Origin of the sequence: Sporosarcina quadrami (assembly GCF_014836615.1) — a bacterium.
In the GTDB taxonomy this organism is placed as follows: Bacteria; Bacillota; Bacilli; order Bacillales_A; family Planococcaceae; genus Sporosarcina; species Sporosarcina quadrami.
The window spans coordinates 115,344-173,014 of record NZ_JACSQN010000008.1; the positions used below are offsets into that span (position 1 = coordinate 115,344).

A 57,671-nucleotide genomic window follows, 5' to 3' on the forward strand; every position below is an offset into this window, starting at 1 on the left:
TAACTTCAAGCAGTTCATCAGGAGCCGTTTCTGCAATTTTACTAAGTAGACCATGTGTCTGTGTGAGTTTCTCCTTTAGTTCATGCAATGTCACGAAATCATTAGCAGGACGGGCAAAATCGGGTGCTTCCACTTTAACGGAGCGATCGACCGTACGTTCAATAGGCTTGTCTGGTGCTTTATGTGCTTCACCTTTGGCTAACTGGTGTTGAATCGTTTTGGCGATGCCGCCTTCCATAAGGTAAAGATGTTCAAGAATCTGTCGGATAGACCATCTATCGCCAGAAGGTTTGCGGTTCAATTCTTCATCAGTCAGTCCTTCCACTGCATTCAATAATTTTTCGCGAGCTTCATCATTGATTTTCATTGGCTCACTCCTCCGAGTTTGATACTTCATTATGCCATTTAAATCCATCAAACAGTTACTTCACTCCAACAACCCTGCTTCCTCTAAAAACTGACGAGCGACATCTTCAGCCTTCTCTCCTTCCGCATTTACTTTGAAGTTCATATCCCGCATTTCGTCATCTGTCACTAGACCTGCAAGTTTGTTGAGAATTTCCTTTAGTTCAGGATGCTTCTCTAGGGTGTCTTTTCGCAATAGAGGAGCACCTTGATAGGGTGGGAATAGCTCTTTATCATCTTCCAGCACTCTCATTTCATATTCCTGCAATTCGCTGTCTGTAGAATAGGCATCCATCAGATTAATATCTCCAGTTTTAATGGCCTGATAGCGCAGCTTCGGTTCCATTGTCTGGACAGAAGGAAAGTCGATTCCGTACAAATCCTTAATGCCTCGATAACCGTCTTCACGGTCATTGAATTCGAGTGTGAAACCTGCTTTGACGGCATTCTCTACAGATAGGAGATCAGAAATGGTTACCACACCAAATTGTTCCCCGAATGCTTTTGAAACAGCGAGTGTGAAGGTGTTATTGAAGTCCATCGGTTCCAACAATAAAAGATCGAATTGGTCATCGAGCCCGGCGCGTGCCTGCTCATAAACTTCTTCTCGATCATTGCTGACGGCTTCCTCTTTCAGAAACTCCGACAATGCGGTACCTGTAAATTCTGGATATAAGTCTATGCTTTTAGACTGCAATGCATTAAAGACGAATGATGTCTTACCAAGTCCAGGTTTTAATTCGACAGTGAGATCTGTTTCCTCTTCAATGAGAAGTTTGTACATATTAATAAGAATTTCAGGTTCTGCTCCTAACTTCGCACCGATAACGAGATGCTTGTTAGAATTACCAGATAGAAACGGTAAAACGATGACAAGCAAAGCGGCGATGAAAAATACAATAAGTGCAATAGCCGCGCGCTTGAAGGACAGCCCTTCGAACTTTTTCAATAAGAAGTCAAAGGCGAGTGCAAGCAGTGCTGCTGGAATTGCTCCAAGTATGATTAATGAAGTATTATTACGATCGATTCCAAGCAATATGAGATCACCGAGTCCACCTGCTCCAATCAATGCGGCAAGAGTCGTCGTGCCTACGATGAGCACCATGGAAGTCCTAATACCCGCCATGATGACAGGCATAGCAAGTGGCAGCTCAACTTTTGTGAGCCGTTTTCGGTTGTTCATGCCCATTGCGGTCGCTGCTTCCTTTAATGAAGGATCGACTTCTTTGATGCCTGTGTATGTGTTGCGCAAAATAGGCAATAACGCATACGCTACAAGAGCAATGATGGCAGGGACTTTGCCTATACCGAACAATGGGATTAGCAACCCGAGCAACGCAAGTGACGGGATTGTCTGCAATACGGCACTAGCACCAATGACCGGTTCCGCGATCCGTTGTTTATTTGTCAAATAAATCCCGATAGGAATGGATATGAGAACAGCGAAAAAGAGGGCGATTAACGAGATTTGGATATGCTCAAGCAAAGCGCTTGCCAATTCACCTTTGCGGTCTTGGAAAACGGAAAGGAATTCACGCATCACTGTCCCACCCTCTCTTTGGCATCTACTGCAAGAAAGCTAAGAATGTCTTTGCGTGACAAGGTTCCGATGATCTGATTCTCTTGTTGGACAGCGACACGTTCCGAAGTTACCATCGCATCAAGAATTTCAATCCAATCAGCATCGACGGACAAAATCTGTAATTCCGATATGTCAGAAACGACAGGTGTTAGGTGTTCAGACATTGTAAAGGGTTTAGTTCCGGCACTTTCAATGAATTCTCGGACAAATGGTGTAGCAGGTGCAGCAATAATCTCTTCAGGCGTACCGAGTTGCTCAATCTTACCATCTTTTAAAATGCAAATACGGTCTCCCAATTTCATCGCTTCCTGGATATCGTGTGTAACAAAGACGATGGTTTTCTTTATCGTCTTTTGAAGATGCAATAAATCTTCCTGAAGCTTCGACCTGCTTATCGGATCAAGTGCGCTGAATGGTTCATCCATCAGAATGATATCTGGATCAGCGGCAAGTGCCCGGATTACACCGATTCGCTGTTGTTGCCCACCTGACAACTCACTAGGCTTTCGTCGGCGATATGTATCTGGGTCTAGACCTACCATTTCCATCAACTCCATTACACGCTTTCGAATACGAGATTTTTTCCATTGCTTCAATTCAGGTACTATCGCGATATTCTCCTCGATTGTCATATGAGGAAACAAGGCGATTTGCTGGAGTACATATCCGATGCGCCAACGTAATTCATGGATGGGATACTCGCTAATTTTCTTTCCATCAATCCTGATATAGCCTTCTGATAATGATATTAGGCGGTTGATCATCTTCAGTGTCGTTGTTTTCCCGCAACCGCTCGGTCCAATCAAAACAAAAAACTCCCCACGTGAAATCTCCAAATCTAATGAGTCTACTACACGCATATTGCCGTCATAGGATTTGGAGACGTTTTCAAAACGAATCATTCCCTTTGCCCCTTTCGAAACTTCCACATTTACAGAAAAAAATAAAGAATGGTAATGTATACTAGTATTTATCTTTATCCATACCTGGCAAATAGAAAACATTTTTAGTGATAATACTATTAATGTAGATGAATTCCAATTAACAAAAGAGACTGTAGGCAAATTTAGATTCGCCTACAGTCCAAGAAATTTCTACTTATTCAGGAATGGTCTCATATGCCAACTTCATAATAATATCTTCATGTTGAGGATACTTCTCCAACAACTCGGCTTGGGTGAACAGTTCGAAATCCTGGAACTCAAAGCCTGGAGAAACCATGCAACCGACGAGGGAGCAATTATTATCACCTTTAACAGAAGAACCAAAAATTGAGTTTTTAGGGACAAGTGCTTGTGGCACCTCGCCCTTCTCCAAATCCATGCCGAGCTGGATTTCCCGGTACGTCCCATCTTCCTCGATCACGTGGACAGTAAGTGAACTGCCTGCATGATAATACCATACCTCATCCGATTTCAACCTGTGGAAATGGGAGATATTATCGGATGTCAGTAGAAAATAAATACTCGTATACAGCTTGCGCGTCCCTTCAAAATCTACACTCAGCTGTTCATCTGTCGTGCGTTCTTCAGAAGAAAATGTCGCTTTGTAGTAACCACCTTCCGGATGCGGAAGTAGTCCGAGTTTTGATACCCAGTAAGCTGCAATGTCATTGTTCATAAATAAAATCCTTTCCAAATTCCTTATTTGATTTTGAATTAATGACAGTATAGCACTTTTTGTAACGAAGAAAGTCCTTTGATTCTCATAAAATAAAGGTATTTGAGCATCGAACAACGAACTTAATAATAACAGAGTCATACCTACATTTATCTAGATCTGTAAAGGGGATGTTGAACATGAAACTAGCCGAAGCATTAATCGCACGTGCGGATTATCAAAAAAGAATTCAACAATTAAAAAGACGAATAAGCGTCAACGTTAAAACGCAAGAGGGAGAACAACCTGCAGAAGACCCGAATGCAATGTTGTCGGAGCTTGATGAAATCATGAAAGAATTGACGTATCTGATTAAGCGTATCAACAAATCTAACTGTACAATTCAATATGATGAAAATCGCACACTAGCAGATGCATTAACCGAACGCGATCAAATGTGGGACAAGCGTCTACTGTTAGCAAAAGTGGCAGAAGAAGCCTCCGTTCGAAACGATCGATACAGCCGGACAGAAATCAAAGTCGTCAGCACAGTCGATGTCGCTTCCATCCAGAAACAAGTCGACCAACTATCAAAAGAGTTCCGTGAAATGGATACAAAAATCCAAGGACTGAACTGGACGACAGACTTACTGTAAGAAACGATCTTCAATATGCTAGTCGGTAACTGTTATCCGCAAAGGTGAGTACAAACCCGCCAACAGGGCAAGTTGGACTAATGATGGTATTGGGGCAATGCCAATTATGCACAACTGACGCCCAGTACTGTGACAATTGTACAAATAGATTGTAATTGTAACTACCGTGTACTAATTTGCGGAAACAGTGAGGGTGGGTTCGGGGACAAATAGCATATGTAAGAAAAACAGGAACGCGTGCAAGTATGCATGCGTTCCTGTTTTCAATTGAAAGTGATAATCACACAAACGTCACGATTTTATCCAGTGGTAAACGAGTGGAACCGTAAGCAGGGGCTGCCGCTTTACCTAATCCAATTAACACAAGTGGTACATAGCGCTCTTCCAAGTTGAATTCTTTCGCAAATTGTTGCTTATCGAATCCGCCCATCGGTACAGTGTCATAACCTTTTGCCTTGGCAATCAACATCAATTGCATAGAAATGAGACCTGAGTCAAAAGCGGCGATGTTCAATCTTGCTTCAAAAGGCGCCTTCGGATAAAGCGCTTTGGCATTACTAATTTGGTTTTCCATGTTAGCTTTGTCCATATTTCCAGCTTCAAAATTCGATTCATAGATTTCATCGATATTGTGGTACATTTCAGTATCAGCAATTACAGCGATAATGGCAGATGCCGTTTCTAGTTGCTGTTGATTGAATGAAAACTCTTTCAGACGTTTTCTCGTTTCATTATCTTGAATGACCATAAAACGCCATGGTTGTAAATTACTCGAAGATGGAGCTTCGGTCGCTTCTAACAGCATTTCTTCTATTTCATCCTTAGGTATTTTATGTGTAGGATCAAACTTCCTCACTGACTTTCTTTCGTGAATAATTTCAGATAACGTTGTATATTTTTCGGACATAATTGCACTCTCCCAATAAAATGATTTACCTTACTAATAGTAAGTTATTTTAAGGTTACTATTAGTAAGTTTGTTTGTCAACTTTAGATATGTTACAGTGAGTTTATTAAGTGAATGGGGTGTTGTTCATGAGGATAAATGATGAGTTGAATCATACAAACAACCAAAGCAATTGTGATAGCTTTCATGAAATGATTGAGTTCATCGGGAAGAGATGGACGGGAGTCATTGTTTATCGACTATTGGACGGACCGAAGCGGTATCATGAATTAGTCGCTGAAATCGAAGGGATATCTGATCGCTTGTTAATAGAGAGATTACGTGAGCTTGAGATACATGGGATAGTTTCGAAAAATGTGCCAGACGTTCCATCAAGAAAAGTGGAATACGAATTGACGAAAGTTGGTAAAGAACTTGAAGCTGTTATTGTTTCTGTTTTGAAATGGGTACAAGCGAATGGTTGCCTTGAAATCGTCAAAAATAAGAACAGTGATACATTGTAATTCCCATGTACTGATTTGCGGAACCAGTGAGGGTGGGTTCAGAGACAAATAGCATAATGTAAAGCATCTATACCTTAATTGGCGTAGGTGCTTTTTAAATTAGCTTATAATCCCATACATTCTTGTCAAAGCTGAGCTATATAAAAACGTTAGAGGGTTTTTGAGTGAATAAAATTGGATCTATCAGCGTTCTACATGTTATTTTCCTGTCCATGACAGTAATCGGCTTGAAAAATCACGTAACCATACTTCCACCGCTTTTACAAGGGGCTGGAAGAGATAGTTGGATGTCTGTGATTGGAGCTAGTGTTCTAATATTTCCATGGATTTTTCTTCTCATGTACATTCACAAAAAGACGAATCAAGAACGACTCGGAGATTGGCTATACAACAAAGTCGGAAAAGTTGCATCAACCGTTATCCGATATGTGGTGGCGATCTTTTTGCTAATAATTGCTGCATTTACATTGGCAGAGACGTTGCAATGGATAATGGGCACTTTTTTGCCGAAAACACCAATGCTTTTATTATTGATTGTGTACACTACGCTTTGTATCCTCATTGCTTCGACGAATTTACAGACAATTGTCATAGTGAATGCACTCGTTCTATTCTTTGTAGTTGTTCTGGGCTTTTTTGTAGCAATCACAAATATTCAAGTGAAAGATTACGAATTACTTTTACCTATGTTGGAGCACGGTATGAAACCGGTATTTAAATCGATTGTATATCCGGCGTCGGGATTTGTTGAACTACTTTTGTTACTTTTTATACAGCACAAAGTTAAAAGCCGATTCCGTTGGTACCATTTTGCTATTATCCTTTTCATACTAATGGGATTAACATTAGGTCCAATTACTGGAGCAATTACTGAATTCGGTCCTGATGAAGCTGCCAAACAGCGGTACCCTGCTTATGAAGAGTGGGGACTTGTGTCAATTGGACGTTTTATCGAACATATTGATTTCTTGTCAATTTATCAGTGGCTTACAGGAGCTTTTGTTAGAGTAGGGCTTATTTTATATATCGCGGCGGATTTGCTGAAGATGACAGGAGATAAACAGCGTATTTGGAAAGTGATCGCGCCGGCCTTTTTCTTCATATGTGCTTCTTTGTTTCTAATGAATGATCATGTATTTATTAGAATAAAAGGAGAATTTCTGCTCTTGAGCACGTTTCTGTTCATGTTCTTGCTATCACTTTTGTTAGCAATTATTGTGGCCATCTCAAGTAAATCATCGAAGAAGCGTCTAACAAAATAACCAATAGAGAAAATGGTGAGTAATAATGCAGTCGGGTGAAAAGATTGCTGATCTTAATACATTAAAGCAACTGTTTGAAAAATCCGCAGACGTCCTGTTTCAAACGTATACTTTTGGAAAACAAGATGTTGTATTCATTACGTGTGAGGCAATGATTGACCAACAGCTTTTAAACGAGGTCGTCGTCCCACGTGTACAGCATGTAGTAGAACTTCGTAATGATGAGTCTGAGTCATTAGAAAAAATGATTGTAAGTCAATTACATGTTCCCAGTTTAACGAAAGTGAATGAGAAAGAAGAGATTATTACACTTATCTATACAGGGAATGTACTTCTTTATTTTGATAGTAACTGCCTTTTTGCGAGTAATATTTCTAAGAAGCCGAATCGGAATCCCGAAGAGACGAAATTGGAGGTTCCTGTTAAAGGGCCAAGAGATAACTTCATTGAAGATATTGCTGTTAATATCGCATTAGTTCGTAAACGCTTGCCAACCAATTCATTATGTGTGGAAAAGTTCGAATTGGGGAGAAGATCAAAAACGGCTGTAGCATTATTATATTTCGATGATATTGCCAGTAAAGAAACTCTCTATAGTATAAAAAAACAATTAAAAAAAGTTGATACGGATATTGTGTTTAGTGGTGATTTATTAATGGAACAGGTAAATAAAAGCTCCAAATTATTCCCGAAAACCGATTATACAGGAAGGGCGGATAAAGCGATACAAGCACTTGTCAGAGGACGTTTTCTGATTTTTGTTGATGGGGTTGCATATGGGGTTATAACTCCAGTGAATTTATTTTTACTTGTAAAAACTGGTGAAGATAATGAATACCCAAGCGTATTTAGTTCGATGACGAGGTTATTGCGTATTTTTGGAATGACGATAGGTATTATACTCCCAGCATTTTGGCTTGCTTTAACAACTTTCCACCAGGATCAATTGCCACTTCAATTATTAGCTACAGTTGTCCAGTCAAATACTGGCCTGCCGTTTCCATCTTTCCTTGAAATGCTACTTATGCTCTTGATGTTCGAGTTATTTCGGGAAGCAGGATTACGGCTACCATCTGCGCTTGGCGGCACAATTGGTGTTGTAGGTGGTTTAATTATTGGAGATGCAGCTATTCGAGCGGGAGTAACGAGTCCAGCTATGATTGTCATTATTGCAACGTCCACCATTGCGACGTTTACACTGGTCAATCAAGCACTCACTTCTACGGTTAGTATTTTACGGTTGTGTTTCATACTTTTAACAGCGTTTTTAGGATTGTTTGGATTTTTTATGTCTGTTTTTTTTACAATCCTATTCTTAGCAGGCATACGGATATTTGGTGTTCCTTATTTGAACATCTCAGCTGATTTAAATTGGATGACGATTAAAAGAACGTTTTTCCGTCTACCGCCTGATCAATACAAAACACGTCCTGAAATGTTAAATCCCATTGATAAAACGAGGGCCAAATCGAATGAAAATAACAATGAAAAATAAACCACTTCTCATATTATTGCTACTGGCTTTGTCCATGCTCTCTGGGTGCTGGGATGATAATCAACCCGAACGGATGCTATATATTAACGGAATTGCCGTGGATTATAAAGACGGGCAGTTCGAAGTTTACGCGCAAATTATCAATTTTGCCAATATCGCAAAGTCAGATCAACCTCCGGGTGACCAACCGCAAGCGGAAGTTGGATTTGCAAAAGGTGCAACAATGGATGAAGCATTTTTCGAATTATATCATTCTGTTGACCAGAAGATTTTTTGGGGCCATTTTTCATATTTGGTCGTATCAGAAGAGGTTATGAATAATGTGAAATTAAGTCCAATTATAGATAGCTTTATCCGTTACCGTGAAACAAGATATCATATTTGGGTATATACGACAAAAGATCCTGTCCAAGAGTTGCTATTAGTAAGACCAGTACTTAACAAAGCTATTACATTGTCGAAACTCGGTGACCCTGAGAACTCCTTTAAGCAAGAATCTTTTATAGAACCAGTTAATATTCGTAAGTTAATCATCAACATGAATGAGCCAAGTCACGAAGCTTTCATTCCATTAATTAGGGTTGAAGAAAATTGGAAATCAATCAAGGAGTCAATTAAGGCACCAATCATATCAGGTGTAGGTGTAGTTACGCCAGATGGCTTCAAAGGTTTCATTGAGGAGGATGAAGTTCGAGGTATGCAATGGATGTCCAATGAGGTGGAAAGGGGAGAAGTTACTTTTCAAACAGAGGATGGGAATGATATAACGATGAATATTTCTAATTTGAAAGCGAAAGTGGATCCTATCGTTGAGACTGGAATAGTCAGGTTTGATATCGAAGTGAAATTGGATGCAACAATCAGCCTGATTGAAGGAGATGTATCAGTTGAAGAGATTGAGCAGGGGACGGAAAAAGAAATTGAAAAACAAATTAAAGACACCTATGAAGCCGCATTGAAAAAAGATATTGATATCTATCGTTTATCGGAGCAATTGTATCGGAAAAATTTGAAAGCGTGGAAGCAATATCAAAAGAAAGGCAAAGTGGATTTGGACGAGGACTCAATTCGCAAACTGTCAATTACAATTGTCAAGCTTAAATCGGAGAGGAAATCTATTAGGGAAACGATCGAGCAATAAATTGGGGGAGATAGCTTGTTGTTGAAGCTACACGCTAAGTCTGATTTGCAACTGACAACACAGGACAGAGAGGGTAAAATGAAAAAAAGACTTTTAGTGATACTTTTAATGATTATGGTATTCCTCTCTGGTTGTTGGGATACAAAAGAACCCGAAAGAATGCTATATATCAATGGAATTGGTGTTGATTACAAAGATGGAAAATACGAAGTGCATGCGCAAATTATAAATTTTGCAAACGTCGCAAAATCAGAGCTGCCCCCATCCAACCAACCTCAAGCGGAAGTAGGCTTTGCTACAGGAAAAACAGTAGATGAAGCAGTATTTAAGTTGTATCATTCAATCGATCAAACGGTTTATTGGGGACATTTCAGTTACTTGGTCGTGTCAGAAGAAGTTCTGAAAAATGTCGAGTTAAGCCCGATTATTGATTTGTTCATACGTTATAGGGAAACGCGTTATCAAATTTGGGTGTATACAACTACAGACCCGGTTCAAGAAGTTCTTTTAGTAAGACCGGTTATTAACAAAGCGATAACACTTTCAAAACTTGGAGATCCAGAAAACTCCTTTAAACAAGAATCATTTATTAATCCGATAGATATGCGGAAGTTAATCATTGATATGAATGAGCCGAGTCATGAGGCGATGATTCCGTTAATTAAAATCATGGAGAACTGGAAGTCGATAGATGAGTCCATTAAAGCCCCCGTTCTATCGGGCGTGGGAGTAGCCACTCCAAATGGATTTAAAGGTTTCATTGAGGGAGACGATGTTCGTGGCATGCAGTGGATGTCCAACGAAACTAAAAGAGGACAGGTCACATTCAAATCGGACGGTGATGAATTTATAACGGTCAACGTTGAAAAGGTGAAAGTAAAAGTACATCCTGTCGTCCAAGCGGGAGAAGTAGTGTTTGACGTTAATGTTGAGTTGGAAGGAATAGTCAGTGTCATACAAGGGGAAGTATCGATGGATGAGCTTAAAAAAGGGATCATGAAAGAAGTTGAAAAGGAGATCAAGACGACGTATGAAGCCGCATTAAAAAAAGACATCGATATTTATCGTTTATCAGAGGACTTATACCGTAAAAATGTAAAAGCATGGAAGCAATATCACAAAGACGGTAAAGTTGAGCTTAATGAGGACTCCATACGCAACTTGAAAGTGAAAGTGGTCAAACTGGAATCACTAAGAAAATCCATTCAAGAAACGATTGAATAAGTTTGGTAAATGATCAATGGATATAAAAACAAGACTATTCAGAAGCAGCTTTCGCTGACTTGCTGGATAGTCTCTGTCATTTCATTAGACTTTAAACTCGTGAATCATCTCTTGCAAATGGATGGCCTTCTTGTTAAGGTCAACTGCTACGGCGTTAATTTCTTCAATTGTCGCCATTTGTTCTTCCATAGACGCTGAGGTTTGCTCAGTGGCTGAAGATGCGTCTTTTGCGAGTATAGCTATATTCGAGACCGAGGCTGAAACTTCTTCTGCGCTTGCTGAGATTTCTTCAGTCGCTGCAGAAATTTCCCCGATTTGGTCGTTCATAATTTGAACTGCATCGACAATTGTTAAGAAAGATTGACCCGCTTCATCCATTACATCCACCCCTTGGGCGGCATACGTTAAGCTTTCTTGAACAGCAGCTTCTACGCTTTTTGTATCTCGCTGAATAGCTGATGTCAATTCAACTATTTGACTAGCTGATGCTTTCGATTGTTCTGCAAGTTTCCGTACTTCATCCGCAACTACGGCAAATCCTTTGCCATGTTCCCCAGCTCGTGCGGCTTCGATGGCGGCGTTGAGTGCAAGAAGATTCGTTTGTTCAGTTATATCTGTGATGACTTTTGTAATATTTTCAATTTCGGAAGATTGCTGACTAAGACGTTTAATCATTTCATTTGTTTGAGATGAAGATGCATGTATCAATGACATTTGCTTTTTCGCTGTTTGCATAGTTTTTCCACTTTCGTTGCCGATTCTCATCGTATCTTCTGCACTCGCATGAAGCGTTACGGTCGATTCTGCAATTCGTTGAACACCTGAAGCCGTCTCTTCCATAGCAAGTGAACTTTCACTTGCTGATGAAGCAGAAGTTTGCGCACCTAGCGAAATGTTTTCAATCGCTTTTGAAATTTCTTCAGATGAATTGGAAACTTCATTTGTACTTGCAGATAGTTCTTCAGCAGAAGCCGTCAAATGAAGAGCGTTATCACTAACATTACCAATCAAGTTACGTAGGTTATGTTTCATTTCATTGAACGAAATGGCCAATGCTCTAAGTTCATCTTGGGACTTCACTATAACATCTTGACCTGTAAGATCCCCTGAGGCAATCACTGATGCCTCAGCTGCAAGACGACGCAATGGACCTGATATTAATCGAGTCATGTAGAAAGCAGTGAAACCACCGATAAGTAATGCCAAGGTGCCGGCAATGATTATGGCTAACTTCGCTTGGCTAGCGGTCTTTTCAGCATTGTGCATTGCAATATCAAGATGCTTATATTGGTATTCGATGACCTCATCCATCGTTTGTCTGATTTCGACATTTAAGGGGAGCATCTCTATCTCCATCATTTGTACTGCTTGCTCCGTGTCACCTGCTTGCTTCAACCCAATGACATGATCAGATGCTTTTCTAAAATCTACAGTCTTGGTCACGACTGTTTCCAAGTACCCTTTCATTTCATCTGAATGTACCATTTGTTTTAGTGAGTCAATCGTTGTTTGCATCGTTACAAACTGTTGCTCAAATGAGTCTAAATCAGCTTGATGACCTTGTAATAAATAAGAGCGGATGTAAACGCCTTGTAATGCGATATCCTTTTGAATGACTTGCGCTTGCATTGCTTGTGCAACACGGTCTTGGATCATCTCTTTGTAATCCGCTTCGGTTTTAGTAAGTTCATAGTGGCTCCACACAGATGACACAAGAATGATCGCCAAGAGGACCCCGAATGCCGTGTATAACTTTTTTCCAATCGTCATAACTATCCTCCAATAACATTTATTTTTAAGCGAAATCTTGAAATACTAACAGATATAGCTGTTACTAATCAAAAAACCACATGCTATTATATCGGTGGGGATTGCTGAATTATTATATTCAAAGAAAAAATAATCAACAGACAGATGATTCTCCTTTGATGAGAAAAACCGCCCGAATGGACATCTATCATCCAGTGGGCGGTTCTGTGAAGAGAAATTATTTCAAGTATTAACGGGTATGCACTTTTTCCCCTTGCACCCATACTTCGCGGATATTTTCCGGACGAGCCAGATAGATGATTTTTTCAAAGATATCAATTTCTTTTTTATCCACTTCGTAAATTGGCAGACGTGCATTTGCAGTTCGAGTGTCGATCATTTGCGCGTCCCATGCAAACCCTACTTCCAGACGTCCGATTGGAAGGCTTAGACTCTCACCGCCACCCGCTGTGACAAGATAGAATGCTTCGTTAAGTGTGATGCGTGAATTTGGAACGCCTCGTGTAGTTGCTGGAAGACTTGAATCCACTCCATCTTCCAACATACGGGAAGAAATGACCGCTTGTCTCGTATTGTCATACAAACTCGGTGAAAAACCTCCTGATATATCTGACCCAAGGCCAATCTCTACGCCCATCGCCATGAAACGCGCAATCGGGATGACGCTGTTTGCAAAATACGCATTGGAAACTGGGCAATGCGCAATCGCGCTTCCAGTGTCAGCAAATAGTTGAGCATCCTCATCTGTGAGGAAATTCGAGTGCGCCATGACGGATTTATCCTGCAACAAGCCGAAGTCATTCAACGCTTGGGCATCGTTTTTACCAAACCGCTCCTGTACATATCCATGCGCCCAGTCACTTTCACTGCAATGCGATTGAATATGCGTATCATATTTCTTGGCCAACTCCCCTAGACCTCGCAGCGCTTCATCCGTACAACTAGGAATGAACCTAGGGGTGACGACTGGATAGACACCTTGTTTCGTGCTTTTACCTAATTCTTTTACAGCTACTATGAATTCTTCCGTATCAGCAAGTGCGGTTTTCGTATCCGCATCCTTATAAAAGGAAGGGGTCTGTTCTGGGTCATCCATAACGACTTTGCCGACTAGTCCACGTTGTCCTTTTTCTGCGCATGTTTTTGCTAAAACGATACTTGCTTCCTTGTGAATCGTTGCAAAATACAATGCCGTCGTTGTTCCGTTAGCTAGCAGCGTATCCACGACATCGGCATACACCTTTGTGGCGAAATCAACATCTGCAAATTTTGCTTCGGTCGGGAATGTATATGTGTTAAGCCAATCATTTAAAGGAATGTCGAGTGCTGTGCCAGCTTGAATCCATTGGGGAGCATGGACATGCAAATCAATGAAACCTGGAAGGATGTAAGTTCCTTCGTTAATACGATGGAATGCATCTGTGTTTTCGTACTCCTTCAAGACATCGTTGTATGCTATATCAATGGGAGCTAAAATTTTTGCAATCACTCCGTTTTCATCAATGCAGAAAAGATGGTCTTTTAAGACCTTAATTTCTTTTGGTGATTGGCTTGTAAAAGCAGTGCCTTGGAATACTTGTGCATATGTGTTCATTTGAATGATCTCCTTTTTGTGCTGTATGCTGTCAGGTAAATGAAAAACAGTTTCTTAAAGTATGTACTTTTTCTTCATCAGTTACAATAAATAATAAAAGGTGGTTAGCAAATTGAAAGAACAATGGAATCATAAGGGGGTTGTTAAGCGGTTTGGAGAAAATCGGAATAGGGAACTTGCAGGTCCCATGGAAGCATATATGAAAAATCACTTTCCTTTTTTAGGCATAAAGAGTCCATTGCGGAAAGAGTTATTGCGTGAGCAGTTTCGTGAATACGCGCTACCTGAACCAAGCGAGCTCTTTGTGGAAGCAAAGAAATTATACGAATTACCGGAGCGTGAATACCAGTATGCAGCAATCGCATTGATCGACAAGATGAAGAAAGAATTGACTACTGATGATTTCCCAATGCTTCTTCATTTCATCGAGTCAAAATCTTGGTGGGATAGCGTCGATTCGATCGCACCTCATTTTGTTGGACATATTGTCAAACTAGATAGAGAGTACGGGGAGAACGTAATGCTTGAGTGGTCCCTTTCAGAAAATATGTGGACGAACCGTTCCGCTATTTTACATCAGTTAAAATTTAAAGAGCAGACAGACGAGGAATTGTTATTTAAAGTTATTTTACAACACTCGGATTCAGGAGAGTTCTTCATTCAAAAAGCGATTGGTTGGGCTCTTAGGGAATATGCCAAGACCAATCCGATTGTTGTAAAACGTTTTGTGGAAGGGAATACGTTAAAACCGTTAAGTCGCCGCGAAGCATTGAAGCATATAGGGAAGTTATAAAGTCACTTCACCTCGCCCACTAAAATATTCACGAGTGCAGAAGGTGAAACCCGTAAGATGGCGAATAAAACTATATAGCCCAAATTAGATAGGCTATACATACGTATCTAGCATTCAACTAGCAAAGGGGTCGTTGACATGAAAGAGACACTCGCAAAACAACTGTTCGAAAAGCATGCAAAAGCGTTCATGGAGAAAGAATTGATTCCTGGGGCGATGTTAACGATTGCTGAAAATGGGAAGACAATCGTTGGAAAAGATTTTGGTTTCCGGAATGTGAAAGAACAGCTTCCTGTCACGGGGGATACGGTATTCGGTATCGCTTCGATGACAAAATCGTTTACATGTGTAGGAATTATGAAACTGCAGGAAGAAGGGAAGCTATCTGTCCACGACTCGATTGTCACTTATTTACCGGAGTTGAAGACGAAAGCACAGGCAGAGAAGATTACGATTCATCATTTAATGACACATACATCAGGCTATCCGCCACTTGCGACGCATGTATACGCACGTAAAAATAGCATTGAACAAGATCCATCTTCAAAAGACTATGGACTTGATCTACTCAACAATCCCGGTCCTCACATCGAGACGTATGATGAAATGCTCGCATTCATGGCGAACGATGAATTCGAGTGGCTCGGGGAACCCGGTGAGTATTATAGTTATTCGAACGATTCTTATGGATTGCTCGGCATCATTATTACGCGTGTGAGCGGCCAATCGTATGAATCTTTCATCGAAGAGAATGTACTGCAACCTGCCGGCATGACAAGAAGCTTTTTTGATATGGATTTGATAAAGACGTTAGACAACGTGACGACACTCTATATGAAAACGAAAGACGGATCGGATGTCTATGAAGCACCAATTTGGTGGGATGCTCCGTCGATGCGTGCAGTCGGATATTTGAAATCGACAGCCAATGATATCGTCCGTTATTTGGAGTTGTTCTGGAATGAAGGTGTTGTCAATGGAACGAGGATTTTATCTAAAGAAAGTGTCGAGCAGATGATGACGCCACATATTGAATATGAACCGGGTAAATGCTACGGTTATGGACTACGTATTATTCCGGACTACTTTGGTTCGAAATTGATTAGCCACGGTGGAGGATTGAAAGGCGTATCTTCCTTTATGTGTGCGATTCCTGATAAGAAACTCGCGGGTGTCATTTTGACAAATGTAGCGGATGTCTCTGCAGGTGATGTGCTTATGGGGGCATTGAACATCGTTGAAGGCAGGGAATATGAGACATCTTCATTCACAGTGGAAACGGTTGAAATAGAGGACAGTGAACTGGCGAAATATGAAGGGGTGTATATTTCTGGGGAAGGGATGAATGTTACTGCTGAAATACGGAATGGTGTCTTCGGTATTGAATCCAACGCATCATACAAACCGCTTCGTTATGCAGGTGAAAACGTTTTTGTCGCGGAAGATGATTATACTGACATCCTTCAGTTTATTGAAGATAGCAATGGGGACATTGAACGGATTGTCTATGGTGGAAGGCATATCATAAAAAAGACTAACTGAACTACTATAAGAAAAAACGTCACTTGCAAATTTGGCAAGTGACGTTTTTTCGGATGTCCTCATTACACAAGTACAATTCCTTCAGCGACTAATAGGTCTTTCAACTCGTTGACTTTGTTCCGGCTAAGGGGAACAAGCGTCCCGTTGGTGAGTTCAAGTGTATAGGTTCTTGAAATGGAATCAGAATTGATGGATCTTATATTGTGCATGGGCACGATAAACGACTGGTGAGGACGATAGAAACCGTATGTTTCAAACATATCTTCAATGGCAGATATCGTATCACTCGATTCGAAGGAACCGAATTTCGTCACAATCGAAACTTTGCGGCCAATCTTTTCAATGTAGATGATATCTTCCACGTTGAAAATCTTTATGCCGCCAGCTACACGCATGCCGATTTTTTTATTTTGATTATCCGCTTTCGGAGCACCTTGGAACCGTTCTTGAACGATCGCCATCGTTTTCTCAAGCCGGAAGAAATCGATCGGTTTCAATAAGAAGTCGATTGGATGGAAATCATAACCTTCCAGCGCAAATCCTGCATGCCCCGTTACAAAGATGATTTCGATGTTTTTCTGAAGCGCCTGAATATGTTTCGCAAGCTCAAGTCCCGTAATATCGTTCATTTCTATATCAAGGAACATCAGATCGACTTTTTCATTGCGAATGAACTCCATCGCTTCCTTACCGCTATGGACTTCACCTTTTAAAGTGACGAAGGAGTATGCAGATAAATGTGATTTGAGCAGGTTGATGGCGTTTTTGTCATCATCTACTAATAATACGTTAATGTCCAATATCCCCAACTCCTCTTTCAGATGCAAGCAATTGCTAATAATACTTCTATAAGCGTCGTCGTTTAACGTCGTCTCCTCGACGAAAGGGGCAATCGGACATGTATGACGAAAAAGTCTCCGGTCATTTCAGGAAAGATGACTCCTTCATAACCGCCGACGAGTCGCTCCAAAACAGCGAGTCCGATTCCTTCATGCCCTTCTTTAGTTGTATAACCCGTCTCAAATATCTTTGCCATCCGCTCTTCATCCATCATAGATGAGTTCCCTACACGGAAAACGAGCTGCCTCTTCTCCCGTTCAATATCAACAGTGATCAAGCGTTTTTCTTCTGGCAACTGTTCGACTTCTTCCATTGCATTTTGAATGAGATTTCCTAAGATTTTGTTCACATCGTAAATCGATGCCGGCATATCTCTCAAGTCATCCAAAATAGTATAACGGATTCGAATATTTTGTTTTTTTGCCTTATCACTTTGCGTGTTCAAAAGCGCACTTATGGCCGGGTGTGCTACGGGCAATAATTCGTTAACTTCTTGAACTTGCTCGACCACTTCATCGATATAGTCGGAAGCCTCATCGTAACGCCCGGATTTTATCAAACCGAAAACGGAAGTGAGGTGAAGACTGAAATCATGTCGCTGAGATCGAATATAGTTAAAGAACTCATGCATATCAGTTTGGTATTGCTTATCCATGAAGATTTGCTCTTGCTCGATTTTATGAAACAGAGACGAACGGAGAAAGAGCAAAATAACGATGAGTATGAAGACCGACCAACCTGTCGTAAACAACCGATAAGAAATCGGAAAATCGTTTCGCACAAAGTATGTAAAAACTAAAAATACATCCACAGTCAAAAGTAATAAGATGCTTATGAGTAGGTGTCTCCAATATGGCTGACGTTGCCAATAGGACCGGCGTTCCCAGTCAAGTGGTTTCTCAATAAAGATCGAATTCGGAATAAGAGTTGGCTTAACTGTAAGAATTATATAGGTGATCAATACATTTGTAACAATAATAAACACTTCATTCATTATTAATACGAATGAATCCATATCCAAATCATTGGAATAAAGAGCCAAGCCGAACAAATTACGTTCAACTAATTGGATGATAGCCAAATCGAAAGTCCATCCAAGAAGGACAGCAATAACCGATTGAAGAAATGGAATCTTCATGTAGAGTACAAGGTAAATAAGTAGCAAAACGAACGCTGCTCCTGATAATTGATGAACAGGAAAGTAAAACCCGAGTCCACTAATAGCAACAAAGGCTATACCCGTACCAATAGCCATTTTCCGTATAGTATCTTGAATTTGGATACCGACAAGGGACAAGCCAAACGATAAGCCGGTAAAGATTGTAATGAACAATGAGATATATGCGATTACCAGTTCCATTTCATCACCCGATGTCTTGTCTATTCATGTAATTATAGCATATCTAAACATGTAAATAATCTAATCACACTTTTTATGCTGTCAATATTTCTGTTCTTTTGACTGTAAGTTGACCCGAAATCTGACTATTTGAATGGGTAAACAAAGCGGTTGCTGAATGGAATGCGCTTTGCTACACTTCCACAATGGGCAAGTTAATGTACAAAATGAGTACGAAAAGTAACAGGTTTGCAGAACGTGTTGTTTCATTAAAATAGAGAGGTTACACTATAAGGTAGTATTCTGAAAGTTTAAACATGAATTTCAGAGGAATTAATGCAGTTATGGATTCAAAAGGAGGAATGCCAAGTGAACGTTAACACGAAGCAAGGTACATTAATCAATGGCATGCATGTACATTTAATGCCAAGTAAAAAGTTCAAAACGAACACTGTGGAAGTGAAATTCCAGACAAAAATTAGCCGTGATACGATAACTAGATTGGCTCTTTTACCGACAGTGCTACGAACAGGATGTCTTGAATATAAAACAAAAGCTGAAGTTCAAGAGCAATTAGATAATCTATATGGTGCAGGCATCGGTATCGGTGCATGGAAATCCGGAAAAAATCATATTCTGAACTTCCAAATGGACATGGCAAATGAAAAGTTCATACCGAATGAAAATACGCTTGCTGAGGAAGCGTTTTCATTTTTGAATAAAATGATCTTCCATCCGAATGTTATAGATGGGGCCTTCGATGAAGCGACTGTCGCGAAGGAAAAAGAGACGCTGCGCAGACAATTGGAAGCGATGAAGGATAATAAGATGTCCTATGCGAACACACGCCTAATCGATGAGATGGCGGAAGGTGAAGTATATGCAATTCATGGTCAGGGGTATGCCGAGGACCTTGAAGTGATTACTGGGAAAAGCCTGTATGATGCATATGCGAAAGTGTTGGAGACAGCGCGTGTAGATTTGTTCATCACAGGAGATTTCAATTCTGAAAAGATGGAATCGACAATCCGTAAAGCGCTTGTCGGTTTGACTGATAGAGAAACCGAAGCAAAATCGGACGAGATGACTGTGTTCGAAGAGATGAAGAGCGTAAAAGAAGTTAAAGAAGTCGTTGAATATGAAGATATTCAACAAGCGAAATTGCATATCGGATATCGTACACATACAAACCTTCAAGACGAAGGTGTTGTGCCGATGTTGGTCGGATCAATGATACTTGGCGGCTATATGGGCTCATTGTTGTTTATGAATGTTCGTGAAAAGCACAGTCTTGCCTACTATGTTAACGCCAATATGGATGCATTCAGTGATAAGTTGTTCATCTATAGTGGAATTGCTGGTGCAGATTATGAGAAGACAATGCAAATTATCGATGAGCAAATTGAAGCGCTGCAAAAGGGCGAATTCACAGATGGCGTATTGGAAGAGTCGAAGTCATTACTTATTAGCGATTTGAAAGCGTCACAAGACAATGCAATTGGTATGATCGATGATGTGTACAAGCAAATATTGACGGGCATCACAAAATCATCCGTAGACTTCATTGAAGAAGTGGCTGCCGTCGACAAAGAGGCAATTATGAAAGCCGCAAGCAAACTGGAGAAGGATACAATCTTCTTCTTGACGAGCAAGGAGGCAAACTGATGAGAGAAATTACATTTGAGAACGTTGATGAAAAAGTCTATAAAGAAACATTGCCGAACGGCTTGGAAGTAATCCTCATTCCAAAAAGAGAAATGAATAATACATTTGCAACCTTTGTAACGGATTTTGGAGCTGCAGACCTATTCTTCGTTCCACTTGGCGGGAAAGAGCCGATTGAATCACCGATGGGCGTAGCGCACTTCCTCGAACATAAGCTTTTCGATAAAGGGGAAGACCGTGACATCGTTGCTGAATTCAGCAGACTCGGTGCACAATCCAATGCCTATACGAATGCTACTGAAACGGCTTATTATTTCGCGGCAACAGATCATGCATATGAAAACGTGAGATTGCTTATCGATTTCGTACAGGATTCTTTCTTTGTCGAAGAAACAGTCGAAAGTGAGAAAGGAATTATCGTACAGGAATCACAAATGTATGCAGATGATCCTGGCCAGCGTCTTTATTTCCTAATGCTGAAGTCATTGTTTAGCAAGCACCCAGTGAAAAACGAAGTGCTCGGTACAATCGATTCAATTAACGGGATGACGAAAGAAGATCTCGATACTGCATTCAATACGTTCTATCATCCTTCCAATATGAAGCTTTGTGTAACAGGGAATTTCGATCTTGAAAAAATGATGGATATGATTAAAGAAGATCAGGAAAAGAAAGAGTATCCTGCTCCGACAGAAATCGTTCGGATCCATACGGAAGAACCTGCTGCAGTTGCAAGTAAAGAAACGACAATCCATATGCCGATCGGATCACCGAAATGCAGTATCGGCATTAAGGAATATGAAACAGCGATCGACCCTGAACAACTTGCTAAACGTACGCGTCTGACAGAGATTACGCTTGATCATTTCTTCGGTTTAAGCGGCGAATTTTATAAAGAGCTGTATGATGAAGGGTTGATTGATGGAACATACAATTATTCCCATACACTCGATAAGGATTTCGGTTTCACGATGCTGACAAGTAACTCGGATAATCCAGATGCGTTTGCTGACAAGCTGAAATCTCAGTTATTGTCGCTGAAGGATTACAAAGTAGATGCGGAGCTGTTTGAACGTTTGAAGAAGCGGACAATCGGACGCACGTTACGGAAGATGAATTCAATTGAAGCGAATGCAGAAGAGTATGTGTGGCATGCGATTAGAGGAATCGAGTATTTCGATACGATTCCGACGATCCAGTCATTAACTGTTGAAGACTGGCAGTCATTCTTGAAAGTTTGGATTTCTGAAGAACGTCTGGCAGTATGTACGATCATGCCGGAGAATTAAAAAAACAAACGGCAAGTGCAAGGACAGGTTAATGTCCAGGCGCTTGCCGTCTTTTTTTATGTGCGTAGAAACCGTAAATATAGCCGATGATAGCCAATATGATCGCTGGCGCAATCCAGCCGATGCCTTCTTCATAGAGTGGAAGATGTTGCAAAATACTTGTAACGAGGCTAAATGTGATACCGAATTCTTTCAACATATCAAAAAAGCCGATAAAGCCCGCTCCAGCTAACGCAAATAAATAAACTGATCGGTAACCGTTGAACAAGTTGTGGAAAAAGCTTAAACAGATAAGGACAATCGCCAACGGGTAAATTCCGATGAGGATTGGCAAAGTAATAGAAATAAGTTGTGTCAATCCGATATTTGCAATGAATGTACTGAAAACACTTATTATGAGCACTATCCATTTGTAGGAAATACTTGGAAATGTATTCGAGAAAAATGTCGAACACGCTGATACGAGGCCAACAGAAGTTGTCAAACAGGCAAGTAGTACAGCTATTCCAAGCAGTATTTGTCCAGTTGTACCCATCAATTCATACGTCAATTTCGTTAGAATGATGCCACCGTTTTCTGCATCAGGAGCTATCGTCCGACTCGTCATTCCTAAGTAAGCTAACCCGATATAGACTAGACTAAGACCAAATACAGCGATTAAACCTGACTTCATTGTCGACTTCATAATGACTTTTTTGTCCGTAATGCCCTTTGCTTTAATGGCATTAATAACAATAATGCCAAATACAAGAGCTGCAATCGCGTCCATCGTCAAATAGCCTTTTATGAATCCTTGCGTAAAAGGATTATTGACATAGTCCGCTTGTGGTGGACCACTTATGCCGGCAGGTTTTAAGATCCCCAGCATAACAATGGATGTAACGATTACTAATAGAATTGGCGTCAATATTTTACCAAAGCGATCTAATATTTTACTTGGCGTCAATGCTAGCCATGCAGTAACGGTAAAAAATAGGATTGTGAATAAAGTTAATGTGAAAGTTGTGTATACATAAGGGACGAATGGTGAAGCACCTATTTCAAATGCTACTGTCGCTGTTCTCGGAACTCCGAACAGTGGTCCGATTGCCATATAGACAACAACCGCAAATACGATTCCGAATAAGGGATGCGCTTTTTTTGCAAGGTCACTTAACTGGTCACCGCTTCGTGCAACTGCAACAACGCCGAGGAAAGGCAAACCAACTCCTGTTAAAAGAAAACCCGCGATTGTAATCCATGTGGCCGTACCAGCCTGTTGTCCAACTAAAGGGGGAAAGATCATATTGCCTGCACCGAAAAACAATGCGAACATGACAAGCCCGAGTTTAATAGTGTCTCTTGGTGTAAATTTATTCATTTATAATCCTCCGACACTAGAATCCAATCTGATTTTTTGTAAAACATATCAGTGGTCACTATAATTGAAAACCTAATGTTCTGTCAAGTTAAGGTGTTTGACATACATTTTAAAGTAGGTAAATGTCCAGTCCGATACCCATACTTATACATACACTAACACATCAAGTGATCTGGAGGTGTTGAGAATGTCTGGAAATGTTGGAGGACACTGTGGAAACAATAGCGGCGGATTTACGCTAATCGTCGTCTTATTTATTCTATTGATCATAGTCGGAGCGTCATATGTAGGTGGCGGATTCTGTTGATCGTCAAACGGGGCTGAGAAATAAAGGCGCACAAAATTTGTGCGTCTTTTTTAATTTTTTCTAATTCAACAAAATCTCTTTCTTACTACGCGATAAGTATGTTAACATTCAGAATAGAAGATGCAATCTTACAATATACTAGTTGGATTAGATGAGGAGGAAATACTATGTTGAATACAGCTGAAAATAAGTTTGCTAGTTATCCGCAACAACCACATGGTGGAAAATTGGTGGACAAGGTTGTTACTGGAAAAGAACGGGATGAAGAACTAATCAGGGCGAGACAATTACCGACAATCATGGTAGATATGGAAGCGGTTATCACGCTTGAAATGATTGCGACAGGCGTACTGTCACCAAACGAAGGGTTCATGAAGGAAGATGATTATACATCCGTATTAGAAAAAGGACGCCTCGCGGACGGCACAGTATGGCCAGTACCGCTAAGTTTTGCACCGACAGGTTCTAAAAATAGCGAAATCATTGCGACTTTGGCAGTCGGTGATGAAGTGGCACTTGCTAATGAAAACAATGAACCTGTAGCGATATTGCAGCTTGAAGATATTTTTGCCTATGACAAAGCGTATCGCGCAACTCATTTATTCGGAACGACAGACCGCAATCACCCAGGTGTCGATGCGATTTATAGAAGGATGGGTGATACTGCACTTGCGGGTCCAATTCGTTTGTTGCAACGAGTTGATTGGGGTCCCTTTGAGAAACTTCGATTAGAACCAAAAGATACATGGTATGAATTTTATGAAGAAAAAAAATTCCGTTCTACAGCGGGTTTCATCACAGGTGCAAATCCATTGCATAGAGGGCATGAGTATATTCATAAAAATGCTTTGGAAGAGATCGACGGACTACTTCTGCAACCGTTAGTGGAAATGGCGAAGCGTGAATACACACGACATGAATTTAGAATGCTGTCTTATAAAAGTGTATTGGAAACGTATTATCCTAAAGGCAGATCGATACTGGCACCACTGCGCGTAACATATATCTTTGCAGGTCCTCGGGAAACAGTGTTGCATGCATTAATTATGAAAAACTATGGCTGTACACATGCATTAATCGGACGTGATCATGCAGGAATCGGTGATTACTATGATAAGTATGCAAGTCATAGCATTTTCGACCAATTTAAACCGGAAGAACTCGGTATTGATATCCGTTTGTTCCATGAAGTGTTTTATTGTACACGTTGCGACGCTCAGGCAACTGAACAATCATGCCCGCATGATGTTCAGTATCGCATTAATATATCTGGTACTGGCATCCGTGAAATGCTGAGACATGGTATCATGCCACCGAAGGAAATTGTCCGACCGGAATCTGCACGTATTGCAATCCAAGGTGTACAACCGAAGGGGCTCGATGAATCGGATGAATCTATTTCACCTGTCGGAAAGACCATTAAGAGTATGTTCCCATTCTATTTGGACAGAACAAGATTGGGCGGACCGAAGCGCTTGAAACCGTTGACGATTGAGGAACTGACGAATCGCGACCTTGAGGCGGTGAATCTAGATGTACGAGCCAATGCTGACCGGATCTATCAAGACATTTACGACGAGTATACTAGTGTCGGGGATACAAATCGGAATCTACAGCCTGAATGGGTGATGGACACACGTGCAGCCTTGCATCATCAGCAACAGATGGTCGTAGAGGATCTCGAGGAAAAAGTGAAGCAGGCACCGAAGACAGCATCGGATGAATTCATGTATCAAGACAAAGAAGAAGCGGAAAAAGAGCTGAATGTAGCTAAGAAGATTCTAGGAGATATCCCTAAAGTGCTTCGACCGGATGATTTCGATTACCGCACGTGGAATGTGTTGCCGTATAAGAGGTACCGTGGAAGCGATGAGGAATAAGAGAAAAAGGAAAACAGCCGGAGACTGAAGTGCCGGCTGTTTTCCTTTTTTTACTGTCCTCTATACATCGTCAGTGCGTCTGCCACCATCGCAGCGACAAAATCACTTCCTCCATCATTCTCAATACCTTCAATCATCATAGCAATAATCTGTGTAGGGTTTTCAGAGTCATACGCAACGAAAAAGCCATTTTCATGTCCCCTGTCAGTACCTGCCGCTTTCAGTTCAGCAGTACCTGTTTTCCCTGCAAGTGCAATGTTCGGAAGGTTCGCGGATTGGGCGAAGCCTTTAACGACAACGTCACGTAAGTTACTGCGGATAACTGCTGCGTTGTCCTTCGAAAGCAATCCATCTTTCCATACTTCTCCATGCTGTTCATCAAGCAAAAGAGTAGGTTTGTACATCGTGCCTCCGTTAACGAATGCTTCATACATCGTTGCCAGATGCAGGATATTCGTCAGCATCTGACCTTGGCCGAAAGAAGTATCTGCTAATTGTCCTTCTGAGCTGATCTTCCCGTCATTGGAAATTTGTGATGAAGCGATATTCAGAACGAAAGGAATGTCTTCACCGAATCCGTAACGTGTCAATCCATCGATGAATGTCTGACGGCCCATCGCCAAAGCTTGCTGCGCAAAATAAATATTATCCGAGTAGATGAGCGCGTTGTTAAGATTTATCGGGTTCGGGGCTTCAGGGTGCAATCTCGACACCCGGTAATTGCCCCAAGACGCATCTTTTTGCCACGTTCTGCCTGTAATAGACAACCCTTCTTCGGGATTCAGATTGCCGATTTCCATGCCGATTGCTGCCGTTATCGGTTTCAATGAAGAGCCTGGAGCGTACGAAGCTGCATAGCGGTTAAACAGTGGCTTCAACGGATTTTCAGCCATTTCATTATAACGCGCGGAGCTGACGCCGAGCATGAACTCTGTCGGATCGAAACTCGGTGAACTGACAAGCGCCAGTGTCTCGCCCGTTTGAGGATCGACAGCAGCACTTGTTCCAGCCCTGCCTTTCATAGAATCAAACAACGATTTCTGCAACTTGGCGTCAATCGTTAACGAAATAACTTCTCCATCTTGTGCGGGCTTTTCGACAATCGTAATCGGTGTAGCTCCCGTTACCGGCTCTTTTATATAAATACGAATGCCATCATGTCCTCGAAGGCGATCTTCAAGAACGCGTTCCATACCTTGTCTGCCTATTAAATCTGTTTCTGTATAGCCTTCATCAGCAAGTTTTTCCAACTGTTCGGTTGTAATCTTGCCAACGTATCCTGACACATGTGCCAAAGCTTCTCCAAATGGATACTCACGCATTTCGGATTTCTGATACGTCACACCAGGCAGTTCAATTAGGCGCTCAACTAGCTCTTTTTTTGTGTTTGAAAGTACCTTTAATGGAACAAAGTAATTAGGTTTTACCCAACTTTGATTCAATTGCTTATCGATATATTCCGTAGAAACGCCAAGAAGGTCAGAAACGGTTTTTTTGGATGAACTGTCCGTGAACCTTTCTGGCACAATTCCTATTTCATAACCAGCTCCGTTTACGGCAATCGGCAAACCGTTGCGATCTACGATTTCTCCGCGTTTAGAAGAAATCGTAGAAATACCAACAGTGTCTTTCGTTCCAAGACCAGGTAAAATGAATGAAGGGTCCCATTCAGCGAACCAATTTTCTTGTTCCTCACGTATTTCATGAATCATGCGCAATTCCTTATCAAACTTCAACGGTCCCGCAGCGGTGTTCATGGAAATGTGAATTATGAAGGTTGCTGGTTCTTCAATAACAAATTCTTTCTCTTCCGGTGGCGCTTCATACGTTATTTTCACATTCTCAATCTCAAGATCGGTATACAATTTCTCCTGCCGATCGATAAAATATTCACTGTTAAAGGCGGCTGTTGTTTCTTCGGTCAAGTAATTGTTATGCATGTTAATGAAATCACTTTTTTCCCAAAGTGCCACATATTCTTGTAATCTATCTTCAGCAGTTGCAGGTTCTTCTTTAGAACAGCCAGCAACAATCCATATCAATAAAAAGGATAAAGCAAACGTCCACCTTTTTTTCATCAGAAGCCATCCTCTCTTCTAGTATAATATGAAGTAATCATGCTACTACTATATCGTAATGAAGATGAATTCGCACAACTTAATTTTTCAAACAATGCAGTTTTACTTTACTTTTGAAGGCAATACTACTACAAAGCCTAAATACTCAACACATTAATCGGAGGTATTCATATGTATGACCCGACCGTTTTTGATAATCTGAAAGTCGCTTTCGAAAATCAAGTATATGATTTGGATAATCTCGAACGTAAAATTACGATTGTCAATCGTGTCGATCGAATGGATTTTGCGGTACTTTCACGGAAATTCTCAATTCGGTTTGTACTACGGCACTTACTCGATCCGTCTGTCGAAATCGTATTAGAAGCATCGTTGAAAGAATTGTCGACTGAACTATTGGAAACGCCAAAAGGTAATCCAGGCTGCCTGCTCGCACTGCGTTTTAAGAAGCCGATTACGAATATTGATGAGCAATGTGAAGAAATCGAGAAAGCGATTTATGCCATATGGGAGCATGAAGTGAATGTGACGCAGACTGTAAGTTTTATGTACCGACGTGAACAGCCAAGTTATGTCGATACAATCGACGTACGGTTCAGTCAGAAAATTAATGAAGAACATATGGGCGAGATAGAAGAATTCCTCGATCATGTACTCGTGACGTTGCAAGTGTTAAGTGAAATATAGGGAAGCATTGCGAGCGGATTGCAGAAATGCATTAAATGACTATCCGTAACGGGCAATTGTCTATATAATATTAAATAGATTCGGCTATTTGTATTATATAGGAAGCTGAAAAATGAATTACTAATAATAAAGGATTAGGTGTAAAATATATGGGTTTATTAACAGTGAAAAATTTAAGTCATGGCTTCGGGGATCGCGCAATTTTCGATGACGTTTCGTTCCGATTGTTACAAGGAGAGCATATTGGTCTTGTCGGTGCAAACGGGGAAGGAAAATCTACGTTCATGAACATCATAACACGCAAATTGGAGCCGGATGCAGGGACAGTTAGCTGGGCGAAACGTGTGCGTGTCGGTTATTTGGATCAGCATGTCGTCTTGAAACAAGGATTGAGCATTCGGGATGTGTTGCGTACTGCGTTCCAATATCTCTATGACATCGAAACGGAGATGAATATGCTTTTCGGCAAGATGGGGGAAGTGGATGCGGATGAACTCGAGAAGTTGCTTGAAGAAACGGGCCAGATGCAAGATGATTTGACGAACAATGATTTCTATATCATTGACTCCAAAGTGGATGAAGTGGCGAATGGACTTGGACTCGATGAATTCGGACTGGATCGCGATGTCAATGATTTGAGCGGTGGACAACGGACGAAAGTGTTGCTTGGCAAACTGCTGCTTGAAAAGCCTGATATTCTGTTGTTGGATGAGCCGACAAACTACTTGGACGTGGAGCATATCGAATGGTTGCGGAACTACTTGCAAAACTACGACAACGCATTCATCCTCATTTCGCATGATATTCCGTTCTTAAATAGTGTCATCGGCTTGATTTATCATATGGAAAACCAACAAATCACACGCTACGCGGGCGATTATGACGAGTTTTTGCGTGTCCATGAGATGAAGAAGCAGCAAGTGGAAGCGGCTTTTAAGAAGCAACAGAAAGAAATTTCGAGCTTGAAAGATTTCGTAGCACGCAATAAAGCAAATGCCGCGACGAGCCGTATGGCAATGTCACGCCAGAAAAAGCTCGATAAGATGGACATCATTGAACTGGATGCTGAAAAGCCGAAACCACAGTTTGACTTCAAAATGGCACGGACACCTGGAAGGTATCTGTTCCAAACGAAGGATCTAGTCATCGGTTATGATGAGCCGCTATCCAGAGAGTTGGATTTAACGATGGAACGCGGACAGAAGATTGCGTTGTCCGGAGCGAATGGTATCGGGAAAACGACACTTCTGAAAAGTATCCTTGGTGAGATACCGTCACTCGCAGGTTCTGTTGAACTTGGCGATCATTTAGAAATCGGTTACTTCGAACAGGAGTCTAAATCGGATAATAACAATACTTGTCTCGAAGAAGTGTGGGAGGAGTTCCCGCATTTCACACAATATGAAGTGCGCGCAGCCCTTGCGAGATGTGGCCTGACGACGAAGCATATTGAGAGTAAAGTGAAAGTGTTGAGTGGGGGAGAGCGGTCGAAAGTACGTTTATGCAAATTGATCAACAGAGAAACGAATTTGCTTGTGCTGGATGAACCGACGAACCACCTTGATGTTGACGCGAAAAACGAATTGAAACGCGCGCTGAAAGAATACAAAGGCAGCGTTCTTCTGATCTCCCACGAACCTGATTTCTATGAAGGTGTCGTTACGGATATCTGGAACGGTGAAAACTGGACGACAAAAATGTTTTGATCATAATGACGGGCGCATTGACAAATTACAATTGTCAGTGCGGCTGTCATTTTTTCATTTGGTGCATTGCATTGCGATGTACCACGTGATACGATGTTTATTATGAGGTGATGAAATGGATCAAGAGATGATGAAGGGAAGTATCGATTTACTATTATTGTCTTTAATTGCGAAAAGGGATCTATATGGATACGAAATTGTAAAAGTTCTTAAAGAACTTAGTGATGATACGTATGAGATGGGTGAAGGAACGCTGTACGCCGCATTGAAACGTTTGGAGAAAAAACAGTGGGTTACCTCTTACTGGCAAGAAGGCGAAGGGGGCAGACGTAAATATTATAGTCTGACTGATGAAGGCGGAACCGCATTACAGAGCAAACTGGAAAACTGGAAATGGATGAATGGCCTTGTGCGAAAGAGCACGGAAGAATTGATATGAAACCGGAATTTATACGTTTTGTAACCGGGATCGTCCGTCAGACGGATTGCAACCGGGAAGAGCGTGAAGATTTGTATGAAGAATTGCTTACACATTTGGAGTGCTCTTTCATCGACTATCAGAAAAAAGGGTATTCAGAAGAGGAGGCTATGCGAACCGCTATGACAAACTTTGGAACTGAACAGGAAGTCGGCGATCAGTTACAAGAAGCAATGTATCCGTATCGGAAAGGCATGATGTTGGGACTATCGGTTGCGTCTTTGCTTTTCGCCTATAGTGTTTATGCGAGTCAATTGTTCATCATGGGTGATGCACATATCCTATGGCTTATTCTCGCGGTCTTGATTGGCATGGCTGTTCTATTTGTGACAGTACGTCCAGTTACTTCACTGAACCGTCGTCTTTGGATGAATGGCTTGTTGCTCGTTCATTTGTTTGTCTATTTTTATGGTTTACTGCTTGCGACCGATGTGCTTCCACCTTATTCTGTCGGTTTGACAATTATCGCGGTACTGATTTTATTGCTTGGAATTATCCTTATCTACCGAACGACAATCTATGATTATCCTTCAAAACGTCCAGCTTTATGGAAAGATGCGAAACGGTTGCATTTCATCAATATTACACTAGGTATTCTTGTCGTATTCGTTACCCTATTCTTCCTATGGGCGTTGTTATTGTTTAGTGAAGTATCGTCCATCTTTCTGTTGCTATTGATCCCCATCGGCTTATGGATGCTATCTTATGCAGTTCAAATGCGGTTATTGGCCAATCAAAAAGTAACATGGGCGTATGCTATCGTCTTTACTCAGATAGCGGCCGTTGTGGTGATGATTTTTTTGGTACGGGGCATTTAAGGAGGGGGAGGTACTGTGAATAAAAAAGCATTCGGTCTGCTTACAGCGTTGATCGGAATCGTGACGATCATCTTCGTTGGACTTGGGTTCGTATATGAAAAATCGGAGAACGAAAAGCAAAATGGCTTGACAGCTATTTTTGATGTCTCCGCAACTGGTGTCATTGCCACTGTCCGATTTGAGAAGGGGAAAGCCGGGATTTATTTGAACACTAAAGATGACGGTCCGATTGTCCAATTTCCTGTTGAACAAAAGATTTTAGATATTAGTTTCTCGAATGACGGGAAAAGGCTTGCTTATGTCGTGTCTGAAAAAGAAAGCAGTTCCGACAGCATAAGTGACGTCCATTTACTTGATATCGATACAAAAGCGGATATCCTAGCGTTCTCAGTCACTGCCATAATTACCGAATTGGCATTTGATCCTAAAAATCCCGATAAGCTTTTCTACTTGCAGGCGGATGTGTTTACAAATTATTCTCCAATTACGGGGAAGCGGCCACATGATTTTGACGTGCACAGCTATAATCTGGACAATAAGACACAAACACGCCATACCGATCTGAAGAAGTATGGAATGCAGTCATTGCATGTATCTGCAACAGATGAGTCGGTATTTGTCCAAATGGATGATGATGAAAACGTACAGTCAGCGGATGAACTATTTGCATCATACCAACGGATCTTTAAAATTCCACTTGATATGCCTGATGAAAAAGAGATTATAAGCAATCCCACAGGCCAACAGGACATATACGATTTTCTAGTATTACCGGAACTTGATGAAATCATTTACCAGGCTGTCGGTGGTACGAAGTCGAATGGAACATATGAATACGAACTGTTCAGCTTCAACTGGGAAACCAATCAAACCAAACAACTGACCCGTTTGAAAGAATATGCAGCGAAACCGATTCTTGGTTCCAATCAAAAAATCTACTTCCTCGTGGATCTCAATTTCGCAGGGCGAACACCGGATTATACAATTTATCAAATGGATCTGGACGGTGAAAATATAGTAGAAATTTTATGGTAAGCGAAGGCGTCATAACAATATAATGTTGTTATGATGTCTTTTTCTTTCGAAATAATGAAAAATCAAGGGATACCGGGATTGCTTGTCGAATGTGTAGGAAAGGGGGAATGCAGGATGATGAATGATAAAAATTCGGAAGAAGTACAGACGGGTTATATTGAAACGTCGGTCAAAACATTATTTAAGAAGTTTGCAAAAGAAAGGGATGTCTCGCTCGTTTACGGTGATCCGGTAGAAGTAGGGTTGATGAAAGTCGTTCCCGTGGCCAAAGTGAAATACGCTTTTGGTGGTGGAGGCGATGGAGCTGGTAATGAAGGTGGAGGCGGTAGTTTCAGCATTGATCCGATCGGCGTTTACGAAATAACACCCGAAAGTGCAACATTCAAACCTGTGCGCGATAGTAGGAGTCTACTCATTATAGTCATGGCTTTATTATCGTTCGGTCTATTCTTTTTTCTAAATAAATCGTCCAATAAAAAGAAGAGGTGAAATCAGGCCAGTCACTGCTAGTTTAGAAGCTTAATCGAGGTGGCTAGGTTATAGTGGATGTATTGTGAAGGGGGGATACATTCATGAAAAGAAATCGGGATTCGGACGTTTCGCGTTATGTGAATTCTGAGGATGCGCAACAGCGGTTGTATAAGCGATCGTTAATTGTTGTTGTGATGTCTCAGATTTTCGGGGGAGCAGGGTTAGCAGCTGGGATTACGGTTGGTGCACTCATTGCGAAGGATATGCTTGGTACTGCCGGTTATGCTGGTGTCCCCTCTGCTTTGTTCACGCTCGGTTCGGCATTGGCGGCACTCCTAGTTGGTCGGATTTCACAGCGTTTTGGCCGCAGATATGGGCTATCTCTCGGCTTTATCACGGGAGGAATAGGCGCAATTGGGGTCATACTTGCGACGACGATGAACAGCATCGTGTTCTTATTCATTTCATTATTCATTTACGGTGCTGGAACAGCTACGAATTTACAAGCCCGATATGCCGGTACAGATTTAGCCAGTGAAAAGCAACGAGCAACGGCAATCAGTATTGCAATGATTTCGACAACATTTGGCGCAGTTGCTGGACCTAATTTAGTAATACCAATGGGGGATTTTGCGCAAGTTTTTGGCATACCACCATTAGCAGGACCATTTATATTGGCAGCAGTTGCTTATATATTTGCCGGTTTGACATTTCTCGTTTACTTGCGTCCAGATCCATTTTTAGTCGCTAAAGCAATAGCATTGCATAACGAAAAAAATGCTGCAGAAACGCTCGATCAGGCGAGCTTAACGGCGAAAAATAATGTTAATCGGCTTGGTGTCGTCGTGGGCGGACTTGTACTTGTCTTATCTCATATGATTATGGTTGCGATTATGACGATGACACCCCTTCATATGCAAAACCATGGAACGGGGTTATCGGCAGTTGGAATGGTCATTGGTTTTCATATAGCAGCGATGTACTTGCCTTCACTTGGAACTGGTATTTTAGTCGATAAAATAGGACGTACTTTCATGGTAGTTGCATCGGGTGTGACGCTTGCTACAGCAGGACTCATGTCCGCTTTTGCTTCGGGGGACTCGCTATTTTGGATGGCATTCGCCCTCATATTGCTTGGACTTGGGTGGAACTTCGGGTTAATTAGCGGAACTGCAATTATCATCGACTCGACAGTACCTAAAACGCGTGCAAAAACGCAAGGTTCGGTAGATGTGTTTGTTGCGCTAGGAGGTTCTGCAGGCAGTATATTGTCTGGTGTGGTCGTTGCTTATTCTAGTTTTGCGTTTCTCGGAATGATTGGTATGTATTTATCATTATTGCTCATTCCGTTAATCCTATGGGCGTCTTATAAAGAACGAAGCAAAGGGAAACTACAAAATCATTAGATTCAAGAAACAAAGAAGACTTGGCATCCACTCGCCAAGTCTTCTTTACGTTCATTCTTCTAAAATTGCAGCAACTGTCGATTCGACTTCTTTTCTATTCATCTTTTCACGACCGCTATGCAACGCCGCGAGCGTGCTCTTTGCAAGAGCTAGAGGGATTTTGCAGAACAGCAAGATGTTTTTTGTAGTAATTGATTCGATGTACTCATCTGCTTTCGCTAAATTAGTTTCCGCATAAGTGAACATATCATCGCGCGTCCAACCGTCCGGAATGAAACGCACTCCACGATCTGCATCTTCATCCTGATTACGGAGCATATTGACCGCTTGCAAACCGCGTCCGTAACCGATTGCCAGATCGCGATCTGTCTTCGTCCCGTCATAAGCTTCCCATATGTCAGACAACATGACGCCTACTAGACCCGCAACATAAAATGTATAATCATCCAAATCCTCAAGTGTGTTAATCTCAAAGTCTTTTTCGACCCACTTAGCCATTCCTTCAGCCATTATCCGTGTCGAATCTTTCACTTTTTCAATTACGTCGTCAGGACATACTAAAAGCCAGTCACCGAGCCGTAATGTGACTTCCGGCAACAGTTCTGCGTATGGACGGAGAAGTACTCTATACGCTTCTTCATCAAATTCATTATCCAAAAGCCTGCTAGTCTCCACTAGAAGAAATTGCTTCGTTTGGGCATCAATCTGTTCATGGTCCTCGATCTCATCAATCGCACGCATGCATAAATACGCAGAACCGACAGCTCTCCGCAATGTGGGGTTCAATAATTTGATGGGTATGTAAAATGTCCTGCTTGTCAATTTAAGAATATGCATAGCTTCTTTTAGCAATTTAGCATCGTTCGTCAATGTAGATCCTCCTCAACTTTCTAGAAGTGCTCGGATAAATAAACAGAATGCAGCTAGTTATTATAGTTATCATACACTAATTACTGAATAACTTTCCATTCATTCGATACACAAGTTGGAATGGAGTATCTAAATAATATTCAGATAGAAGGATAGGAATCTTACTTCATACACATAATGATACTTACCGAACTTATAAGGAGTGTCAGCATGTTAGATGACGTTAAAAAGGAAGAGCCGCTATTTGAAGGACAAGTTAATGAGATGCCACAATTTACACTTGTGTTTAACGGTGAAGAATACCAAGGTGTGTTCATTGATGGAGAAGTGAGCTGGTATCATCCGCAACCTACTAGTGTTATTGGAGAGAAAGAGCTTGATGCTATTGAAAGTAAGCTTGAGGGTTTGTTGAAAAAGAACTCGGATTAATATAAAAATACACGATCCAGTAATTGTCGGATAGTAGATTATAGGAGGCTTACTCATGCATTTGTTACCACGTGAAATTGATAAGTTAATGATTGTCGTTGCGGCAGACCTTGCCAAGCGGCGAAAAGAGAGAGGATTGAAATTGAACCATCCAGAAGCCGTGGCGCTCATTACGTATGAAGTTCTTGAAGGTGCGCGGGATGGCAAAACTGTTGCGCAAATGATGGAGTACGGAACAAAAGTGTTAACTCGCGATGACGTAATGGATGGTGTTCCTGAAATGATCCATGATATACAAGTTGAAGCCAGTTTTCCTGATGGCACAAAACTCGTGACGGTCCATAGCCCCATTACCTGAATTTGACTGGAGGAATATGAATATGCAACCTGGTGAATTGTTTTTGCAAGAAGGAGACATCGTCATTAATCAAGGGAAGACGATTTATACAGTAACTGCAACGAATACAGGAGACCGTCCTATTCAAGTTGGATCTCATTATCATTTTTATGAAGTGAATGAAGCGATGAAATTCAACCGGGATGAAACACTTGGTAAGCGGTTGAACATACCAGCAGGTGCTGCCGTTCGTTTCGAGCCTGGCGATGAAAAAGAAGTGGAGCTCATTTGTTTTTCAGGTGAACAACGGGTCTACGGTTTTAATAATAAAGTGGATGGTCCTATTAAAGGAGGATGCAAATAAATGAGCTTCAATATGTCACGAAAGCAATATGCTCAAATGTATGGTCCGACAATTGGTGATTCCATCCGATTGGCAGACACTGAACTTTTCATTCAAATCGAAAAGGACTTTACTACATACGGAGATGAAGTCGTATTTGGTGGAGGCAAGGTTATCCGTGACGGCATGGGGCAGCATCCGTTGGCAACCCGCGCTGATGGCGTGCCTGATGTCGTCATTACGAACGCGGTCATATTGGATTATACAGGTATCTTAAAAGCGGATATCGCAATTCGGGACGGCAAGATAGCAGCGATTGGTAAAGCGGGTAATCCACTCATTATGGACAATGTTGACATTATAATTGGTGCTTCAACTGAAATTATAGCGGGAGAAGGTCTTATCGTTACAGCGGGTGGAATTGATACGCACGTCCACTTTATAAACCCGACTCAAGTACGAACAGCATTGGCTTCAGGACTGACAACGTTAATCGGAGGCGGAACAGGACCTGCAGCAGGTTCAAAAGCGACGACCGTTTCACCAGGTGAATGGAATATTCACCGGATGCTCGAAGCCGCGGAAGGTCTGCCAATCAACGTCGGTTTCACAGGCAAAGGCCAAGCGGCAACTGAAGAACCGCTTATTGAGCAAGTGATGGCAGGTGCAATCGGGTTAAAAGTCCACGAAGACTGGGGAGCTACTCCTTCAGCAATCGACAACGCCTTGACTGTGGCGGACAAATATGATGTCCAAGTAGCGCTTCATGCCGATACGCTCAATGAAGGTGGATTCATGGAAAATACGATGGCTGCACTAAAGGATCGTGTCATCCATATGTATCATACGGAAGGAGCCGGTGGCGGTCATGCCCCCGATTTGATCAAATCAGCTGGATTTATGAATGTATTACCATCGTCGACAAATCCTACACTTCCATACACTGTAAATACAGTAGATGAACACTTGGATATGTTAATGGTTTGTCATCACCTTAACCCTTCCATTCCTGAAGACTTGGCATTTGCGGATTCGCGTATTCGCCGTGAAACGATCGCGGCTGAAGATATCTTGCAAGATATGGGTGTGTTCAGTATGGTCAGTTCGGATGCACAAGCGATGGGCCGGGTTGGAGAAGTCGTATTACGAACTTGGCAAACGGCAGATAAAATGAAAAAGCAACGGGGCGTGATGGAAGGGGACAGCGAAAAAAGCGATAATAACCGTGCTAAACGGTATGTTGCTAAGTATACGATTAACCCTGCCATTACACACGGTATATCAGAATATGTCGGTTCCATTGAGGTTGGGAAAATTGCAGACCTTGTCCTTTGGTCTCCAGCATTTTTCGGTGTGAAACCGGAAATGGTACTGAAAAACGGATTTGCAGTGGAGAGTTTAATGGGAGATGCCAATGCTTCCATTCCGACACCACAACCAGTTATCTACCGACCGATGTATGCGCAATATGGCAAGGCATTATCCAGTAGTTCTATTACGTTCATTTCCCAAGCTGCTTATGATAATAAAGTTCATGAAAAACTGGGCCTGAAAAAAATGATACTCCCTGTTCGAGGCATTCGGAATTTAACGAAAAAAGATATGAAACTGAACACGGAAACACCAGACATCTCAGTAGATCCTCAAACATACGAAGTTCGAATAAACGGAGAACTGATCACTTGCGATCCTGTTGATGTATTGCCAATGGGTCAGCGCTATTTCCTATTTTGAGGTGAATGTATTGATAATCGAAAAAGTACTAGCAAATATAGAAACGATGCCAAAGGAAGAAGTCGCTAAACGCCATATTGAAAAGGTGTATTTGGAGAGTGCGCATTTAGTGAAACGGGTTCAACGTGTGAAAACCGATCACGGTAATGAAGTCGGCATCCGACTCAAAGAACCTCGCGACTTAATGGCGGGTGATGTTTTATTCATGGATGATAAGAATATCATAATGATTGATGTGCTATCGGATGATTTACTCGTCATCCGTCCTCGTAGCCTTCATGAAATGGGGACGATTGCGCATCAGTTGGGCAATCGGCATCTACCTGCCCAATTTGAGAAAAGTGAAATGCTCGTCCAATACGATTATCTCGTCGAAGACTTACTGAAAGAATTGCAAATCCCTTATGAACGCGCTGAACGTAAAGTGAAAAAAGCATTTCGACATATAGGTCATAGCCATGACTAACAATATACTATCGCTGTTTCAGTTATGCGATTCCAACTTTCCGACAGGTGCATTTAGTCATTCAAACGGATTAGAGACGTATATTCAAGATGGACGTGTCCATGATGTAGCCACTTTTTTACAATGGCTGGACGTATATTTGAATGAGCAGCTCATCTATTCAGATGGGCTTGCTTGTCATTTAGTGTACAAAGCGTTAGTGGAAAACGATTTGGATAAGATATGGTCAGTAGATCGACTGTTGCATGTTCAAAACCTTCCTCGTGAAACGCGAGAGGGAACACAAAGAGTCGGTCAAAGGATGTTGAAGCTTGTAGATGTCCTATACGATATCCCCACACTAAAAGCATACGCGGAAAGAATCCAAACGAAGCAATCATATGGTCATCCCGCCATTGTCTTTGCGATAGTCGGTCGTTACCTCGATATCCCAACAATACCGACGACTATTTATTATTTGTATTCGGCAATCTCAAGTTTAGTACAAAACGCTGTACGGGCAATTCCGTTAGGTCAAACAGCGGGACAAAAGGTTCTTGCAGACTTTCAGCAATCCTTAATTGAAGCAACGAATAAAATACAGAATTTGGATGAAGCAGACTTCGGCATTGTTTCTCCAGGATTGGAATTAGCGCAAATGAAACACGAACACGTTAATATTCGTATTTTCATGTCGTGAACAGACAAAAGGAGAGTGTATTGGATGAATCCAATTAAAATTGGTGTCGGTGGACCGGTTGGTGCTGGGAAGACATTACTCGTCGAAAAATTAACGAGAGCTCTGCACGATGAGCTCAGTATGGCCGTCATAACAAATGATATCTATACAAAAGAAGATGCAAAGTTTTTAACACATAATGGAGTATTACCGGCGGATCGGATTATTGGTGTTGAAACGGGTGGTTGTCCACATACAGCAATACGTGAAGATGCGTCCATGAACTTTGCTGCGATTGATGAATTGATTGAAAAACATCCTGAAGTGGAACTTATTTTTGTGGAAAGTGGTGGGGATAATCTCGCTGCTACATTCAGTCCGGAGCTTGTCGACTTTTCGATTTACATTATTGATGTCGCACAAGGCGAAAAAATTCCTCGTAAAGGTGGTCAAGGGATGATTAAATCGGATCTGTTCATCATTAATAAAACAGATCTTGCTCCGTATGTTGGTGCAAGTCTCGAAGTGATGGCTTCCGATACAAAAGAATTTCGTGGGGACAAGCCGTTTGTCTTTACAAACTTGAAAGACAATACAGGACTTGATGATGTGATTGATTGGCTGAATCAGCATGTATTGTTAAAAGGATTGAAGTAAAGTGAACGAGTGGACAGGTCTATTACGATTAACGATGGAAGACAGACTGGGAAAAACTGTGCCGAGTAATGTTTATTTCCAAGGTGCTTTTAAAGTGATGCGACCTATCTATCATGATGATTCCGGCCAAGCTTGTTACTATATTCTGAATCCCGGTGGCGGGTATTTAGACGGTGATCGCTATTATATGCAGATCGCATTAGAACCGGATGCTCGACTCACATTAACGACTCAATCGGCTACCAAAGTGTATAAAACACCAAAGCACCATGCCTATCAAGAAAATGAGATAATTCTTAAGGAAGGAAGTTATTTTGAATACCTTCCGGATCCTTTAATCGTTTATCGAGACGGACGATACAAACAAATTACTAAAATCCGTATGAATAAAAAATCTACGCTCATATACTCGGACATTATCACGTCAGGGTGGTCTCCAGATGGCAGTCAGTTCAGTTATGATATGATTCAACTAGTCACCGAAGTGTATGTGGATGATGATCTGATGGTATATGATCATATTAAATTGACGCCGAATAACCAACAGATGAATGCACTTGGTATGATGGAGGGTTTTACACATATTGGTTCCATGATTGTTGTAAGCGAACAAGCGGATAATGAATTCATCGAAAAAGTGTATAAAAAGTTGAACACAAATGAAAAAGAAGTGAAAATCGGAGTCTCATCTTTGCCAGTCAGTGGGTTCACTCTGCGTATTTTAGCTATGTCATCACAAAAAATCGAACATGCCTTATCCGAATGTCATAACTTTATTAGCAGCGAATGGTATCAAACGAGACCAAGTTTTTTGAGGAAATATTAAAGATGTGTATATAAAAATTGTGCAAATTCAAAAAGTTGTTGACAAAAGATAAATGGAAATGGTATCCTCTAAAAGATAGATATTCTAAATGAAGAAAAGGAGGTACGGAAAATGATTAACGTTTTAAATTCTAAAATAAACATAATAATTGATCCGTGCCTAAAGCATCTCCTTTTCTAAAAAAAGATTCTTTGAGAATGGCATGGACTGCCTTTCTTTTATATGAGCACACGCTTATGCAAAAGGCGTGTGCTTTTTTGTGTCTTTATTAGAATGAATATTCGGTGTTTTCGCGCTTTGCGTGTAACATAAATAATAAGAAGAAGGGAGTGTGTTCAATGATGAATATTGAACATCAACGGAAAGTATTGACAAAGGAGTCGATAGAAAGTGGGTAGCTGAGGATGCTTACCAACGCATATTTAAAACTAAAAAATATAAGGAGGAAGAACAATATGATTTTTAATGATGAGCAACAACGAAAATTATTGGTAAATGACAAGCATACAAAAAAGATGGAGTGGGAATCTACAACAACGATTTACTATGAAAAATGGCAAACACATCAGGTAAATGTCACGGTATAATCACGTATTTTGATTCCTCTCGAAGAGGAGAAATTAAATAATGCATACAATTAATCATGAAGTAGTTCAACGACATATAGAAGAATTGAGACGGGAAGTCGCACAACACCGTCTACAAAAACGTTCAATTGAACGCAAAAGGAAAGAGCGCAAAAAGCTTCCTTTTTGGGCAGTGTTCTTCAGTTTAAGGAACTAATTAAAGAGCGTCCTCCAAACGAGGGCGCTCTTTTAAATGTTTAAATTTTTGGTTGCTTCAATGTATTATGAGATAATATGCTTTATTAATTAAACGAAAGAGGATGCGTGTAAATGGATTCAAAAAAAACGTTTTACTGGACACTATTTTTACATAATGAGTGGAGTTTATATGTTGCTTCAACAGAAAAAGGCATTTGTTACATAGGTTCAAATAATGCTTCATTTGATGAGTTATTGAAATGGGGAGAACGGCATTTCAATGGAGCTAAATTGATAGAAAATCCTTCCGCTTTTGAAACAAATAAATTGATTGAATACCTGGATGGGCGTAGGATAAATATTGAGTTACCAATCGACTTAAGAGGAACGGACTTTCAGCAACAAGTTTGGAAGCTGGTTATGGACGTTCCATATGGAGAAACTGCTTCTTATAAGAAAATTGCTGAACGTCTCGGACGACCTTCAGCTGTCCGTGCAGTGGCAGGGGCAATTGGTGCGAATCCTGTCTTGTTCATCGTTCCGTGTCATCGGATCATTGCGAGTAACGGGAAACTGACAGGATTCAGAGGCGGGCTGCCGATGAAAGAATCGCTCCTTCGTTTGGAGAAAGAATACAAGCAACAATAACTAATTGTATACATTTCACCGAAGCGGAAATGCTTAGGAGAGATGAAGTATAGAAAAGGAGTTCAACATTATGACGATTAAAGTAAAAGCAATTATAGGCAGTACAAGTTCAAAATCCTATAACTTGAAAGTAGTACAATACTTGCAAAAGAAATATGCGGATAAAATGGATATCACTCCAGTTTTCATTAATGATGTGGAAATGTTTTCAGTCGATATCGAACGTACGCCTCCACGTCATGTTGTAAAATTTATGGAAGATGTCAGAGAAACGGATGCGCTTCTGTTTGCAGTTCCTGAATATAACTTCTCCATACCAGGTGCGTTAAAAAATGCGTTGGACTGGTTATCTCGCAGCAATTTTGCGATTAAAGAAAAGCCTACATTCATAGTAGGCGCTTCAATGGGCGTATTAGGAAGTGTTCGTGCGCAATTACATTTAAGAGAAATACTATCAAATCCAATGCTGTCACCTTCCATCATGCCAAATAACGAAGTATATATCGGCTCTATTCATCAGAAAATGAATGAGGATGGCGACTTTATAGACCAACCAACAATCGACTTCCTCGATGTAGTAGTCAACAATTTCTTAGAGTTCTACTCAAAAACGACAGTGAAAATGTAAAACTAAATTGAAAGACCGCCTCCCTTAGTATTGTGGAGGCGGTCTTTTGTATAGTTCATCGTCTATCACTTTTTGGATCAAACGCATCCCTTAACCCGTCACCGATAAAATTAATGCTTAAAACGGTAAGGAGAATCGCAAGTCCTGGTGGAATCCATGCTTCAGGATGGTATCGCAAAATCCTCAATCCTTGCGCTTCTGAGATCATATTGCCCCAAGTTGGTGTCGGTTGCGGAATCCCCATACCGATGAAACTTAATCCCGACTCGACTATAATCATCGCTGCCATTAGCAATGTCGCATTCACGATAATTGGCCCGATGGCGTTCGGTAAGAAATGCCTGAAGATAATTCTGAAGTCACTCGCTCCAATGACTCGTGCGCCAAGAACGAATTCTTGTTCACGCAACGAGAGGAAAGTACCTCTAATAATCCTTGATAATGTAGGCCAGCTCGTTACTGCGATTATGACGACAAACAAGCCGACAGTCACTTTTTTCAAAAGAGCAATAATCGTCAAAGCTAATACTAAAAACGGTAAGGCTAGAAACAAATCGGTAATACGCATAATAATACTGTCGACTTTACCACCGTAATAGCCGCTTAACGTCCCGAAAACTAAACCAAGAAAAACAGTGAACACCATTGTACTAATACCGATTGTCAAAGAGACTCTCGCTCCGTAAAGCAGTCGTGCAAAGTTATCTCGTCCTGAACTGTCTGTACCAAGAATATGTTCACTACTTGGCTTTTGTTCGACTTTTAACAAGTTATGCGCTTTTGGATCATGCTCAGTCAAAAGTGGTGCGAATACGGCTGAAGCGACTATGATAAAGAACACAATCATCCCGACGATAGCTAGTTTATTTTTTAGAAATCGTCTTAGAGATAATTGGAATGGACTGCGGTGTTTTCGCATCGATCCATTTACATGTCCATCAGCATTTATATCTTGTTCATTCAATGTTTGCATGTATGCTCACCACCTCAGTCATAGCGGATCCTCGGATCGACGACGCTATAAAATATATCTGCTAACAGATTGCCTACAAGAATCGCAACACCGAGCAACAGTGTAATTGCCATCACAACAGGATAATCACGATTGATGACTGAGCCGATGAAGAGCGTTCCGATACCTGGAAAGTTAAATACTTGTTCTGTAATGATCGCTCCTCCAAGCAGAGGTCCAAGTTCCATTCCGAGCAATGTGATAATCGGAATCATTGCATTACGCAACGTATGCTTATAGAGAACGTTATTTGCAGACATTCCTTTCGCTTTAGCCGTACGAATAAAATCACTACCGAGAACATCCATTACTTCTGACCGCATATAGCGCATATAGCTGGCCGTGCTTGCAAGTCCGAGTGTTAAACCCGGCAAAACAAGGTGGTGGATACGATCTTTGAATTCTGCTATGCCTGTCAGCTTAGTGGATGAAATTGTACCTTGAGCAGGAAACCATCCAAGTTTAATTGAAAATAAGTAAATGACGACAAGCCCAAAGAAGAAGTTTGGGACGGCTAAACCGAAAAATCCAAAAGTCGTCGTACCATAGTCAATTAAAGAATAAGGCCTGCGTGCAGAATAAATGCCAATTGGAAGGGCGACTATTAATGTGATGAATAGTGCAAACAATCCAAGATAGACAGTGTTTAGAAACCGTTCTTTAATCAGACTCTCAACGGATCTGCCTTTATAGGTAATGGATTCGCCAAAACTGCCTTGCGCGATCTTTGAAGCCCATCGCACATATTGTACGGGCACAGGTTTGTCCAAGCCAAGCTCAGCCCGTTGTTTTTCATACACTTCCATACCGACTTCAGGATCGAGAATCTTCCCTGAAAAAGGATCTCCTGGAGCCGCTTTAGCTAAACCGAAAACAATTATCGACAGAGCAATCAGCATAGGGATGAAAATCAGAAAACGCCTGATGATATATTGATACATCCGCTTTCCCCCTTAGGAAATAGGGGAGTATACTAATTCGTATACTCCCGCTAATCCATTTCTTTTACTCTTCTATCCACCACTCATGCGAATCTTGATACATAGTGGACGGAAGTATTTTAATGCCTTGTATGCGGTCGTTATATGCCCATAGACTATTTTGAGCGTATAACAGTAACGCTGGTAAGTCTTCAGAGTACAGTTTTTGCCACTCAGCATATACTTGTTTGCGGTAGTCTTGATCGAATGCTTCAGGTGCTTTGACCGCTTTTTGCATTAATTCTTCTGATTTCGGATTGTTCCAGCGTGAGAAGTTGTACCCCGCCCGAGTAGCCCACAGACCTGATGGGTCCGGATCTGTACTGCTCAAACTCCATCCAATTAGATAGAGATCCCAATCAGTATTATCATTCGTCAAACCAGGTACGTAAACGGACATTTCTGCAGGTTGACGCAAGTTCACCTTGATGCCCGCTTTTTCCAAGTCGGATTGAATAATTGGCGCAGAACGTTCGCGCAATTCGTTACCAGTAGGATAATCAAGATTTAAAATCCATTCCTTGCCTTCCGGGTCTTCACGGAAACCGTCTCCAGTAACATCTTTATAACCGAGTTCATCAAGAAGTTTTCCAGCTTTGTCTACGTCATACTCATAATTCGTCGCTGCTGATTCATCGTATGCCCACATTTGCTGAGCAATTGGTGAGTTAATCGGCTGGCCGCGACCGTGCAATAAGCCTTCTCCGTGTCCAGTTCCGACGAGTCCCTGACGGTTAACAGCGTGTGCAATCGCTTGACGCACTTTAGGATCGGACAGCTTTTTGTTCGGTATCCAATTTTCAGGTGTGACAGCACCTGAGTCTACGTCAGCTGTTGTTCTGTGATTCAGCTTGAAGCCCATGAGCTGATAGCCGAAATCCGCTTGTTCAATGATATTAATATTACCAAAGTCTGCGACGATGTCATGATCCGCTGGAGCAATTCCCCCAGGGCTAGCAACAAAATCGATTTCTCCTTTTTCAAGAAGACCGATCATGACAGATTGTGCAATTACTTTCCAGACAACGCTGTCAAGAAGTGGAGCACCTTGCCAATAATCTTCGTTACGCTCAAGAATATATTGTTCGCGTTCGATCATATCTGCGAACTTGAAAGGTCCTGTACCGATCACTTTTCCAGGCTCTTTAGATTCTGCTGCTTCAGTAATATCTTTCACAGCAATATCTTTAAAGACATGTTTAGGAATAATCGGGAAACTAGCATAATACAGTGGAGAAACGTTAGGCTCTGTAAATTTGAATGTTACTTTATAATCCCCATCTGCCACAACACCCGCAAACTCATCCGTTTCACCAGATTGATACGCTTCATAACCGAGTAAAGGAGCAACATAGTTTACACGTACACCCCCGGCCATTTCATAATCAGGGTCGGACATTGCTTGGTACGTATACACGACGTCTTCAGCTGTGAAGTCTTCTCCGTCATGCCACTTTACGCCTTCTCTTAGGAAAAACGTAATTTCTGTCTGATCCTCATTCGTTTCCCACTTTTCGGCAAGGCTCGCAACGAATTCGAGTTTTTCGTTTTGAGTGACTAAACCTTCATGTGTGAAATCAAGAATGTTTGATTCGTATGCTTCCTCGTAAAAAATCGGATTAAACATTCCTGTTGGTGCTGAATACATAGCGCCGACAATTGTTCCACCTTTTTTAGGCCCGGCTTCCTCAGTTGCATCTTCTTCAGCAGGCTCCGTTTTGGTCACATCCTCAGGTTTCGCTTCTGTAGCATCAGCCGGTTCAGCATCGCCATCATTGTTGCAAGCCGCTAAAACTATTCCTACCATCAACACCACTAGCAAAAGAGCAAATCTGTGTGGTAACTGTTTCAACAAAATAGTGTCCCCCTTTTATTCAAATAATATGGTGCAACCGGAAAATTGCTGCGATAAGTGATGCAACGTATCACCCCCTGAGCGTTTTGGTTGTAACAAATTCTCCTGGTTCTTGTTGTAAGCAATGTTATTAGTATAGTTAAGAGCGGTCATATAAATGACAAGCAACAAAATGTCCTTCATCGATTTCAATCAATTCAGGTCTATCGATCGTGCAACGGTCATGTGCTTTTGGACAACGCGTTCTAAAAGTGCAACCTGATGGTGGGCTGGCAGGGCTCGGCAAGTCTCCGGATAGTTTGATTTTTTCTTTGCCCCTTGCTTGTTCACCGCTTAAATCGATGACAGGAATAGATGAAAGCAAGGCTTGCGTGTACGGATGTAGCGGATTGTCATATAAAGATCGTTTCGGCGCAATTTCAGCAAAACGTCCCAAATACATGACGGCGACACGATCACTTATATGCTTCACGACACTCAAATCATGCGCGATGAACAAATAAGTGAGCCCAAGATCCTCTTGTAAGTCTTTCATTAAATTGAGAACTTGCGCCTGAATGGATACGTCGAGTGCAGACACGGGTTCATCGCAAATCACGAATTTGGGATTGAGGACAAGTGCTCGTGCAATACTTATCCGTTGACGTTGGCCGCCTGAGAATTCGTGAGGATACTTTTGTAAATCATCTTTGCGCAACCCGACTTTCTGGAGAACTGCGAGCACTTTTTGCTTACGGTCCTTTTTGGCAAGGTTTCCTTGAACGAGCAATGGTTCCTCGATGAGTTGTTCAACACTCATTTTGGAGTTCAGCGAAGCGAATGGATCTTGAAACACCATTTGCATATCTTCCCGTATCGGTCTAATGAGCCGTTGTCGTAATGTCGTAATATCCTTGTTGTCAAAGATCAGCTGCCCGTCAGTCGGTTCAAGCAATCTGATCAATACGCGACCAAGCGTCGATTTACCTGAGCCGGATTCACCAACAATTCCAAGCGTCTCTCCCTTTTTAATACTAAATGAAACGTCGTCGACCGCTTTTAGTTGGCCGACAGTTTTTTGTAGAACTCCGCCTTTAATGGGGAAGTACTTTTTAATATTACGTACTTCCACAAGAATGTCTTCATCAGTAAGGCGAGTGCCAACTTGTGCATCCTGTTGTTTTGTACTCATTGTCATTACTCATCGCCTCCGTCTTCATATAAATGGCAACGGACGAAATGATCGGCGTCCAATTGGAGCAATGGGGGATTGATTTGTCTGCACTTTTCCATGACAGCCGGACATCGAGTGGAAAATCTGCAACCTGCCGGGAAGTTATAAGCGGCAGGAACAGTGCCTTTTATCGTCCCTAAGCGTTCAACATCCTCTTCCATGTTAGGTAAACTGCTTAATAGACCGTTCGTATACGGATGTTTTGTTAGTGAAAGTAATTTCTTTGTCGGTGCTTGTTCAACAATTTGTCCGCCATACATGACAATCACTCTATCGGTATATTCATAGACGACACCTAAGTCATGTGTAATGAGCAGGACCGCCAAATTGTAGCGCTTTTGCATGTCTTTGAGGAGGTCGAGAATTTGTGCTTGTATTGTTACGTCAAGTGCTGTTGTAGGCTCATCCGCAATAATGAGTTCAGGTTCGCATGAAATAGCCATCGCAATCATGACCCGTTGTCGCATTCCGCCAGACAGTTGATGAGGGTATTCTTTCATAATCGCATCTGGTCGGGGAATACCAACGACGCGCAACAACTCGGTCGCTTTGTTCCTGGCGATCTCCTTCGATACCTTTTTATGTTTGCGGATCATTTCAGTAAGTTGGTTCCCAATGGTAAAGACCGGATTTAAAGCGGTCATTGGTTCCTGAAAAATCATTCCGATATGATTACCTCTAATTGTGGTCATCTGTTTCTCTTTTAAATCGAGCAAGTTCTTTTCCCTCACCCGTATGCTTCCTTCCACAATCCTTCCAGGTTTATTAATCAACTGCATGATGGAAAGTGCGGTAATACTCTTGCCGCTACCAGATTCTCCAACAATCGCGACGGTCTCGCCGGGATAGACAGAAAAACTGACATCATCAACCGCTTTTGCAACCAAATTCTGATCCAAATAGAAATACGTCTTTAATTTTTGGACATCCAATACCGGTTCGCTGCTCATAAAGACACTCCATTTCTTTTCAATGTCGTATGGGGGAAAGAACGCTGATAAGCACATGAATTTTCATGAACAATTAATAGTACCTATAATCGTAAGTACAAAAAACTGAATTGTCAATCGATTATTTTGTTATATTTTGTAAACTAAAGTAGGTGTTTGTCGATTAATAGAGAGAAAATTCCGTCTTTCGTAAAGTGAAATATCCGGACAGCGAAAATGTATGGGAAAGTAGGCTGGAAATTGCACAATCCTTTTTTTTTTGCATACTAAAAGCCTCCTCATCCGTTTGGATCAGGAGGCTTAACAAGCAATTATCAACGTTATGGCAAAATGGCAAAAGAACGGACGGGGAAACCAGATGCTTTTTCAGGTTTCGGGACGATATTGAAGATAACGGCACCTTTTACAGGAAGCTTGTCTAGATTGGTCATTAATTCGATTTGATACGTATCTTGTTCCAAGACATAATATTCTCCTTCGAGTGCCCCTTTTTTGCGGAAATCTACTGCAGAATCCGTATCAAATGTCTCGTGACCGACAGCCTTCACTTCGCGCTCTTCGAATAGGAATTTCAATGCTTCCAAACCCCATCCTGGAATATGGTTATTGCCTTCAGTATCTTTATTATTGAACGCTTTATGGTCTGGCCAACGTTTGGACCAGTCAGTCCGCAATGCGACAAACGTTCCCTTCTCAATTTGGCCGTGGACAGCTTCGAAATCGAGGATGTCCTGCACACCAAACGTGAAATCATGATCAGCTTCAGCTGCCTTTGATTTATCAATGACAATCAATGGCAAGACCAATTCTTTCAGTTCCAGTTCTTCTAAAAACCGTGTATCTCTAACGAAATGGATTGGTGCATCAATATGCGTACCATACTGACCCGGAAACGAAAACTTCTGTGCGAAGAAACCATCGTCATGATTGAAAAGGGTTTCGAATTTGGCATCTTCGAACATAAAGAAATGGGGTGAATCCGGCCCGAATGTATGAGTGAGGTCCACCCATTGTTTTTCCTTGAGAAGTTGTAATGCGGCTTGGATTTCGTTCAACGTTTGTGTAGTCATTGTCAACACTCGCTTTCTTTGTTTTAGTTAGTTCTAACAGCAGATTTTTCCGCAGCATTGACTAATGCTTGTTTGAAATCGGCAATCAAATCCTCAACTTCTTCCAGTCCGACAGAGAAGCGCAATAGCCGTTTATCGACACCGCGCTGTTCGCGTTCTTCTTCCGGGATATCGGCATGTGTTTGGGTCGTCGGATAGGTGATGAAACTTTCCACTCCACCAAGGCTTTCTGCAAATGTGATTAAACGCAGATTTTCGAGAAAAGGACCGACCCATTCGCTATCCTGAAGTCTGAAGGATAGCATGCCACCTGTACCTGCATATAAAACATCTGCAATTAATGGCTCAGTTTTCATGTACTCAGCCAATACTTTGGCATTCGCGTCATGTTGCTTCATCCGCACATGCAATGTCTTCAACCCACGGACTACGAGCCATGAATCGAATGGGGAAAGTGTAGCTCCAATCGCGTTATGATTTTCCCCCAGTTGTGTACATAGAGATTCACCTTTTGCAACGACAAGCCCTGCTAGTACATCGTTATGCCCGCCGATATATTTCGTCGCGCTATGAATGACGATATGTGCTCCAGACTCAATCGGCCGTTGGTAATAAGGAGTTAAGAACGTATTATCGACAATTAGTAGCAATTCATGTTTCTTTGCGAGATCTGCATACTGTTCGATATTAATTTCTACCATGAGCGGGTTCGTTGGCGTTTCAATGAATAGTGCTTTTGTATTTTTAGTAATAAGCTTTTCCGTTTCAGCGACACTTTCGAATGAAGTATAAGTTGTCTTTATGCCATATAGATTTGTATATTGATCGAATAACCGATAAGTTCCCCCATAAATGTCATCCGGTGCGATCAGTTCATCTCCTGATTTAAATAACGAAAGTACGAGCTGGATTGCAGCCATACCCGAACTACACGCAAATCCCGCATCTCCATTTTCCAAATCTGCTATACCATCCTCTAAAATTGTTCTGGTTGGATTTTTCGTGCGGGAATAGTCATACCCCGTAGATTGCCCTAATCCATCATGTTTGTACGCTGTAGATAAGTAGATTGGCGGGTTGATAGCACCCGTTTTCTTGTCACTGCCGTTTCCTAGTTGCACTAATTTCGTATGTATACTTTGTTCTGTCATCCTATTCATCCCCTTGTCATTATCATATAAAAAAGCCTCTTCATATAAGAAGAGGCTTTCAACGTTATACATGTTGAAATCGTTCTTCTTATCTTCAAGACGGTTAAGCCTTTTGGAGTTAGCACCATACCAAAATCGGGCTGGTTGCTGAGACATCTTCGGGCCAATCCCTCCGTCTCTCTTGATAAGAATAAATTATGGAATTGTTCAAAAAATAACTTAACTAAAGTTATCATGATTCAGAATAGATTGCAAGCCATCCTGAAAATTTTTTCAGCTGTTTGCTATACTGGAAGTATGCAAATGTAAATAGGACGCTGAAAAACTTGTAGATGACTAAATAAGTTCAGGGGGCAAAATCATGGTGAATATTACGGTGAACGCTATATTGCAATTCCCAATGTTGAACAATGCCATAATAAGATCTGGCGCAGATGCGATTGATGATAAACAAGTGGAGTGGGTTTCCGTCATGGAGAATCCGGTAGAAAACTTTGTCAGGGAAAACGAGTTTGTATTGACGACAGGAATCGGCTGTTTTGGCAATAAAGACGAGCTCATGAAGTTCGTGGAAGATGTATACAATTCTGGTGCATCGGTATTGGCTATTGCGACTGGACGGCACGTTTTTGATATACCGGAAGAAATCATAGAATTCGCTGAAAAGAGTAGGTTTATCATTTTGGAAATACCTTGGGAATTACGGTTCGCGGATCTTGTGCATGAAATTATGGGACATCTGTTGATTAATAGAAATAAGGCAATTAACCGTCCGAAAGAAATTCAGGAGCAATTAATCCAAATCATCTTGGAAGGTCGAACGCTTCAATCCATTACGGATTACATTGAACGTGAAATTGGGAAGCATATATTGATTGCGGATGAAAAAGGTGAAGTGGTGTCTGGGACGGCGGATAGGGCGGTGGTATTCTCTATGTGGAACAAACGTGTCGATTCCGTCGCTGCGTTAGAAGAATCCCACCATCCAAAATATTCAGATGTAAGAAAGATAGAAGAACGTAATCAACTACTTTATCAATTTACTATAAAATCGAACGGCAAGCCAAAAGGGAATTTCTTCATACTAACATCTGTTGATGAAAGCTTGAGTAAGCAGGATATAACAATCGCAGAACAGGCAACAGTTGCAACAGCATTATGGTTTTCACGTGATAGCGCTGTTGTCGAAGCAGAAGGTAGAATGCAGAATGAGTTCTTACTTAGTTTAGTAATTGGTGAAAACATGTCCCCCGAGCATATCCAGGCACATGCGGACTTGTTTAAATATAATTTGGAAGTCCCATATGTATGCATCATTGGTTGCCCTGAGAATTTGGGGAGCTTAATTCAGCAACAGCAAGGGCGTTCTTATTCACGAAAGACCGACTTGGAATATATGAATTCATATATTAAGGATGGCATATTTTACGCAGCTGATAGCATTGGGCGCAGACTACTATATGCATTTAAAAATGACATCATTATCATTTTCCTTGAAACTTCAGCAACCGCAACAGCAGACACGGTCAATCAATTTTTGGATTTAGTGGAAAGGCGGTTCATCCATCTATTGCCCGGCGTCTTGTTTTCATGGGGAGTCGGTAAACGGGTTGAAGGTAAAGATAACTTCAAAAGTAGTTATCAGAAGGCAAAAGCCGCACTGGAAATGGGGAGAGGAGAATTCGGAACTGGAAGGCGGACTCATTTTGACGACACTCAATTGAGCAGCCTATTACTAAATCTTGCTATCAATGAAGAAGTGAAACAAATCGCATTATCCGTTCTTTCGCCCCTGATCAATTATGACGATGGTAAAGGGATGGATCTAATTAAAACCTTTGCTATTTATCGTGCCAATAGTGGCAATGTAAGCAAGACCGCACGTGAACTTAATTTGCATCGTCAATCGCTCCTCTACAGATTGCGTAAAATTGAAACGTTAACAGGAAAATCACTCGTAAACCCTGATGATCTATTCCTTCTCGAATTTGCAGTTAAATTATGGTCGACAGATGCCATTACATCCACTAAATAAGTATGAATGAAAAGAGCCTATTTCTAATGGCTCTTTTTCTTATGGGGTAGCGTGGAGGAGTCGGCCATGTATACGGATATCGATTGAATAATTGTATATATCGATTGAATAGATGAATTTATCGATCAAATAATTGTGTATATCGATTGAATAAAGAAATTTATCGCCACTTCGGGACTTTTAACCCTCGTTTATTATTAAAAGTACAGCAATCGTCAAATATTTCAAAGTTGTATGAAAGAAATGTTAAAAATTCATACAAAGTAGAAGATGTATTTAAATTATTCAGTATATAAAATGAAGATATGAAGTTTACTAGCTTTGCTAGTCTGATAAGTCGCTTGTGAAAAATAAAGGAGGGACGTAAAAGAATGAATTCATTTACGGTGGAGGAATATCACGCTCGTATAACACAAACAAAGTTGCGGATGCAGGAACAAGGGATGGATGTCTTACTCATAACGGATCCTGCGAATATGAACTATCTCTCTGGATACGACGGTTGGTCATTTTATGTCGATCAGATGTTAATGATTTTTACAGATCGTGTACAGCCTATTTGGATTGGCAGGAAAATGGATGCTAATGCTGCAAAAGTGACGACATGGTTGAATGAAGAGAATATCCTTTATTATCCTGAAGATCATATCCATTCACAGGAGAAACACCCGATGGATTTCATTGCTCGTGTTCTTCAAGACATAGGCGTTGCGAGTCGGCGGATTGGGCTAGAAATGGCTTCGTATTATTTCTCGGCACTTGCGTATGAAAAACTCAAAGTGAATTTACCAAATGCAAAATTCATAAATGCGAGTCTGCTTGTTAATAAAGTGAGAATCATCAAATCTGATCAAGAGATTGAATATATACGAAGAGCCGCAATAATTGCGGGGATTGGAATGAATACAGCCATTGCATCTATTCAAGAAGGTGTACGGGAATGTGATGTCGCTGCAAATATATTCAGGGATTTAGTTAGCGGTACTGAAAGTTTTGGTGGGGATTATCCTTCCATTGTACCTTTATTGCCAGCTGGAAAGAATACGTCCACTCCCCATCTGACATGGACGGATCGCCAATATACGAACGATGAGGTAGTCATTATAGAGTTGGCTGGTTGCCATCGTCGTTATCATGCACCTATGGCGAGAACACTATCTCTCGGTCGTCCATCTGAAGAGGTATTGGAAACTTCAAAGATTCTTGTTGAAGGGTTGAATGTTGCAATCGAAGCTGTGAAACCAGGAGCGACTTGTGAAGAAGTTGAAATGGCTTGGCGCTCAGTCATCTCAAAATACGGAATCGAGAAGGATTCACGAATGGGTTACTCGGTCGGTATCGGTTATCCTCCTGATTGGGGTGAGCATACGGCGAGCATTCGAAGTGGTGACTTGACAATTCTTCAGCCGAATATGACATTCCATATGATTCCTGGCCTTTGGTTCGACGATTTCGGAGTGGAGATTAGCGAAACGATAAGAGTGACGGAATCGGGGTGTGAAGTGCTCACCGACTTTCAAAGAGAACTTATTATTAAAGACCAAATAGAAATCGCAATGTGAGTAGATGCCGGAAGGGAGCTTGGCATATGCAAGTAGAAAAAGAGCTCATGACCAATGAGCAAAATTTTGACAAACAATTGATTGAGTGGAGAAGGCATCTTCATCGACATCCTGAGTTGAGTTTTCAGGAAGAAGAAACAGCCCGTTTTGTAGCGGAAACGCTTAGGAGGTTTGAAGGAGTTTCTATTCAAACAGGTGTTGGAAGAACTGGAGTTGTTGCAACAATTACTAACGGTCCTGGAAAAACCGTTGCTATACGTGCTGATATGGATGCATTGCCAATTCAGGAAACGAATAATCATGGCTATGCTTCTAAAAACCATGGTGTCATGCATGCTTGCGGTCATGATGCACATACAGCGATACTTCTAGGAGCGGCCCAACTATTATCGGAGAGATCCTCAAATGGTAGTTTCACGGGGACTATTAAACTACTCTTCCAACCGGCCGAGGAAGCGACGGATGCAGAAGGATTATCAGGTGCACCTCGGATGATGGCCGAAGGTGTATTAGATGGAGTCGAATCCATTATCGCTTTACATGTCTGCCCTTGGCATGACGTCGGTGTCATTCAAGTGAATGAAGGATATAGCATGGCGAGTGTCGATGTGTTTCATGCCGAAATTCGTGGGACGGGTGGTCATGGGGGATATCCGCATCTCGGAACAGATCCCATTTGGATGCTTGGATCCGTGTTGCAAACATTTTACAGTATGCCGACACGGAGGTTATCCCCATTAGATACAGCTGTAGCGAGTATCGGTGAAATCCGGACGGGGACTGCTAGCAATGTCATACCAGAAGTTGTGTCGGTGACTGGGTCAATTCGTGCGTACTCACCGGAAGTGAGAGAGCAAATGATACTCGAAGTGGAAAAGGCATTTCAAATTGTTGTGCCGTTAGGCGGTTCCTATGACTTCACAGTTGTTCGAGGGGAACCCGCGTTAAATAATGATGGATCGGTAACTCAAATCATTAAAGATACAGTTAGAGAAGTGGATGCAACGATCCTAATAGAGGAAGGGCCATTTGGTCTTGGCGGCGAAGATTTTGGCTATATGGCTCAAGCAGTACCGGGTGCAATGTTCTTTCTTGGGTGTGCATTACCAGACGGTATAAGAAGAGATTTGCATACAAGTCAATTCGATATCGACGAGCGCTGTCTTCCGATAGGAGTTAACATCCTTGTTGAATCAGCCCTCGCAATATTGAATCGCTCAGATAGTTAAAAAGGGGTGCGTAAAGGTGGAAACAAAAGTGAAAGGTAAACCGATGTTCATTGCAGGACAATGGATTGATAAAGAAGTTGTCATCGAAGTGATAAATCCGCAAGACGGAAAGTTGATAACGACTGTCCCTTCTGCTTCAGAAGAAGATGTATTAATGGCGATAAAAGAAGCAGAAGAAGGTGTGAAAATAGCGGCAAAGATGCCCGTTCATGAACGGATGAAAGTGTTGGATGAAGCTGCTCAATATATTGAAAATCATCATGAACGATTTGCGACTACAATTTCATTAGAAGGAAGCAAAACAATCCGAGAAGCGAATTCTGAAGTGAACCGTTGTATAGAGACATTGCGATTAAGCGCAGAAGAGGCGAGACGAATTCACGGTGAAACGATACCCTTCGATCAGTCCGCAGGTGGAGAGAATCGGGTTGGTTATTATTATCGGTTCCCTATAGGAATTATAGCGGCCATTACACCGTTCAACGATCCTTTAAATTTAGTTGCTCATAAAGTAGGTCCAGCAATTGCTTCCGGCAATGCAATTATTGTAAAGCCAGCAACCGCTACACCACTTAGCGCGCTATTGCTCGCTGAAGCATTCGAATATGCAGGGTTACCACGGAAAGTGTTATCAGTCATAACAGGAAAGGGAAGTATTATCGGTGATATTTTGGTAACACACCCATCAATCCGGATGGTGTCCTTTACTGGAGGGCTTGAGACGGGTGAAAACATTGCAAGGAAAGCGGGATTGAAGAAGCTAAGCATGGAGTTAGGTTCGAATTCACCAGTCATTGTCCTAAAAGATGCCAATATAGAAACAGCGGTCGAGTCAACTGTGTCAGGCGCTTTTTGTGCAGCTGGCCAAAATTGTTTAGGTGTACAACGGATCTATGTCCAGCATGAAGTGTTTGAAAAGTTTACCTCTTCTTTTGTCAATCGTACAAGACAATATACAGTTGGAGATAAGATGTCGACGGATACGGACATGGGCCCATTAATCAATGGAAGAGAAGCGGAACGAGTGGAAAAGTGGGTTCAAGAAGCAGTCTTCAAAGGAGCGGAACTGTTAGTTGGTGGCGTACGAAATGGAGCATTTTATGCGCCTACAGTTTTGACGAATGTGCCATCCGATTGCATCGTTGCGCACCAGGAAATATTCGGGCCAGTCGTCTTATTGTATTCTGTAGCCGATTTGGATATGGCAATCGAAAAATCAAATGCAGTCAATTATGGCTTGCAAGCTGGAATCTTCACTAACAATATTGAGAACGCTTTCAAGGCAATTTCAGAGATGGATGTTGGCGGCATTATGATTAACGATAGTAGCGATTATAGGATAGATGGGATGCCGTTCGGCGGCGTAAAAGGATCTGGTTTAGGTAGAGAAGGTGTGAAGTTCGCAATCCAAGAAATGACAGAACCGAAAGTAGTCAGTTTTAAATTGGCTAATCCAGCGATTCTTTAAATAGAACATATTCAAGTGAAAAGGAGAAACTATATGGGGAAAAATTCTACGCCACTGAACAGCGTATTTTGGATTTCCGCCACAGTCATCACATTTTTAGTCATTTGGGGCGTCTTGGATGCAGCGGGAATGTCAAGGCTGGCCGATCGAGCATATGACACTGTAGCAGACGCATTTGGATGGTTCTATCTTATTTCGGTATTAGCCATCGTCCTATTTTGTGCAGGCTTGGCGATTAGCAAGTATGGGCGAATTAAATTGGGACAGGACGATGAAAAACCGAAGTATTCCTACTTTGCTTGGATCGGTATGCTGTTCAGCTGTGGATTCGGTGCGGGACTGGTCTTTTGGGGAATTGCGGAACCGATGAGTCATTTTGCGAACTCGCCAACTGGGACACAAGGCTTGACGGCTGAAGCTGGTCGACAAGCGATGCAATATTCCTTCTTCAACTGGGGTGTCCACCAATGGTCAGTCTTTACAATCGTTGGCTTAGCACTAGCATATATCCAATTTAGAAAAAAAGAAAAAGGAATGATTAGTGATACGCTCAATCCGATAATCGGCAAGAATAAGAAGAAGACGCTTCGTAAAACGATTAACACGTTGGCCGTTATCACGACAGTATTAGGAGTGGCGACTTCTTTAGGAATGGGGATATTGCAAATAAACGGCGGTTTGAACTATGTATTCAATATCCCGCAAAATACAACCTTTTTAGTAATAATTACAGTTGGATTGCTAGCCTTGTATTTAATATCTACGTTAACTGGATTGGATAAAGGAATAAAATTCCTAAGTATTTTGAATATGAGTTTAGCGCTTGGAATGATCGTAATAGTGCTCTTTTTAGGACCTACAAAGTTCATTTTCGAAGCATTTGCACTCGGTCTCGGTGATTATATCCAAAACTTTTTCAGCATGAGTCTCGGTTTATCGCCTTATGATGGCAAC

At 41.5% G+C, this 57,671-nt stretch carries 55 protein-coding genes and 1 riboswitch (2 of these 56 cut by a window edge); of the genes, 36 read left to right on the forward strand and 19 right to left on the reverse strand.

Annotated features, from left to right (window positions below):
* The 4 genes from H9649_RS10365 to H9649_RS10380 all read right to left on the reverse strand — a co-directional run.
* Window positions 1–367 carry the 5' portion of a DinB family protein gene (locus tag H9649_RS10365; protein WP_191694707.1) on the reverse strand. Its footprint begins 119 nt before the window's first position, so only the first 367 of its 486 coding nucleotides appear in the window; it begins with the start codon at window positions 365–367; the stop codon falls past the left edge of the window.
* Window positions 368–427: 60 nt separating this feature from the next.
* Window positions 428–1,945 carry an osmoprotectant update ABC transporter permease/substrate-binding subunit OpuFB gene (opuFB, locus tag H9649_RS10370; protein ID WP_191694708.1) on the reverse strand — a complete coding sequence of 506 codons (1,518 nt, stop codon included), beginning with the start codon at window positions 1,943–1,945 and terminating at the stop codon, window positions 428–430.
* Window positions 1,945–2,889, reverse strand: coding sequence for an ABC transporter ATP-binding protein (locus tag H9649_RS10375; protein WP_191694710.1), 945 nt, complete (start codon window positions 2,887–2,889; stop codon window positions 1,945–1,947). The genes opuFB and H9649_RS10375 overlap by 1 nt, the downstream gene beginning before the upstream one ends.
* Window positions 2,890–3,085: 196 nt before the next feature.
* Window positions 3,086–3,607, reverse strand: coding sequence for a cupin domain-containing protein (locus H9649_RS10380; protein WP_191694712.1), 522 nt, complete (start codon window positions 3,605–3,607; stop codon window positions 3,086–3,088).
* A 179-nt stretch (window positions 3,608–3,786) separates the two neighbouring features.
* Between H9649_RS10380 and H9649_RS10385 the strand changes: the two genes are divergently transcribed.
* Window positions 3,787–4,242 carry a DIP1984 family protein gene (locus tag H9649_RS10385; protein WP_191694713.1) on the forward strand — a complete coding sequence of 152 codons (456 nt, stop codon included), beginning with the start codon at window positions 3,787–3,789 and terminating at the stop codon, window positions 4,240–4,242.
* 280 nt (window positions 4,243–4,522) lie between these two features.
* On the opposite strand, the gene H9649_RS10390 is transcribed toward H9649_RS10385, so the two are convergent.
* A complete protein-coding gene (locus H9649_RS10390; protein ID WP_191694715.1) occupies window positions 4,523–5,149 on the reverse strand; it encodes a nitroreductase family protein in 627 nt (208 codons plus the stop codon).
* 128 nt (window positions 5,150–5,277) lie between these two features.
* Between H9649_RS10390 and H9649_RS10395 the strand changes: the two genes are divergently transcribed.
* The 5 genes from H9649_RS10395 (at window position 5,278) to H9649_RS10415 (ending at window position 10,774) form a co-directional block, all read left to right on the forward strand.
* Window positions 5,278–5,652, forward strand: coding sequence for a winged helix-turn-helix transcriptional regulator (locus H9649_RS10395; protein ID WP_191694717.1), 375 nt, complete (start codon window positions 5,278–5,280; stop codon window positions 5,650–5,652).
* A gap of 164 nt (window positions 5,653–5,816) precedes the next feature.
* Entirely contained in the window at window positions 5,817–6,914 is a 1,098-nt protein-coding gene (locus H9649_RS10400; RefSeq protein WP_191694718.1) for an endospore germination permease, read from the forward strand.
* Window positions 6,915–6,939: 25 nt separating this feature from the next.
* Window positions 6,940–8,409 (forward strand): spore germination protein, encoded by a 1,470-nt coding sequence (locus tag H9649_RS10405; RefSeq protein ID WP_191694720.1) that lies wholly within the window; start codon window positions 6,940–6,942, stop codon window positions 8,407–8,409.
* Window positions 8,387–9,550, forward strand: a complete 1,164-nt coding sequence (locus H9649_RS10410; RefSeq protein ID WP_191694721.1) for a Ger(x)C family spore germination protein — start codon at window positions 8,387–8,389, stop codon at window positions 9,548–9,550. Before H9649_RS10405 ends, H9649_RS10410 begins: the two co-directional genes overlap by 23 nt.
* An 18-nt stretch (window positions 9,551–9,568) precedes the next feature.
* Window positions 9,569–10,774, forward strand: a complete 1,206-nt coding sequence (locus H9649_RS10415) for a Ger(x)C family spore germination protein (protein WP_191694722.1) — start codon at window positions 9,569–9,571, stop codon at window positions 10,772–10,774.
* Between the two features lie 84 nt (window positions 10,775–10,858).
* On the opposite strand, the gene H9649_RS10420 is transcribed toward H9649_RS10415, so the two are convergent.
* A complete protein-coding gene (locus H9649_RS10420; protein WP_191694724.1) occupies window positions 10,859–12,544 on the reverse strand; it encodes a methyl-accepting chemotaxis protein in 1,686 nt (561 codons plus the stop codon).
* 229 nt (window positions 12,545–12,773) lie between these two features.
* Window positions 12,774–14,138 carry a guanine deaminase gene (gene guaD / locus H9649_RS10425; protein ID WP_191694726.1) on the reverse strand — a complete coding sequence of 455 codons (1,365 nt, stop codon included), beginning with the start codon at window positions 14,136–14,138 and terminating at the stop codon, window positions 12,774–12,776.
* A gap of 112 nt (window positions 14,139–14,250) precedes the next feature.
* Here guaD and H9649_RS10430 point away from each other — a divergent pair, with 112 nt between their 5' ends.
* Window positions 14,251–14,931 (forward strand): DNA alkylation repair protein, encoded by a 681-nt coding sequence (locus H9649_RS10430; RefSeq protein WP_225229811.1) that lies wholly within the window; start codon window positions 14,251–14,253, stop codon window positions 14,929–14,931.
* A gap of 138 nt (window positions 14,932–15,069) precedes the next feature.
* Window positions 15,070–16,473 (forward strand): serine hydrolase domain-containing protein, encoded by a 1,404-nt coding sequence (locus H9649_RS10435; protein ID WP_191694728.1) that lies wholly within the window; start codon window positions 15,070–15,072, stop codon window positions 16,471–16,473.
* 62 nt (window positions 16,474–16,535) lie between these two features.
* Here H9649_RS10435 and H9649_RS10440 read toward each other — a convergent pair whose 3' ends face one another.
* The gene (locus H9649_RS10440) at window positions 16,536–17,273 is read right to left on the reverse strand and encodes a LytR/AlgR family response regulator transcription factor (RefSeq protein ID WP_191694730.1); all 738 of its coding nucleotides are present in this window, start codon (window positions 17,271–17,273) and stop codon (window positions 16,536–16,538) included.
* A 62-nt stretch (window positions 17,274–17,335) separates the two neighbouring features.
* Entirely contained in the window at window positions 17,336–18,673 is a 1,338-nt protein-coding gene (locus tag H9649_RS10445) for a sensor histidine kinase (RefSeq protein WP_191694732.1), read from the reverse strand.
* A 348-nt stretch (window positions 18,674–19,021) separates the two neighbouring features.
* On the opposite strand from H9649_RS10445, the gene yfmF reads away from it, so the two are divergent.
* Window positions 19,022–20,317, forward strand: a complete 1,296-nt coding sequence (yfmF, locus tag H9649_RS18045) for an EF-P 5-aminopentanol modification-associated protein YfmF (protein WP_191694733.1) — start codon at window positions 19,022–19,024, stop codon at window positions 20,315–20,317.
* Complete coding sequence (yfmH, locus tag H9649_RS10455) at window positions 20,317–21,606, forward strand: EF-P 5-aminopentanol modification-associated protein YfmH (RefSeq protein ID WP_191694735.1); 1,290 nt, start codon at window positions 20,317–20,319, stop codon at window positions 21,604–21,606. The genes yfmF and yfmH overlap by 1 nt, the downstream gene beginning before the upstream one ends.
* Window positions 21,607–21,634: 28 nt before the next feature.
* Here the strand turns inward: yfmH and brnQ are convergent, their stop codons facing one another.
* Window positions 21,635–22,966, reverse strand: coding sequence for a branched-chain amino acid transport system II carrier protein (brnQ, locus tag H9649_RS10460; RefSeq protein WP_191694737.1), 1,332 nt, complete (start codon window positions 22,964–22,966; stop codon window positions 21,635–21,637).
* Between the two features lie 187 nt (window positions 22,967–23,153).
* Here brnQ and H9649_RS10465 point away from each other — a divergent pair, with 187 nt between their 5' ends.
* Entirely contained in the window at window positions 23,154–23,273 is a 120-nt protein-coding gene (locus H9649_RS10465; RefSeq protein ID WP_191694739.1) for a YjcZ family sporulation protein, read from the forward strand.
* 167 nt (window positions 23,274–23,440) lie between these two features.
* The gene (locus H9649_RS10470) at window positions 23,441–25,153 is read left to right on the forward strand and encodes a sulfate adenylyltransferase (protein ID WP_191694741.1); all 1,713 of its coding nucleotides are present in this window, start codon (window positions 23,441–23,443) and stop codon (window positions 25,151–25,153) included.
* Between the two features lie 50 nt (window positions 25,154–25,203).
* On the opposite strand, the gene H9649_RS10475 is transcribed toward H9649_RS10470, so the two are convergent.
* Entirely contained in the window at window positions 25,204–27,231 is a 2,028-nt protein-coding gene (locus H9649_RS10475) for a penicillin-binding transpeptidase domain-containing protein (protein WP_191694743.1), read from the reverse strand.
* Between the two features lie 171 nt (window positions 27,232–27,402).
* On the opposite strand from H9649_RS10475, the gene H9649_RS10480 reads away from it, so the two are divergent.
* The 7 genes from H9649_RS10480 (at window position 27,403) to H9649_RS10510 (ending at window position 33,832) form a co-directional block, all read left to right on the forward strand.
* Window positions 27,403–27,918: a hypothetical protein gene (locus H9649_RS10480; protein ID WP_191694745.1), complete on the forward strand. Its 516-nt coding sequence runs from the start codon at window positions 27,403–27,405 to the stop codon at window positions 27,916–27,918.
* A gap of 149 nt (window positions 27,919–28,067) precedes the next feature.
* On the forward strand, window positions 28,068–29,624 hold the full coding sequence (locus H9649_RS10485) for an ABC-F family ATP-binding cassette domain-containing protein (RefSeq protein ID WP_191694747.1): 1,557 nt from the start codon (window positions 28,068–28,070) through the stop codon (window positions 29,622–29,624).
* 115 nt (window positions 29,625–29,739) lie between these two features.
* Window positions 29,740–30,063: a PadR family transcriptional regulator gene (locus H9649_RS10490; protein ID WP_191694749.1), complete on the forward strand. Its 324-nt coding sequence runs from the start codon at window positions 29,740–29,742 to the stop codon at window positions 30,061–30,063.
* Window positions 30,018–30,920 (forward strand): permease prefix domain 1-containing protein, encoded by a 903-nt coding sequence (locus tag H9649_RS10495; RefSeq protein ID WP_191694751.1) that lies wholly within the window; start codon window positions 30,018–30,020, stop codon window positions 30,918–30,920. The genes H9649_RS10490 and H9649_RS10495 overlap by 46 nt, the downstream gene beginning before the upstream one ends.
* Before the next feature lie 15 nt (window positions 30,921–30,935).
* Window positions 30,936–31,955 carry a hypothetical protein gene (locus tag H9649_RS10500; RefSeq protein WP_191694752.1) on the forward strand — a complete coding sequence of 340 codons (1,020 nt, stop codon included), beginning with the start codon at window positions 30,936–30,938 and terminating at the stop codon, window positions 31,953–31,955.
* A gap of 114 nt (window positions 31,956–32,069) precedes the next feature.
* Window positions 32,070–32,444, forward strand: coding sequence for a hypothetical protein (locus H9649_RS10505; protein WP_191694754.1), 375 nt, complete (start codon window positions 32,070–32,072; stop codon window positions 32,442–32,444).
* An 83-nt stretch (window positions 32,445–32,527) separates the two neighbouring features.
* Complete coding sequence (locus H9649_RS10510) at window positions 32,528–33,832, forward strand: MFS transporter (RefSeq protein WP_191694755.1); 1,305 nt, start codon at window positions 32,528–32,530, stop codon at window positions 33,830–33,832.
* A gap of 51 nt (window positions 33,833–33,883) precedes the next feature.
* Here the strand turns inward: H9649_RS10510 and H9649_RS10515 are convergent, their stop codons facing one another.
* A complete protein-coding gene (locus H9649_RS10515) occupies window positions 33,884–34,702 on the reverse strand; it encodes a squalene/phytoene synthase family protein (RefSeq protein WP_191694757.1) in 819 nt (272 codons plus the stop codon).
* Between the two features lie 210 nt (window positions 34,703–34,912).
* Here H9649_RS10515 and H9649_RS10520 point away from each other — a divergent pair, with 210 nt between their 5' ends.
* From H9649_RS10520 to H9649_RS10570, 12 genes are all read left to right on the forward strand, one after another.
* Window positions 34,913–35,131 (forward strand): hypothetical protein, encoded by a 219-nt coding sequence (locus tag H9649_RS10520; protein WP_191694759.1) that lies wholly within the window; start codon window positions 34,913–34,915, stop codon window positions 35,129–35,131.
* 55 nt (window positions 35,132–35,186) lie between these two features.
* Window positions 35,187–35,489, forward strand: a complete 303-nt coding sequence (locus H9649_RS10525) for an urease subunit gamma (RefSeq protein WP_191694761.1) — start codon at window positions 35,187–35,189, stop codon at window positions 35,487–35,489.
* Window positions 35,490–35,511: 22 nt separating this feature from the next.
* Window positions 35,512–35,832 carry an urease subunit beta gene (gene ureB, locus H9649_RS10530; RefSeq protein ID WP_191694763.1) on the forward strand — a complete coding sequence of 107 codons (321 nt, stop codon included), beginning with the start codon at window positions 35,512–35,514 and terminating at the stop codon, window positions 35,830–35,832.
* Complete coding sequence (gene ureC / locus H9649_RS10535; protein WP_191694765.1) at window positions 35,833–37,545, forward strand: urease subunit alpha; 1,713 nt, start codon at window positions 35,833–35,835, stop codon at window positions 37,543–37,545. It begins immediately after the preceding gene.
* Window positions 37,546–37,555: 10 nt separating this feature from the next.
* Complete coding sequence (gene ureE, locus H9649_RS10540; RefSeq protein WP_191694767.1) at window positions 37,556–38,011, forward strand: urease accessory protein UreE; 456 nt, start codon at window positions 37,556–37,558, stop codon at window positions 38,009–38,011.
* Window positions 38,004–38,690 carry an urease accessory protein UreF gene (locus H9649_RS10545; RefSeq protein WP_191694769.1) on the forward strand — a complete coding sequence of 229 codons (687 nt, stop codon included), beginning with the start codon at window positions 38,004–38,006 and terminating at the stop codon, window positions 38,688–38,690. The genes ureE and H9649_RS10545 overlap by 8 nt, the downstream gene beginning before the upstream one ends.
* Window positions 38,691–38,714: 24 nt before the next feature.
* Window positions 38,715–39,326: an urease accessory protein UreG gene (gene ureG, locus H9649_RS10550; protein WP_191694771.1), complete on the forward strand. Its 612-nt coding sequence runs from the start codon at window positions 38,715–38,717 to the stop codon at window positions 39,324–39,326.
* Window position 39,327: 1 nt separating this feature from the next.
* Window positions 39,328–40,152 carry an urease accessory protein UreD gene (locus H9649_RS10555; RefSeq protein WP_191694773.1) on the forward strand — a complete coding sequence of 275 codons (825 nt, stop codon included), beginning with the start codon at window positions 39,328–39,330 and terminating at the stop codon, window positions 40,150–40,152.
* 455 nt (window positions 40,153–40,607) lie between these two features.
* Window positions 40,608–40,739, forward strand: a complete 132-nt coding sequence (locus H9649_RS17970) for a hypothetical protein (RefSeq protein WP_263614126.1) — start codon at window positions 40,608–40,610, stop codon at window positions 40,737–40,739.
* Window positions 40,740–40,779: 40 nt separating this feature from the next.
* Window positions 40,780–40,935, forward strand: a complete 156-nt coding sequence (locus H9649_RS10560; protein WP_191694774.1) for a hypothetical protein — start codon at window positions 40,780–40,782, stop codon at window positions 40,933–40,935.
* Window positions 40,936–41,048: 113 nt separating this feature from the next.
* Window positions 41,049–41,564 carry a methylated-DNA--[protein]-cysteine S-methyltransferase gene (locus H9649_RS10565; protein ID WP_191694776.1) on the forward strand — a complete coding sequence of 172 codons (516 nt, stop codon included), beginning with the start codon at window positions 41,049–41,051 and terminating at the stop codon, window positions 41,562–41,564.
* Window positions 41,565–41,634: 70 nt separating this feature from the next.
* Window positions 41,635–42,192 (forward strand): NADPH-dependent FMN reductase, encoded by a 558-nt coding sequence (locus H9649_RS10570; RefSeq protein WP_191694778.1) that lies wholly within the window; start codon window positions 41,635–41,637, stop codon window positions 42,190–42,192.
* A 55-nt stretch (window positions 42,193–42,247) separates the two neighbouring features.
* Here H9649_RS10570 and opp4C read toward each other — a convergent pair whose 3' ends face one another.
* The 7 genes from opp4C to H9649_RS10605 form a co-directional block, all read right to left on the reverse strand.
* Complete coding sequence (gene opp4C / locus H9649_RS10575; RefSeq protein WP_191694779.1) at window positions 42,248–43,165, reverse strand: oligopeptide ABC transporter permease; 918 nt, start codon at window positions 43,163–43,165, stop codon at window positions 42,248–42,250.
* 14 nt (window positions 43,166–43,179) lie between these two features.
* Entirely contained in the window at window positions 43,180–44,145 is a 966-nt protein-coding gene (locus tag H9649_RS10580) for an ABC transporter permease (protein ID WP_191694781.1), read from the reverse strand.
* Window positions 44,146–44,209: 64 nt separating this feature from the next.
* Window positions 44,210–46,039 carry a peptide-binding protein gene (locus H9649_RS10585; RefSeq protein ID WP_318241680.1) on the reverse strand — a complete coding sequence of 610 codons (1,830 nt, stop codon included), beginning with the start codon at window positions 46,037–46,039 and terminating at the stop codon, window positions 44,210–44,212.
* A 139-nt stretch (window positions 46,040–46,178) separates the two neighbouring features.
* On the reverse strand, window positions 46,179–47,216 hold the full coding sequence (locus tag H9649_RS10590) for an ABC transporter ATP-binding protein (protein WP_191694782.1): 1,038 nt from the start codon (window positions 47,214–47,216) through the stop codon (window positions 46,179–46,181).
* A complete protein-coding gene (locus tag H9649_RS10595; RefSeq protein WP_191694784.1) occupies window positions 47,216–48,202 on the reverse strand; it encodes an ABC transporter ATP-binding protein in 987 nt (328 codons plus the stop codon). The genes H9649_RS10590 and H9649_RS10595 overlap by 1 nt, the downstream gene beginning before the upstream one ends.
* Before the next feature lie 320 nt (window positions 48,203–48,522).
* Complete coding sequence (locus H9649_RS10600; protein WP_191694786.1) at window positions 48,523–49,272, reverse strand: cyclase family protein; 750 nt, start codon at window positions 49,270–49,272, stop codon at window positions 48,523–48,525.
* A 23-nt stretch (window positions 49,273–49,295) separates the two neighbouring features.
* Window positions 49,296–50,423, reverse strand: coding sequence for a methionine biosynthesis PLP-dependent protein (locus H9649_RS10605; protein WP_191694787.1), 1,128 nt, complete (start codon window positions 50,421–50,423; stop codon window positions 49,296–49,298).
* A gap of 85 nt (window positions 50,424–50,508) precedes the next feature.
* Window positions 50,509–50,614: riboswitch (SAM riboswitch) on the reverse strand.
* 170 nt (window positions 50,615–50,784) lie between these two features.
* Between H9649_RS10605 and H9649_RS10610 the strand changes: the two genes are divergently transcribed.
* The 5 genes from H9649_RS10610 to H9649_RS10630 all read left to right on the forward strand — a co-directional run.
* Window positions 50,785–52,458, forward strand: a complete 1,674-nt coding sequence (locus H9649_RS10610) for a PucR family transcriptional regulator (RefSeq protein WP_225229812.1) — start codon at window positions 50,785–50,787, stop codon at window positions 52,456–52,458.
* Window positions 52,459–52,829: 371 nt separating this feature from the next.
* The gene (locus H9649_RS10615) at window positions 52,830–54,020 is read left to right on the forward strand and encodes a M24 family metallopeptidase (RefSeq protein WP_191694789.1); all 1,191 of its coding nucleotides are present in this window, start codon (window positions 52,830–52,832) and stop codon (window positions 54,018–54,020) included.
* 26 nt (window positions 54,021–54,046) lie between these two features.
* Complete coding sequence (locus H9649_RS10620; protein WP_191694790.1) at window positions 54,047–55,249, forward strand: M20 metallopeptidase family protein; 1,203 nt, start codon at window positions 54,047–54,049, stop codon at window positions 55,247–55,249.
* Between the two features lie 43 nt (window positions 55,250–55,292).
* Window positions 55,293–56,717, forward strand: a complete 1,425-nt coding sequence (locus tag H9649_RS10625) for an aldehyde dehydrogenase family protein (RefSeq protein ID WP_191694836.1) — start codon at window positions 55,293–55,295, stop codon at window positions 56,715–56,717.
* A 33-nt stretch (window positions 56,718–56,750) separates the two neighbouring features.
* Window positions 56,751–57,671: the 5' portion of a BCCT family transporter gene (locus H9649_RS10630; protein WP_191694792.1), read on the forward strand. The gene runs 678 nt beyond the window's last position; 921 of the gene's 1,599 nt are visible here — the first part of the coding sequence; it begins with the start codon at window positions 56,751–56,753; the stop codon falls past the right edge of the window.

Bases quoted from the DNA above. Each gene is read 5' to 3' on its own strand.
- H9649_RS10520 (WP_191694759.1), top strand. From the start codon at position 34,913: ATGTTAGATGACGTTAAAAAGGAAGAGCCGCTATTTGAAGGACAAGTT.
- ureG (WP_191694771.1), top strand. From the start codon at position 38,715: ATGAATCCAATTAAAATTGGTGTCGGTGGACCGGTTGGTGCTGGGAAG.
- H9649_RS10445 (WP_191694732.1), bottom strand. From the start codon at position 18,673: ATGGAACTGGTAATCGCATATATCTCATTGTTCATTACAATCTTTACC.
- H9649_RS10395 (WP_191694717.1), top strand. From the start codon at position 5,278: ATGAGGATAAATGATGAGTTGAATCATACAAACAACCAAAGCAATTGT.
- H9649_RS10435 (WP_191694728.1), top strand. From the start codon at position 15,070: ATGAAAGAGACACTCGCAAAACAACTGTTCGAAAAGCATGCAAAAGCG.
- H9649_RS10470 (WP_191694741.1), top strand. From the start codon at position 23,441: ATGTTGAATACAGCTGAAAATAAGTTTGCTAGTTATCCGCAACAACCA.
- H9649_RS10420 (WP_191694724.1), bottom strand. From the start codon at position 12,544: ATGACGATTGGAAAAAAGTTATACACGGCATTCGGGGTCCTCTTGGCG.
- H9649_RS10405 (WP_191694720.1), top strand. From the start codon at position 6,940: ATGCAGTCGGGTGAAAAGATTGCTGATCTTAATACATTAAAGCAACTG.
- H9649_RS10565 (WP_191694776.1), top strand. From the start codon at position 41,049: ATGGATTCAAAAAAAACGTTTTACTGGACACTATTTTTACATAATGAG.
- H9649_RS10580 (WP_191694781.1), bottom strand. From the start codon at position 44,145: ATGTATCAATATATCATCAGGCGTTTTCTGATTTTCATCCCTATGCTG.
- H9649_RS10390 (WP_191694715.1), bottom strand. From the start codon at position 5,149: ATGTCCGAAAAATATACAACGTTATCTGAAATTATTCACGAAAGAAAG.
- yfmH (WP_191694735.1), top strand. From the start codon at position 20,317: ATGAGAGAAATTACATTTGAGAACGTTGATGAAAAAGTCTATAAAGAA.
- brnQ (WP_191694737.1), bottom strand. From the start codon at position 22,966: ATGAATAAATTTACACCAAGAGACACTATTAAACTCGGGCTTGTCATG.
- opp4C (WP_191694779.1), bottom strand. From the start codon at position 43,165: ATGCAAACATTGAATGAACAAGATATAAATGCTGATGGACATGTAAAT.
- H9649_RS10510 (WP_191694755.1), top strand. From the start codon at position 32,528: ATGAAAAGAAATCGGGATTCGGACGTTTCGCGTTATGTGAATTCTGAG.
- ureB (WP_191694763.1), top strand. From the start codon at position 35,512: ATGCAACCTGGTGAATTGTTTTTGCAAGAAGGAGACATCGTCATTAAT.
- ureC (WP_191694765.1), top strand. From the start codon at position 35,833: ATGAGCTTCAATATGTCACGAAAGCAATATGCTCAAATGTATGGTCCG.
- H9649_RS10560 (WP_191694774.1), top strand. From the start codon at position 40,780: ATGCATACAATTAATCATGAAGTAGTTCAACGACATATAGAAGAATTG.
- H9649_RS10605 (WP_191694787.1), bottom strand. From the start codon at position 50,423: ATGACAGAACAAAGTATACATACGAAATTAGTGCAACTAGGAAACGGC.
- H9649_RS10465 (WP_191694739.1), top strand. From the start codon at position 23,154: ATGTCTGGAAATGTTGGAGGACACTGTGGAAACAATAGCGGCGGATTT.
- H9649_RS10380 (WP_191694712.1), bottom strand. From the start codon at position 3,607: ATGAACAATGACATTGCAGCTTACTGGGTATCAAAACTCGGACTACTT.
- H9649_RS10570 (WP_191694778.1), top strand. From the start codon at position 41,635: ATGACGATTAAAGTAAAAGCAATTATAGGCAGTACAAGTTCAAAATCC.
- H9649_RS10490 (WP_191694749.1), top strand. From the start codon at position 29,740: ATGGATCAAGAGATGATGAAGGGAAGTATCGATTTACTATTATTGTCT.
- H9649_RS10375 (WP_191694710.1), bottom strand. From the start codon at position 2,889: ATGATTCGTTTTGAAAACGTCTCCAAATCCTATGACGGCAATATGCGT.
- H9649_RS10625 (WP_191694836.1), top strand. From the start codon at position 55,293: ATGTTCATTGCAGGACAATGGATTGATAAAGAAGTTGTCATCGAAGTG.
- H9649_RS10475 (WP_191694743.1), bottom strand. From the start codon at position 27,231: ATGAAAAAAAGGTGGACGTTTGCTTTATCCTTTTTATTGATATGGATT.
- H9649_RS10525 (WP_191694761.1), top strand. From the start codon at position 35,187: ATGCATTTGTTACCACGTGAAATTGATAAGTTAATGATTGTCGTTGCG.
- H9649_RS10595 (WP_191694784.1), bottom strand. From the start codon at position 48,202: ATGAGCAGCGAACCGGTATTGGATGTCCAAAAATTAAAGACGTATTTC.
- H9649_RS10385 (WP_191694713.1), top strand. From the start codon at position 3,787: ATGAAACTAGCCGAAGCATTAATCGCACGTGCGGATTATCAAAAAAGA.
- H9649_RS10495 (WP_191694751.1), top strand. From the start codon at position 30,018: ATGGATGAATGGCCTTGTGCGAAAGAGCACGGAAGAATTGATATGAAA.
- H9649_RS10545 (WP_191694769.1), top strand. From the start codon at position 38,004: ATGACTAACAATATACTATCGCTGTTTCAGTTATGCGATTCCAACTTT.
- H9649_RS10485 (WP_191694747.1), top strand. From the start codon at position 28,068: ATGGGTTTATTAACAGTGAAAAATTTAAGTCATGGCTTCGGGGATCGC.
- opuFB (WP_191694708.1), bottom strand. From the start codon at position 1,945: ATGCGTGAATTCCTTTCCGTTTTCCAAGACCGCAAAGGTGAATTGGCA.
- H9649_RS10615 (WP_191694789.1), top strand. From the start codon at position 52,830: ATGAATTCATTTACGGTGGAGGAATATCACGCTCGTATAACACAAACA.
- H9649_RS10610 (WP_225229812.1), top strand. From the start codon at position 50,785: ATGGTGAATATTACGGTGAACGCTATATTGCAATTCCCAATGTTGAAC.
- guaD (WP_191694726.1), bottom strand. From the start codon at position 14,138: ATGAACACATATGCACAAGTATTCCAAGGCACTGCTTTTACAAGCCAA.
- H9649_RS10505 (WP_191694754.1), top strand. From the start codon at position 32,070: ATGATGAATGATAAAAATTCGGAAGAAGTACAGACGGGTTATATTGAA.
- H9649_RS10410 (WP_191694721.1), top strand. From the start codon at position 8,387: ATGAAAATAACAATGAAAAATAAACCACTTCTCATATTATTGCTACTG.
- H9649_RS10620 (WP_191694790.1), top strand. From the start codon at position 54,047: ATGCAAGTAGAAAAAGAGCTCATGACCAATGAGCAAAATTTTGACAAA.
- H9649_RS10480 (WP_191694745.1), top strand. From the start codon at position 27,403: ATGTATGACCCGACCGTTTTTGATAATCTGAAAGTCGCTTTCGAAAAT.
- H9649_RS10590 (WP_191694782.1), bottom strand. From the start codon at position 47,216: ATGACAATGAGTACAAAACAACAGGATGCACAAGTTGGCACTCGCCTT.
- H9649_RS17970 (WP_263614126.1), top strand. From the start codon at position 40,608: ATGATTTTTAATGATGAGCAACAACGAAAATTATTGGTAAATGACAAG.
- H9649_RS10600 (WP_191694786.1), bottom strand. From the start codon at position 49,272: ATGACTACACAAACGTTGAACGAAATCCAAGCCGCATTACAACTTCTC.